Annotated in this window: 44 protein-coding genes; 31 read left to right on the top strand and 13 right to left on the bottom strand. The window is 72.9% G+C overall.

What is annotated here, in order from left to right:
- Both ACGFIG_RS28240 and ACGFIG_RS28235 read right to left on the bottom strand, forming a co-directional pair.
- The coding region (locus tag ACGFIG_RS28240; RefSeq protein WP_393007954.1) for an N-acetylmuramoyl-L-alanine amidase at positions 1–1,247 on the bottom strand (1,247 nt) is incomplete at its 3' end.
- A 20-nt stretch (positions 1,248–1,267) separates the two neighbouring features.
- Positions 1,268–2,719: an FG-GAP repeat domain-containing protein gene (locus ACGFIG_RS28235; protein ID WP_393007952.1), complete on the bottom strand. Its 1,452-nt coding sequence runs from the start codon at positions 2,717–2,719 to the stop codon at positions 1,268–1,270.
- Positions 2,720–3,012: 293 nt separating this feature from the next.
- On the opposite strand from ACGFIG_RS28235, the gene ACGFIG_RS28230 reads away from it, so the two are divergent.
- From ACGFIG_RS28230 to ACGFIG_RS28200, 7 genes are all read left to right on the top strand, one after another.
- A complete protein-coding gene (locus tag ACGFIG_RS28230; protein WP_393007950.1) occupies positions 3,013–6,288 on the top strand; it encodes a DUF2961 domain-containing protein in 3,276 nt (1,091 codons plus the stop codon).
- Positions 6,288–8,411 (top strand): family 43 glycosylhydrolase, encoded by a 2,124-nt coding sequence (locus tag ACGFIG_RS28225; RefSeq protein WP_393007948.1) that lies wholly within the window; start codon positions 6,288–6,290, stop codon positions 8,409–8,411. The genes ACGFIG_RS28230 and ACGFIG_RS28225 overlap by 1 nt, the downstream gene beginning before the upstream one ends.
- Positions 8,412–8,537: 126 nt before the next feature.
- Positions 8,538–10,094 carry a sugar ABC transporter ATP-binding protein gene (locus ACGFIG_RS28220; protein WP_393007946.1) on the top strand — a complete coding sequence of 519 codons (1,557 nt, stop codon included), beginning with the start codon at positions 8,538–8,540 and terminating at the stop codon, positions 10,092–10,094.
- On the top strand, positions 10,091–11,179 hold the full coding sequence (locus tag ACGFIG_RS28215; protein ID WP_393007944.1) for an ABC transporter permease: 1,089 nt from the start codon (positions 10,091–10,093) through the stop codon (positions 11,177–11,179). Before ACGFIG_RS28220 ends, ACGFIG_RS28215 begins: the two co-directional genes overlap by 4 nt.
- A gap of 26 nt (positions 11,180–11,205) precedes the next feature.
- Positions 11,206–12,207 (top strand): substrate-binding domain-containing protein, encoded by a 1,002-nt coding sequence (locus tag ACGFIG_RS28210; RefSeq protein WP_393007942.1) that lies wholly within the window; start codon positions 11,206–11,208, stop codon positions 12,205–12,207.
- Positions 12,208–12,259: 52 nt separating this feature from the next.
- On the top strand, positions 12,260–13,801 hold the full coding sequence (locus tag ACGFIG_RS28205; protein WP_393007940.1) for an FGGY-family carbohydrate kinase: 1,542 nt from the start codon (positions 12,260–12,262) through the stop codon (positions 13,799–13,801).
- Entirely contained in the window at positions 13,798–15,432 is a 1,635-nt protein-coding gene (locus tag ACGFIG_RS28200; protein WP_393007938.1) for a fucose isomerase, read from the top strand. The genes ACGFIG_RS28205 and ACGFIG_RS28200 overlap by 4 nt, the downstream gene beginning before the upstream one ends.
- 19 nt (positions 15,433–15,451) lie before the next feature.
- Here the strand turns inward: ACGFIG_RS28200 and ACGFIG_RS28195 are convergent, their stop codons facing one another.
- Positions 15,452–16,504, bottom strand: a complete 1,053-nt coding sequence (locus ACGFIG_RS28195; protein WP_393007936.1) for a LacI family DNA-binding transcriptional regulator — start codon at positions 16,502–16,504, stop codon at positions 15,452–15,454.
- Between the two features lie 370 nt (positions 16,505–16,874).
- On the opposite strand from ACGFIG_RS28195, the gene ACGFIG_RS28190 reads away from it, so the two are divergent.
- Positions 16,875–17,153, top strand: coding sequence for a hypothetical protein (locus tag ACGFIG_RS28190; protein ID WP_393007934.1), 279 nt, complete (start codon positions 16,875–16,877; stop codon positions 17,151–17,153).
- Positions 17,154–17,156: 3 nt separating this feature from the next.
- Here the strand turns inward: ACGFIG_RS28190 and ACGFIG_RS28185 are convergent, their stop codons facing one another.
- The 3 genes from ACGFIG_RS28185 to ACGFIG_RS28175 form a co-directional block, all read right to left on the bottom strand.
- A complete protein-coding gene (locus ACGFIG_RS28185; RefSeq protein ID WP_393007932.1) occupies positions 17,157–18,422 on the bottom strand; it encodes a glycoside hydrolase domain-containing protein in 1,266 nt (421 codons plus the stop codon).
- 103 nt (positions 18,423–18,525) lie between these two features.
- Entirely contained in the window at positions 18,526–19,983 is a 1,458-nt protein-coding gene (locus ACGFIG_RS28180) for an SDR family NAD(P)-dependent oxidoreductase (protein ID WP_393007930.1), read from the bottom strand.
- Positions 19,984–20,313: 330 nt separating this feature from the next.
- Complete coding sequence (locus tag ACGFIG_RS28175) at positions 20,314–20,562, bottom strand: hypothetical protein (protein WP_393007928.1); 249 nt, start codon at positions 20,560–20,562, stop codon at positions 20,314–20,316.
- A gap of 172 nt (positions 20,563–20,734) precedes the next feature.
- Here ACGFIG_RS28175 and ACGFIG_RS28170 point away from each other — a divergent pair, with 172 nt between their 5' ends.
- The 4 genes from ACGFIG_RS28170 to ACGFIG_RS28155 all read left to right on the top strand — a co-directional run bounded on the left by ACGFIG_RS28170 (position 20,735) and on the right by ACGFIG_RS28155 (position 23,610).
- Complete coding sequence (locus ACGFIG_RS28170) at positions 20,735–21,112, top strand: DMT family transporter (RefSeq protein WP_393007926.1); 378 nt, start codon at positions 20,735–20,737, stop codon at positions 21,110–21,112.
- Positions 21,109–21,438: a DMT family transporter gene (locus ACGFIG_RS28165; RefSeq protein ID WP_393007924.1), complete on the top strand. Its 330-nt coding sequence runs from the start codon at positions 21,109–21,111 to the stop codon at positions 21,436–21,438. The genes ACGFIG_RS28170 and ACGFIG_RS28165 overlap by 4 nt, the downstream gene beginning before the upstream one ends.
- A 176-nt stretch (positions 21,439–21,614) precedes the next feature.
- A complete protein-coding gene (locus ACGFIG_RS28160; protein WP_393007922.1) occupies positions 21,615–22,715 on the top strand; it encodes a calcium:proton antiporter in 1,101 nt (366 codons plus the stop codon).
- 112 nt (positions 22,716–22,827) lie between these two features.
- Entirely contained in the window at positions 22,828–23,610 is a 783-nt protein-coding gene (locus ACGFIG_RS28155) for a neutral zinc metallopeptidase (RefSeq protein WP_393007974.1), read from the top strand.
- 34 nt (positions 23,611–23,644) lie between these two features.
- Here ACGFIG_RS28155 and ACGFIG_RS28150 read toward each other — a convergent pair whose 3' ends face one another.
- Positions 23,645–24,193 carry a hypothetical protein gene (locus ACGFIG_RS28150; RefSeq protein ID WP_393007920.1) on the bottom strand — a complete coding sequence of 183 codons (549 nt, stop codon included), beginning with the start codon at positions 24,191–24,193 and terminating at the stop codon, positions 23,645–23,647.
- Between the two features lie 185 nt (positions 24,194–24,378).
- On the opposite strand from ACGFIG_RS28150, the gene ACGFIG_RS28145 reads away from it, so the two are divergent.
- Complete coding sequence (locus tag ACGFIG_RS28145) at positions 24,379–25,032, top strand: HAD family hydrolase (protein WP_393007918.1); 654 nt, start codon at positions 24,379–24,381, stop codon at positions 25,030–25,032.
- A gap of 48 nt (positions 25,033–25,080) precedes the next feature.
- Here ACGFIG_RS28145 and ACGFIG_RS28140 read toward each other — a convergent pair whose 3' ends face one another.
- The 3 genes from ACGFIG_RS28140 to ACGFIG_RS28130 all read right to left on the bottom strand — a co-directional run bounded on the left by ACGFIG_RS28140 (position 25,081) and on the right by ACGFIG_RS28130 (position 29,861).
- Positions 25,081–27,630 (bottom strand): ABC transporter permease, encoded by a 2,550-nt coding sequence (locus tag ACGFIG_RS28140; protein ID WP_393007916.1) that lies wholly within the window; start codon positions 27,628–27,630, stop codon positions 25,081–25,083.
- Positions 27,630–28,397 (bottom strand): ABC transporter ATP-binding protein, encoded by a 768-nt coding sequence (locus ACGFIG_RS28135; RefSeq protein WP_393007914.1) that lies wholly within the window; start codon positions 28,395–28,397, stop codon positions 27,630–27,632. Before ACGFIG_RS28135 ends, ACGFIG_RS28140 begins: the two co-directional genes overlap by 1 nt.
- A 552-nt stretch (positions 28,398–28,949) precedes the next feature.
- Positions 28,950–29,861 (bottom strand): RecB family exonuclease, encoded by a 912-nt coding sequence (locus ACGFIG_RS28130; RefSeq protein ID WP_393007912.1) that lies wholly within the window; start codon positions 29,859–29,861, stop codon positions 28,950–28,952.
- Between the two features lie 192 nt (positions 29,862–30,053).
- Between ACGFIG_RS28130 and ACGFIG_RS28125 the strand changes: the two genes are divergently transcribed.
- The 3 genes from ACGFIG_RS28125 (at position 30,054) to ACGFIG_RS28115 (ending at position 32,806) form a co-directional block, all read left to right on the top strand.
- Positions 30,054–31,145: a M50 family metallopeptidase gene (locus ACGFIG_RS28125; RefSeq protein ID WP_393007972.1), complete on the top strand. Its 1,092-nt coding sequence runs from the start codon at positions 30,054–30,056 to the stop codon at positions 31,143–31,145.
- Complete coding sequence (locus ACGFIG_RS28120) at positions 31,142–32,152, top strand: tRNA (adenine-N1)-methyltransferase (RefSeq protein ID WP_393007910.1); 1,011 nt, start codon at positions 31,142–31,144, stop codon at positions 32,150–32,152. The genes ACGFIG_RS28125 and ACGFIG_RS28120 overlap by 4 nt, the downstream gene beginning before the upstream one ends.
- Positions 32,153–32,233: 81 nt before the next feature.
- Entirely contained in the window at positions 32,234–32,806 is a 573-nt protein-coding gene (locus tag ACGFIG_RS28115; RefSeq protein ID WP_393007908.1) for a hypothetical protein, read from the top strand.
- Positions 32,807–32,897: 91 nt separating this feature from the next.
- Here the strand turns inward: ACGFIG_RS28115 and ACGFIG_RS28110 are convergent, their stop codons facing one another.
- Positions 32,898–33,194 carry a ferredoxin gene (locus ACGFIG_RS28110; protein WP_393007906.1) on the bottom strand — a complete coding sequence of 99 codons (297 nt, stop codon included), beginning with the start codon at positions 33,192–33,194 and terminating at the stop codon, positions 32,898–32,900.
- Between the two features lie 177 nt (positions 33,195–33,371).
- Between ACGFIG_RS28110 and arc the strand changes: the two genes are divergently transcribed.
- From arc to ACGFIG_RS28065, 9 genes are all read left to right on the top strand, one after another.
- Positions 33,372–35,153 carry a proteasome ATPase gene (gene arc / locus ACGFIG_RS28105; RefSeq protein ID WP_121398236.1) on the top strand — a complete coding sequence of 594 codons (1,782 nt, stop codon included), beginning with the start codon at positions 33,372–33,374 and terminating at the stop codon, positions 35,151–35,153.
- A gap of 168 nt (positions 35,154–35,321) precedes the next feature.
- A complete protein-coding gene (gene dop / locus ACGFIG_RS28100) occupies positions 35,322–36,839 on the top strand; it encodes a depupylase/deamidase Dop (protein WP_393007904.1) in 1,518 nt (505 codons plus the stop codon).
- A 109-nt stretch (positions 36,840–36,948) separates the two neighbouring features.
- Complete coding sequence (locus tag ACGFIG_RS28095; RefSeq protein ID WP_088993750.1) at positions 36,949–37,164, top strand: ubiquitin-like protein Pup; 216 nt, start codon at positions 36,949–36,951, stop codon at positions 37,162–37,164.
- A gap of 316 nt (positions 37,165–37,480) precedes the next feature.
- A complete protein-coding gene (locus ACGFIG_RS28090; RefSeq protein ID WP_393007902.1) occupies positions 37,481–37,726 on the top strand; it encodes an endonuclease VII domain-containing protein in 246 nt (81 codons plus the stop codon).
- Positions 37,645–38,484: a proteasome subunit beta gene (gene prcB, locus ACGFIG_RS28085; RefSeq protein ID WP_393007900.1), complete on the top strand. Its 840-nt coding sequence runs from the start codon at positions 37,645–37,647 to the stop codon at positions 38,482–38,484. The genes ACGFIG_RS28090 and prcB overlap by 82 nt, the downstream gene beginning before the upstream one ends.
- A gap of 61 nt (positions 38,485–38,545) precedes the next feature.
- Positions 38,546–39,367, top strand: a complete 822-nt coding sequence (gene prcA, locus ACGFIG_RS28080; protein ID WP_393007898.1) for a proteasome subunit alpha — start codon at positions 38,546–38,548, stop codon at positions 39,365–39,367.
- Positions 39,368–39,596: 229 nt separating this feature from the next.
- Complete coding sequence (gene pafA, locus ACGFIG_RS28075) at positions 39,597–40,955, top strand: Pup--protein ligase (protein WP_393007896.1); 1,359 nt, start codon at positions 39,597–39,599, stop codon at positions 40,953–40,955.
- A 69-nt stretch (positions 40,956–41,024) separates the two neighbouring features.
- A complete protein-coding gene (locus tag ACGFIG_RS28070) occupies positions 41,025–41,210 on the top strand; it encodes a hypothetical protein (protein WP_393007894.1) in 186 nt (61 codons plus the stop codon).
- Between the two features lie 206 nt (positions 41,211–41,416).
- A complete protein-coding gene (locus ACGFIG_RS28065) occupies positions 41,417–41,965 on the top strand; it encodes a carboxymuconolactone decarboxylase family protein (RefSeq protein WP_393007892.1) in 549 nt (182 codons plus the stop codon).
- Between the two features lie 128 nt (positions 41,966–42,093).
- Here the strand turns inward: ACGFIG_RS28065 and ACGFIG_RS28060 are convergent, their stop codons facing one another.
- Together ACGFIG_RS28060 and ACGFIG_RS28055 are read right to left on the bottom strand one after the other, a co-directional pair.
- Complete coding sequence (locus ACGFIG_RS28060) at positions 42,094–43,179, bottom strand: DUF3866 family protein (RefSeq protein ID WP_393007891.1); 1,086 nt, start codon at positions 43,177–43,179, stop codon at positions 42,094–42,096.
- Positions 43,180–43,226: 47 nt separating this feature from the next.
- A complete protein-coding gene (locus ACGFIG_RS28055) occupies positions 43,227–44,189 on the bottom strand; it encodes a cation diffusion facilitator family transporter (RefSeq protein ID WP_393007889.1) in 963 nt (320 codons plus the stop codon).
- 118 nt (positions 44,190–44,307) lie between these two features.
- Here ACGFIG_RS28055 and ACGFIG_RS28050 point away from each other — a divergent pair, with 118 nt between their 5' ends.
- The 6 genes from ACGFIG_RS28050 to ACGFIG_RS28025 all read left to right on the top strand — a co-directional run bounded on the left by ACGFIG_RS28050 (position 44,308) and on the right by ACGFIG_RS28025 (position 49,356).
- Positions 44,308–45,306: a helix-turn-helix transcriptional regulator gene (locus ACGFIG_RS28050; RefSeq protein WP_393007887.1), complete on the top strand. Its 999-nt coding sequence runs from the start codon at positions 44,308–44,310 to the stop codon at positions 45,304–45,306.
- The gene (locus tag ACGFIG_RS28045; protein ID WP_393007886.1) at positions 45,303–46,343 is read left to right on the top strand and encodes a helix-turn-helix transcriptional regulator; all 1,041 of its coding nucleotides are present in this window, start codon (positions 45,303–45,305) and stop codon (positions 46,341–46,343) included. Before ACGFIG_RS28050 ends, ACGFIG_RS28045 begins: the two co-directional genes overlap by 4 nt.
- A 10-nt stretch (positions 46,344–46,353) precedes the next feature.
- Positions 46,354–46,602, top strand: coding sequence for a hypothetical protein (locus ACGFIG_RS28040; protein ID WP_393007885.1), 249 nt, complete (start codon positions 46,354–46,356; stop codon positions 46,600–46,602).
- Positions 46,603–46,799: 197 nt separating this feature from the next.
- On the top strand, positions 46,800–47,126 hold the full coding sequence (gene tatA, locus ACGFIG_RS28035; protein ID WP_393007884.1) for a Sec-independent protein translocase subunit TatA: 327 nt from the start codon (positions 46,800–46,802) through the stop codon (positions 47,124–47,126).
- An 18-nt stretch (positions 47,127–47,144) separates the two neighbouring features.
- Positions 47,145–48,095, top strand: a complete 951-nt coding sequence (gene tatC / locus ACGFIG_RS28030; RefSeq protein WP_393007883.1) for a twin-arginine translocase subunit TatC — start codon at positions 47,145–47,147, stop codon at positions 48,093–48,095.
- 655 nt (positions 48,096–48,750) lie between these two features.
- Entirely contained in the window at positions 48,751–49,356 is a 606-nt protein-coding gene (locus ACGFIG_RS28025; RefSeq protein ID WP_393007882.1) for a response regulator transcription factor, read from the top strand.
- Positions 49,357–49,510 lie beyond the last annotated feature (154 nt).

Below are 49,510 nucleotides of genomic sequence, written 5' to 3'. Positions count from 1 at the left end.
TTGACGGAGGTGCCGGCGAAGGTGCTGCCGGTGGAGGTGGAGACGTAGACGTCGTTGAGGGTGCCCTGGGTGAAGGCGACGATGTCGTCCTTGCCATCGCCGGTGAAGTCCGTCGGCGAACCCGCCAGATACCGACCACCGGATCCGCCACCGGCGTTGACCAGGGAGACGTAGTAGTTCCAGTTCCAGTGGGGACCGGGGTCCGTGTGGTCGTTGCCCGGCATCTCGTGGTGACCCTTGATGGCGGTACGGTTCTTCGGCAGGCCGTACTTGTCGCACAGGTAGCGGGTGAGCGCCGCCGACGAGCGGTACATGCTCTCGGTGAACCAGCTCGGGTTGTCGACGTAGCCCTCGTGCTCGATGCCCACCGAGTACGGGTTGGCCGACCGCGCGTGGTAGGCCGTGTCGCCCTCGCGCACCATCTGGGTGATCTCGCCGTTGCTCGACTTCACGACGTAGTGCGCGCTCACCCCCGCCGACGGGTTCTGGAACCAGCTGATCGTGCCGGCGTACGAGCCCTGGGTCACGTGCACCACCACGGTCGTGATCCGCGAGGAGCGGCCCGCCGCGTAGTTGCCGCCGTGCGCCGAGATCCACCGGGCCGGCCCGTACTCGGGAACGGCCGCGGCGAGGGCCGCCGGTGCCGTCGCCCCGGCGGGGGCGACGCCGGCGTACCGGCCGAGTTCCGGTTGCACCCGCTGGGGCGCGACCCGTACGGAGGCGGTGGTGATGCCGGCGCGCAGCAGGTCGTAGACGTGGTCGGCGTACAGGCGTGCCGTGGCGTCGTCGGCGGCGTGCGCGTACCGGGCGACCACCGGGTACCAGGCCGAGACGCGGTCGCGGTCCGCGGCCGTGAGCCGCTCGGCGTCGGCGATGTCGCGCAGGAGGGCCGCGCCACCCCTGATGTTGGCCGAGGTCACCGACTTCAGGGCGGCCACCGGCTGCCCGGTCAGCTCGGCCGCCCGCTCCAGGGTGCGCTGGCGGGGGTTGCTGACCAGGTGCATGACGCCGTAGCCGTTGGCCTGGCTGGGCTGGCCGGCGTGCCCGTCCAGCCGGGTCTCGCCGTAGCCGACGGCGACCAGCAGGTCCCTGGGTACGTCGAACTCGCCGGCGGCCCGGGTGAAGGCCGTGTCGAGCGGGTCGGCGGAGCGGGTCGGTGCGGCGGCGGCCGGCGCGACGGGGCCCAGGAGCGCGGCCGCGAGGACGGCGGCGGCGCCCGCGCGCCAGGAGAGTCTGCTGGGTCTCATGATGGTCTCCCGTTCGCGGGTCACAGGGTCGTCTCGCCGTTGAGGCCGAAGTAGTCGTGCCACTTGGCGCTGGCGCTGAAGGTGGTGCCGGTGGAGAGTCCGACGTAGACGTCGTTGGTGGCGCCCTTGGTGAAGACGACGATGTCGTCCTTGCCGTCGCCGTTGACGTCGGCGAGGTAGGGGAACTCGCCGCCGAGGCAGAAGAAGTCGTTCCACTTGACGGTGGTGCCGGCGAACGACGTGCCGGTGGAGGTGGCGGCGTAGACGTCGGCGTTGGCGTCGCAGGTGAAGGTGACGATGTCGTCCCTGCCGTCGCCGTTGATGTCGCCGATGCGGGGCAGTTCGGCGCCCACGGCGAACAGGTCGTGCCACTTCTGCGGTGGGCCGAAGGTGGTGCCGGTGGAGAGGGCGACGATGACGTCGGCGGCGGTGTTGGGGCCCTGGGTGAAGGTGATGACGTCGTCCTTGCCGTCGCCGTTGACGTCGCCCAGGGCGGGATACTCGCCGGTGATCGAGAAGTACTCGTGCCACTTCACGGCCGTCCCGGCGAACGACGACCCGGTGGAGAGCGCCACGTAGACGTCGCCGGCCGCGTTGTGGGTGAAGGCGACGATGTCGTCGCGGCCGTCCCCGTTGACGTCGCCGACCGCGCCGATCTCCGCGCCGGGGGCGAACCACTCGTGCCACTTCTGGCCGGCGCCGAAGCTGGTGCCGTTCGACAGGGCCACGTAGACGTCCCCGGTGTTGCTGTGCGCGAAGGTGACGATGTCGTCCTTGCCGTCGCCGTTGACGTCGCCGGTCGAGGCCGTCTCGCCGCCGATGGAGAAGAAGTCGTTCCACTTCACCGACGTCCCGGCGAACCCGGCGCCCGTGGAGGTGCTCACGTAGACGTCGGCGAGGGCGTTCTGGGTGAAGGTGATGATGTCGTCGCGGCCGTCGCCGCTGACGTCGGTGGCGGAACCGCCGGCGATGGCGTGGGTACGCGCCGCCTCGTTGAGCAGGCTCCGCGCCTTGGCCGCCACCTGGTCGTAGCGGTCGGGGAAGCCGGAGCGCTGCACGCACTGGGCCACCTGACCGGCGGTGTAGCGGGGGTTGTTCTGGTCGCAGACGACCGCGCGGGTGATGTACTGCGTGCTGGCGTAGACCGGGTCCATGATCTGCTCCGGCGTTCCCCAGCCGTAGTCCCACCGCTGTTGGAAGACCCCGAGCGAGGACTTGTCGCCGCACGGCAGGTTGTTCATGTGTGACTCGACCCAGCCGGCCTCGAACGCGGAGAGCATGACCTTGTCGTTGACGTTGTGGGCACGGGCGACCCGGTAGACGATCACGCTGATCGCGGGGTCGTGGTTGGCGGGGATGGAGGAACAGGCCAGCGTGCCGATCGGGGTGTCGGCCTGCGCCGGCGCGGTCGCCACGACCGACGCCAGCGCGGTGCAGAGCCCGACCAGCAGGGCGAGGGGAGTACGTCTCACGATGCTCCTCTGGGGGTGTCAGCGGGGTGCGGCGAGCGGTGCCGCCGCGCGGGCGCGTTGCTGCCGGTGGGCTGCCGGGAGGCTGCCCGGGTTCGCTGCCGCGCCGCCGTGCCGGCGTCGGAAATCGATTGCCGAGGAGTATCGCCAGGACGTCAACGACTGTCAATGAGCCCTGGAATCTTCCTCCGGCTGGCAGTGCCCTGGCGGTAAAGTATTGACATCTCGCGATGCCGCCAGTTAACTCCCGAGCAATCGATTTCCTGCGGCTCCGCCGGTCCCCTGGAGGGATATCCATGAAGCCCCACGTACGCCGCTGGCTGGCTCTCGCCACGGCGGCGGCGACCATGATCCTCCCGACGGCGGCGCAGGCCGCCGAGCCCGCCCCCGCGCCGCACGGCACCGGGGCCCTCGCCGTCGCCGACGACAAGGGTCCGGTCGGCTGGGACGTGTACCGCCGCCTCGACCGGCTCCCCGAGCTGGCGGCCGGCAGCCGTACCCGGCAGTTCTCCAGCTTCGCCCGCGACGGCTCCAACGACGACGGCTTCGTCGGCACCTACTCGTGCCTGCGCCAGTCCGGCGGCTGCGTCATCGCCGAGGACCGCGGACCGGGTGAGGTGCAGTCGATCTGGTTCACCCGCGACGACGGCAACGTCAGCGCCACCGGCTGGATCCGCGTCGAACTCGACGGCGTGACGGTCGTCGACACCAACCTCCAGCGCCTCGTCGACGGCGGCCTCGGCCACCCGTTCGTGTGGCCGCTGGTGACCAACGCCGACCAGACCTCCGGCGGGGTCACAATCAAGGTGCCCATGCCCTACCGCGAGTCGATGCGGATCACCACCCAGTTCAACCCGCTGTTCCACCACGTCACCTACCGCACGTTCGCCGATGCGGTCGGAGTGACCAGGTTCGACCCCACCGACCCGGCCGTCGACGTGGTCGACAGGCTGCGCGCCGCCGGCCAGCGCGACCCGAAACCGAGCCAGCCCGGCGCGAGCACCAGGACCGCCCGGGTCGACGTCCCCGCGGGCGGGCAGTCGACGCTCGCCACGCTCACCGGTCCCGCCGCCGTCACGGCGCTGCGGCTGCGGCTGCCCGACGCCGCGGCCACCACGTCGACACTGACGGGCCTGCGGCTGCGGATCACCTTCGACGGGCGCACCACCGTCGACAGCCCGGTGGGCGAGTTCTTCGGCGCCGGCCTCGGCGAGCGCTCCGTCCGCTCGCTGATGTTCGCCATGGACTCCGCGCCGGGCGGCTGGTACAGCGCCTGGTGGCCGATGCCGTTCCGCTCCACCGCGATGGTCTCGGTCGCCAACACCACCGGCGCCGCCGTCCCCGGCGTCCAGGCGGAGGTGACCAGCGCGCCGGGCACCGCCTGGACCGGCGCGCTCGCCGCCGCCGGCACCGCCGGCTACTTCACCACCCAGTCGCGCCGCGCCGAGACCGTGGGGGGCAGCGACTGGATCATCGCCGACCAGCCGGGCCGGGGACGCTTCGTCGGGGTGTCGCAGACCGCCCGCGGGCACATCATCGGCGGCAACACCCGCAACTACCTGGAGGGCGACGAGCGCGTCCACGTCGACGGCTCGCCCACACCGCAGATCTACGGCACCGGCACCGAGGACTTCTACGAGTCCGGGTGGTACTTCAACCGGGGCGAGTACAGCGGCGCCTTCACCGGCAACACCGCTCACCTGTTCCGCTCCGGCGGTTGCGTCGACGAGTGCGACGCCATGTACCGCCTGATGATCGGCGACGCGGTCCCGTACGCCACGGGGCTGCGGTTCGGCATCGAGCACGGCCCGACCAACGACATGCCGGCCGACTACGCCTCGACCGCCTTCCTCTACACCCAGCCGACCGTCGCCCTGCGCCGCACCGACACGCTGGTCACCGGCGACGCCACCAGCCGCGCCGGGCACGCGTACACCGACTCCGGGAGCCAGTACCCGTTGACCGGGCCGTACGAGGGCGACGACGACAACGCCCCCGTCACCGGCCAGGTACGCGCCAGCGGTGGCGCCGTCAGCTTCCGGCTCGCCGTCGACCCCGGCAACCAGGGCGTACGGCTGCGCCGGCACGGCGACCAGGCCGCCGCGTACCAGCAGGTCGCCGTGTCGGTCGACGGCAGGCCGGCCGGGGTGTGGCTGCAACCGCTGGGCAACGACCGGCAGCGCTGGCTGGCCGACGAGTTCGTCCTGCCGGCCGCGCTGACCGCCGGCCGGTCGACGGTCACCGTCACCCTGACCCCGGCCGCCGGTGCCCCAGCGTGGACGGCGGCCCGCTACGAGGCCGACAGCATGGTCACCCCGTTCCTCGACACCACCGCGCCGGGCGCGGTCGCCGGTGTCGGCCTGGCGGGCGGGCGGGTGCACGCCACCGGCCTGTCCTGGACGGCGTCGCCCGACGACGTGGGAGTCGCCGCCTACCGGGTCTACGCCTCGCGCAACCCCGGCGTCGCGATCACCCCGGCCAACCTGGTCGGCACGACCCGTACGACCGCCTTCCGGCACGGCCCGTTGCCGGCCGGGCAGACCCGCCACTACCGGGTCGTCGCGGTCGACGGTGCCGGCAACATCTCCGCGCCCTCGGCCGAGGTGTCGGCCACCACCCGCACCCGCAACACCAGCGACGCCAACGGCGACCGCCGCGACGACGCCGTCGCGTTCACCCGGGGCGACACCGCCGACGTGACCACGTCCCTGTCGGACGGCGCCAGGTTCGTGCCGGACAGCCGCGTCTGGAACGACTTCTTCGCCGTCGGCGAGGAGATCCCGCTCACCGGCGACGTCGACGGCGACGGGCGGGCCGACATCATCACCTTCACCCGTGGCGACAACGCCGACGTCTACGTGGGGCTGTCCACCGGCACGACGTACGCCGCCGGAGTCAAGTGGCACGACTTCTTCGCCACCGGTACGGAGATCCCCGCGCTCGGCGACGTCAACGGCGACGGGCGCGCGGACATCATCACGTTCACCCGGGGCGCCACCGCCGACGTGTACGTGGCGCTGTCGACCGGCAGCGGCTTCGGTCCCGGCGTCAAGTGGCACGACCACTTCGCCCTCGGCGACGAGCTGCCGGCGGTGGGCGACGTCAACGGCGACGGGCGCGACGACATCGTCACGTTCACGCGGGGCACCAGCGCCGACGCGTTCGTCTCCCTCTCCGACGGGACCCGGTTCGTCGAGGACGGCTGGAAGTGGCACGACTCGGTCGCGCTCGGCGATCAACTGCCGGCGCTGGGCGACGTCAACGGCGACGGGCGCGACGACGTGGTGACGTTCACCCGGGGCGCCACCGGCGACGTGTTCGTGGCGCTGTCCGACGGCACGCGGTTCGCCCCGCAGGTGGCCAAGTGGCACGACTGGTTCTCGGTGGCCGACGAACTGCCCGGCATCGGCGACTTCAACGGCGACGGAAAGGCGGACCTGGTGACGTACACCCGAGGGACCGGAGCGGACGCGTACGTGGCGCTGTCGACCGGCGGTGGCTTCGGCGCCGGCGTCAGGTGGCACGACCAGTTCGCGCCCGGCACCGACCTGCCCCGGCCGAGCGTGTCGTGATGCGCGCGCCCCGGATGCTCGCGGTGCTCCTGCTCGGCGCCGCTCTGCTGACCGTCCCGGCCGCGCCGGCCGCCGCCGAGGACGTCGTACGGGCGGAGGCGGAGTCGCTGGCGGTGGTCTCGTCCACCGCCCCGGTCGAGGCGCAGTCGAACTGCTGCGGGGTCGCCTGGTCGGCGGGCCGCCAGCTGTGGCTGCGGGGCGCCCGGGCGGGGGACTCGGTCACCGTGTCGCTGCCGTCGGTGCCGGCCGGGCAGTACGACATCGGCGCCGTGCTCACCCGCGCCGCCGACTACGGCACCCTGCGCTTCGCCGTCGACGGGGTGGCCGTCGGTCAGCTCTTCGACGGCTACGCCCCCACCGTGCGGCGCGTCGAGGCGGTGCCGCTGGGATCGGCCTCGCTCACCGCCGGCAGCCACCGGCTGACGGTGACGGTCACCGGCCGGTCCGCGTCCTCGACCGGGTTCTTCGCCGGCCTGGACACGCTCACCCTGCGCCGCGTCGGCCCGCTGGCGGCGGTCACCACGACGGCGTACGAGACGGTGGGCGAGACGCCCACGCGCGGGCCGCTGACCCGGGTCTACGACCCGGGCGTGGGGGAGCCGACGGCGTGGTACTACAACGACCACACGATCGTGCGTGACCAGCGGACCGGAGTGTGGCACGCCTTCGCCATCGCCCACGCCGAGCCCGGCGCGCCCCAGGACGAGAAGAGCTTCGGCCACGCCACGGCGCCCACGCCCACCGGGCCGTGGACGAAGCAACCACCGGCGCTGACCGCCGACCCGGCGCGGGGCGAACAGTGGATCTGGGCCCCGCACGTCGTCTACGACCAGGGCGTCTACCACATGTTCTACGCGGCCGGCAGCCCCGACTACGCGAACTACCGGATGCACCTGGCCACCTCGACCGACCTGTTCACCTGGACCCGCAGCCCCGCCAACCCGCTGTTCACCGACGGTTGGGAGGCTCGCGACCCGATGGTGACCCGGGTCGGTGACCGCTGGGTCATGTACTACACGGCGACCTCGAACCCGCAGGGCGGCAACCACGTGGTCGCGTACCGCACCAGCACCGACCTGCGGACGTGGAGCGGGCGCGGCGTGGCGTACGCGTCGCCGCACACCGGCCGGGCCGCCGGGCAGACGGAGTCGCCGTTCGTGGTGCGCCGGGGGGACTGGTGGTACCTCTTCGTCTGCTGCGACGGCACGGACTACGGCGCGGCGTACCGGCGCACCGCGGTCTACCGCAGCCGGGACCCCCTGCGCTTCGAGGGGGCGGAGAAGGTGACCGTGCTCGACGCGCACGCCGCCGAGGTCGTGGTGGACGGCGACAACTGGTACCTGAGTCACGCCGGCTGGGGCCAGGGCGGGCTGTGGCTCGCCCCGCTGACCTGGTCCTCGGGGGTCGTCGCGCGGGGCTACCAGGTGAGCACCGGATTCCTGCGCGCCGACGTGCGCACCTGGCCGTACACGCGCATCGCGTCCCTGGCGGTCGATCCCGCCGGCGCGGGGGCGTACCGGCCGGCGTTGGACTCGTCGCACCGGGGGACTGGTCCCTACCTGGCGGTCGGCCGCTTCGACGTGACCGACCGGGCGGGCCCGCCGGCCCGGGTGGACGTCTCCGCCGACGGTTCCCGGATCAACCTGGTCGGCATGCGGATGGGCGACGAGCCGGTCGTCGCCGACTGGCTGCTCACGGTGGCGCCCCGCTGGACCGGTCCGGGTCTGCAGAGCGACGTCACCTGGTGGGTGACCGGTCCGACGACGGCGCCGGTGTGGGAGGTGGCGTTCAACGTCGACGGCGCCCTGCCGTCGGTCGGCGATCCCGCCGTCGCGGCCCGGCCGACCGGTGACGTCACGGGGATGCCGACCTGGACGATGACCTCCGGCGCGAACCTGTCCCTGGTGGCGGCGCACCGCTGGGCCTCGGCGTGGCGAGGCGACAACACCTGGTACGACGCCGGCCACGCGATGGCGGCCTGGCAGCCGTTGTGGCGCAACGGGGGGATGGCGTGGCCGCCGGGGTCGTACGCGGGGGGCACCTGGCGGTTCGCCGCCAGTGGTGTGGGGCGGGACACCGCGTTCGCCGAGACCGTGCACGCGGCGGTCAACGCGGTGCCCTGAGGGGGGCCGCCGGTGCGGGTCGGGCGGCGGGGCGGCAGCCCGGCCCGTACCGGGGGCCGTTGACACCACTTCGACGGTCCTCTATGTTGCCAGAAATCGATTTCCGATCTCTCTCCGGAGGCCCGCATGAGCGACCAGGTGACCGTCGCCATGTCCGGCATCGCGAAGCGCTTCGGCGGCGTGCACGCCCTGCGTGGCGTGGACCTCACCCTGCGCGCCAGCGAGGTCCACGCCCTGCTGGGGGAGAACGGGGCCGGGAAGTCCACCCTGATCAACATCCTGTCCGGCGTCGTCACCGACTACGAGGGACAGATCTCGGTCGGCGGCGAGCCCGTACGCTTCACCGGCCCGGCCGCCGCCCAGGCCGCCGGCATCGCCACCATCCACCAGGAACTCGACCTGGTGCCGGCGCTGTCCGTGGCCGAGAACCTCGTGCTCGGCCGCGAACCGCGCACCCGGCTGCGGACGCTCGACCGGCGGGCGATGACCCGCACCGCCCACGACTGGCTGGGCCCGCTCGGCGCGCGGATCGACCCGCGCCGGCCCGTCGGGTCGCTGCGCGTCGGCGAGCAGCAGCTCGTCGAGATCGCCAAGGCGCTCTCCCTCGACGCCCGCGTGCTCATCATGGACGAACCGACCGCCGCGCTCGCCGACGCCGAGGTGCGGCGGCTGATGTCCACCATCCGGGCGTTGCGCGAGCGCGGCGTGGCCGTCGTCTACATCTCCCACCGGCTCGAGGAGATCGAGCACATCGCCGACCGGGCCACCGTCCTGCGCAACGGCGAGGTGGCCGGCACGCTGCGCCCGGACCCGGCCGACCGGCAGCGGATCATCACGCTGATGGTCGGCCGCCCGGCGGAGGCTCTGTTCAGCGCGGGATCCGCCGGACCCGCGCGCCCGACCGGGCCCCCGGTGCTGGAGGTCGACGACCTCGCCGTACGGCCCCGGGGCAGCCGCCCCGGGCGCTGCGAGCCGGCCGGCGTCAGCCTGAGCGTCCGCGCCGGGGAGATCGTCGGCCTGGCCGGCCTGATGGGGGCGGGCCGCACCGAACTGCTCGAGACCCTGTACGGCGCCGGCCCGCCCGGTCGCCGCAGCGGCCTGGTCCGGCTGGCCGGCCGCCCGTACGCCCCGCGCGGTCCCCGCTCCGCGCTGCGCGCCGGCGTCGGCTTCGTGCCGGAGGACCGCCGCCGCTCCGCCCTGGTCCTCGAACACCCCGTGGGCCGCAGCATCGTGCTGGCCGCGCTGCGCCGGCTCACCACTGCCGGATTCGTCCGTGGCGCGCGCGAGCGGGACGCGGTACGCCAGCAGGTCGCCGCCCTGGCGATCAAGACCTCGTCGGCCACCGCGCCGGTCGGCTCCCTCTCCGGCGGCAACCAGCAGAAGGTCGTCTTCGCCCGGCACCTGCTCACCCGCCCCCGCCTGCTGCTGCTCGACGAGCCGACCCGGGGCGTCGACGTCGGCGCCAAGGCGGAGATCTACCGGCTGCTGCGCCGGCTCGCCGACGACGGCATGGGCATCCTGCTCGCCTCGTCGGAGCTGCCCGAGCTGACCGGCGTCTGCGACCGGATCGTGGTCCTGCGCCGCGGACGGGCCGTCGCGGAACTACCGGCCGACGGGTGCACCGGCGAGGACATCCTGACCGCGGCGATGGGCGGCGCGTCCGCCGGAGGAGACGACCGATGACTCACCTGCGCACACCGGAGAAGGGGCCGGGCACGCCGGCCCCGGCCGGCGGAGGCACGGCGAACGCCCCCGGCGGCGACCGGCGGTGGCGCGTACCGGGCGGCCGGGGCGAGCTCGTCGAGCGGCTCTTCGCCGTGCAGAGCCTCTTCGCGCTGCTGGTGGTCTTCGTGCTGGCCATCGCCGTCTCGCCCCGCCGCGACGGCGAGATCCTGTTCCTGTCCACGGAGAACCTCGGCAACATCGTCCGCGCGGTGTCGGAGATCGGGATCATCGCGGTCGGCATGACGTTCGTCGTCCTGCTCGGCGGCATCGACCTCTCCGTCGGCGCCATCCTCGGGCTCTCCGCCGTCGGCACCGCGACGCTGATGGTCGACTCCGGGCTGGGCATCCTGCCCGCCGTCACCGTCGTCCTGCTGATCGGCGCCCTCTTCGGCGCGTTGCAGGGCTACGCGACGGCCCGGCTCGGCATCCAGTCGTTCATCGTCACCCTCGCCGGACTCCAGGTCGCGCGCGGCCTCGCCCGGATCTGGTCGGGCGGGCTCGGCATCCCCATCGCCTACGGCGACGGCCCGCAGGAGGCGCCCCCGGCGTTCGAGATCCTCAACGGCACCATCAACGGGGTGGTGCCCGTCCCCGCGGTGCTGTTCATCGGCATCGGGGTGGCCGCGATCGTCGTGCTGCGCAAGACCGCCTTCGCCCGCCACGTCTACGCCATCGGCGGCAACGAGAAGGCCGCCCGGCTCTCGGGCGTGCCGGTGCTGCGGGTCAAGGTCGCGGTCTTCGCCATCGCGGGCCTGCTCGCCGCGGTGGCCGGCATCATCCACGCGGGACAGCTCAACCAGGGCAGCCCCAACGACGGCGCCGGCTACGAACTCGACGCCATCGCCGCCGTGGTCATCGGCGGCACCAGCCTCGCCGGGGGCACCGGGTCGATGGGCGGCACCCTCGCCGGAGCACTGCTGCTCGGCATCCTCAACAACATCCTCGCGCTCAACAACATCGACGCCAACGTGCAGCTACTGATCAAGGGCCTGGTGATCGTGGCCGCCGCCGGGCTGCAGAAGCTCCGCCGCAGCATCGTCTGAACCGCCACCGAACAAGGAGCCTCATCATGCGCACCCGTACCGTCCTGCTCGCCCTGCTGTGCACCGGCGCGCTCGTCACCTCCACCGCGTGCAGCGTGGAGAAACCGTCCGACGGCCGCGACGCCACGGCCGCGAACTGCGGCGCCGGCAAGGACTTCCTGATCGGCATGTCGCAGGCCAACAACGCCGAGCCCTACCGGCAGGTCATGAACAACGACGTGCAGACGGCGGCGAAGTCCGTCGCCGGGTTCAGCGTGGTCGTCTCCGACGCGGCGCAGGACAACAGCAAGCAGGTCGCCGACGTGGAGAACTTCCTCACCCAGAAGATCGACCTGCTGATCATCTCGCCGAACGAGGCCAAGCCGCTTACCGCGGTGGTGCGCAAGGCGTACGAGCGGGGGGTCCCGGTCATCGTGCTCGACCGCAAGGTGGAGGGCGAGGCGTACACCGCCTTCATCGGCGGGGACAACGTCGCGATCGGCAGGGCCGCCGGCGAGTTCTACGCCAAGACGCTGCTGCCCGACGGCGGCAAGGTCATCGAGATCGCCGGGCTCCCCGGCTCCACACCGGCGGCCGAACGCGCCCAGGGCTTCCGGGAGGGCATCGCGGCCAACCCGAAGATCGAGGTCGTCGCCTCCCAGCCGGGGGACTGGCTGCGGGAGAAGGGCCAGTCGGTGGCCGACGCGCTGCTCAAGGCCCACCCCGACGCCGCCGCCGTCTACGCCCACAACGACCCGATGGCCGAGGGTGCGTACCTGGCCGCGAAGGCCGCGGGGCTGCACACGAAGGTGAAGTTCACCGGCATCGACGCGCTGCCGGTGCCGTCGGGCGGCATCAAGGCCGTCGAACAGGGCCGGCTCGCGGCGACCTTCCAGTACGCCACCGGCGGCCGGGAGGCCGTCGACCTGGCCCGCCGGATCCTCGTCGACTGCAGCACGGACGTCCCGCGTACCACCACGCTCGACACGATGCGGATCACCAAGGACAACGCCGCCGAGACGTACGCGAAGCTCGGCGGCGTCGCCTGAGCGTCGACGGATCCCGGCCCGACGGGCCGGGACCGGACCTGGAGATCGGGGGATGGCTGGCATGACGGTGGCCGTGGTGCTCGGGGTCGACATCGGCACCTCCAGCAGCAAGGGCGTCCTCGTCGACCTGTCCGGGCGCGTGCTGCGCTCCCGGGTGCGCGAGCACCGGGTCGACCGGCCGCGACCCGGCTGGGTGCAGATGGACGGCCGCGTCTGGTGGGACGAGTTCGTCGCCCTGGCCCGGGAACTGCTGGCCCCGCGCGACGCCCACGTGGTGTCGGTCGGGGTCAGCGGGATGGGGCCGTGCGTGCTGCTCACCGACGCCGACGGCACGCCCCTGCGCCCGGCCATCCTCTACGGCGTGGACACCCGCTGCACGCCGCAGATCGCCCGGCTCACCGCGCGCTTCGGCGCCGACGAGATCCTGCGCCGGTGCGGCTCGACGCTGTCGACCCAGGCGGCGGGGGCGAAGGTCGCCTGGGTCGCCGACGCCGAGCCGGAGCTGTTCTCCCGCGCCCGGCGGCTGTTCATGCCGAGCTCCTGGCTGGTCCACCAGCTGACCGGCCGGTACCTGCTCGACCAGCATTCGGCCAGCCAGTGCACCCCGCTGTACGACAGCCTGGCCCAGAGCTGGTACCGGCCGTGGGCCGACGAGATCGCCCCCGGGTTGGAGCTGCCCGAGCTGCGCTGGCCCGGCGAGGCGGCCGGGGTCGTCACCGCCGGGGCCGCCGAGGTGACCGGGCTGACGCCGGGCACCCCGGTCGTGACCGGCACGATCGACGCCTGGTCGGAGGCGGTCAGCGTGGGCGCCCAGGGCGTCGGCGACCTGATGCTCATGTACGGCACGACGATGTTCCTGGTGCACACGGTGCCGCGCCCGCTGACCAGCCCGTCGCTGTGGGGCACGGTGGGCGCGTTCCCCGGCACCCGCAACCTGGCCGGCGGCATGGCGACCTCGGGGGCGATCACCGGATGGCTGCGGGAGCTGTTCGACGCGGCCGACTACCCCGAACTCCTCCGCCTGGCCGAGCGGTCCGGGCCGGGCGCGCGGGGACTGCTCATGCTGCCGTTCTTCGCCGGGGAGCGCACCCCGATCCTCGATCCCGACGCCCGCGGCGTGCTCGCCGGCCTGACGCTGTCCCACGGGCGCGGCGACATCTACCGCGCCGCGCTGGAGGCGACCGGGCTGGCGGTGCGCCACAACATCGAGACGATCGAGGAGGCCGGCGGCGACATCCGCCGCGTCGTGGCGGTGGGCGGCGGCACCCGCGGCGACCTCTGGACGCAGATCGTCTCGGACGTCACTGGCCGCGCACAGCACATCCCGTCGGTCACCATCGGCGCCAGCTACGGCGCCGCGTTCCTCGCCGCCGGGACGGTGCAGCCGGTCGACATCCACCGGTGGAACCCGATCCGGGAGGTCCGCGAGCCGCGCCCGGCGCTCGCCGCCGACTACGCCGAGCTGTACCGGCTCTACCGGGAGCTGTACGCCGGCTCGAGATCCGTCGCCCACGCGCTGGCCGCCCGCCAGGCGCGCCTCGCGACCCCACCCCAGCCAGGCACCGACGAGCCAGTGGAGGAAGTCAACCCGTGAGCAACTACACCATGCCGGTGCTGGTCGATCCGCCGGCTGCCGCCCCGTACACGGTCTACACGGTCGCCAGCGGCGACCTGCGGCCGGCCGCGAACGTCACCGGTTGGCCCACCCAGCAGCGCCTGGAGGCCGACTTCGCCAGCGCGGTGGCCGCCCTCGGCTGGCAGACCCGGCGGGCCCATCCGGTGGACGAGCACGCGGGTCACGGCTTCATCGACAGCCAGCACGCCGGCATCGAGGTCTTCCAGGGCGTTCCCGTGGACGCCCCGCTCGTCGTCGTGGAGGCGGTGTGGCAGTACAGCCACCACGTGCTGGCCGGGCTGCGCGCCCACCGTGGCCCGATCCTGCTCGTGGCGAACTGGAGCGGCGAGTTCCCCGGCCTGGTGGGCCTGCTGAACCTCGCCGGCAGCCTCACCAAGGCGGGCGTGCGCTACTCGGCGCTGTGGAGCGAGGACTTCACCGACGAGTGGGCGCGTGACGGGCTGAAGGCCTGGCTGGAGACCGGCGAGGTGGTGCACGACGAGAGCCACGTGCGGGACCTGCCGCCGTTGCCGTCCGATCCCGAGGTCGCGCTCGGCGTGGCGCTGGCCCGCCAGCTCCGGCGCCGGCCGGCCGTCATCGGCGTCTTCGACGAGGGCTGCATGGGCATGTACAACGCGATCATCGACGACGAGCTGCTCAACCCGCTCGGCGTCTACAAGGAGCGGCTGTCGCAGAGCGCGCTGGTCGCGGAGATGGCGCGGGTGCCCGACGAGGAGGCGCACGCCGTGCGGGCGTGGCTCGACGCGGCCGGGATGACCTTCCACACCGGCACGGACGAGGCCACCGAACTGACCGAGGCCCAACTGCTCAGCCAGTTCAAGATGTACATCGCCGCGTTGCGCATCGCCGACGACTTCGGCCTGGACGCGGTCGGCATCCAGTACCAGCAGGGCCTCAAGGACACCGTGCCGGCGAGCGACCTGGCCGAGGGCCTGCTGAACGACGTGACGCGGCCGCCGGTGACCAGCCGGGACGGCTCGCGCGAGCTGTACGCGGGACGGGCCCTGCCGCACTTCAACGAGGTCGACGAGGGCGTCGCGGTGGACTCGCTGGTCACCAACCGGATCTGGACGGCGATGGGGATGGACCCGGCCACGACCCTGCACGACATCCGTTGGGGGGAGCAGTACGGCCCGGACTTCGTCTGGGTGTTCGAGATCTCCGGCTCGGTCCCCGCGTCCCACAACGGCGGCTACGACCGGTCGTACAGCATGCGGCAGCCGCCGATGTACTTCCCCCTGGGCGGGGGCACCCTGAGCGGCGTCTCCCGGCCGGGCGAGATCGTCTGGTCGCGGATCTTCGTCATGGACGGGGTGCTGCACGCCGACCTGGGCCGGGGCACGGTGGTGGAGCTGCCCGACGCCGAGACGCAGCGCCGGCTGCGGGCCACCACCCCGCAGTGGCCGATCATGCACGCTGTCCTGCACGGCGTGGGCCGCGACCAGTTGATGGCCCGGCACAAGGCCAACCACGTCAACGTGGTCTACGCCGACGACGCCGACGCCGCCGACCGGGCCCTGCGGGTCAAGGCCGCGATGCTCGACGCCCTGGGGCTGCGGGTGCACCTGTGCGGTGACGTGAACCTCTGACCTGAGCGCGGGCTCCGGTTCACCGGGCCCGCGCCGGCCGGCCCCGGCCGTCGGTCGGTTGGCCGGCGGGGCGGGGCAGGGGCCGCACCGAACTCTCGCGTACCCGCAGGGCCGTGCGCAGGGTGACGGTCGAGGAGGCCCGCGCCGGGTTGGCGATCCGCTCGGTGAGCAGCGACGCCGCGGCCCGCCCCAGGTCGTACGTGGGCTGCGCGACGGTGCTCAGCGAGGGCCGTACCAGGTGAGCCCAGGGGATGTCGTCGAAGCCCACCACGCCGCACTGGTCGGGCACGGCGACACCCCTGTCGACGAGGCACTCCACCGCGCCCACCGTCATCAGGTTGTTGGTGACGAAGACGGCGTCCGGCGGCTCGGCCGCGCTCAGCAGGGACGCCATGGCCCGGTAACCGCCGTCCTCCCGGAAGTCGGCGTACCGGACCATCTCCTCCGGCACGCTCCGGCCGGCCGCGCGCAGCGCCTGCTGGTAGCCGCGTAGCCGCTGCACGGCCGTGGAGATCCGACGCGGTCCCGTGATGCAGGCGATCCGGCGGTAGCCGCCCTCGACGAGGTGGGCGGTGGCCGTCTCGGCGCCGTGGACGTTGTCCACGAGCACCGTGTCCACGGTCACCCCGTGGGGCTGCCGGTCGATGGCCACGACCGGCATGCCCGCCTCCGTGAGCCGGTTGATCAGAGCGGGTCGCCCCGACGTCGAGATGATCACGCCCGCCATCCGTTCGGCCAGGGCCGCCGTCACGTAGCGGGTCTCCTTGTCCGGATCCTCGTCGCCGTTGCAGAGGACCACCGAGAAGCCGGCCTCCTGCGCCACGTCCTCGATGCCACGCACCAGTGCGGTGAAGAACGGGTTGCCGATATCGGAGATGATCACCGCCCAGAGGCTGGTGCGCTGCCGACGCAGGCTGCGGGCCACCGCGTTGGGCCGGTAGTCCAGGTCGAGCATCGCCTGGCGCACCCGCGCCGCCAGGTCCGGATCCACCGACGCGTGCCCGTTGAGCACCCGGGACACCGTCGACGCCGACACCTCGGCCATCCGCGCCACGTCGTAGATGGTCGTCATGTGGCGTCCCCTGTCGGTGTCGTGCGCCCGGTTCCGCGGCGGACCCCCGGAGCCGGCCGCCCGAGCACACCGTCCGTCGCGGCCCGCCATCCGAGAGTGGTTGGCCCTGAGATCCTATCTGCCGGGGAATCGATTTCTTCTCCGCCGTCCGGTTCAGCTCGCCCCGGCGGTCGACCGGGCGGTCCGTCCCGTCCCGACAGCCGTGCCTCCGCCGCGCGGTGCGGCGGCCCCCACCCGCCCGAACGGGTGGGGGCCGCCGGGCGGGTGGCGCGGCCCGTGCAGAGTGGAGGACGCCGCACGGGCGTGGCCGTCTCGCAGCGGCTGGCCGTGTCCCGCCGGGAGAGCGGGATCCTGCGGGAAGGAACGGTACGTGACGCCAGGCGACACGGGCGACCTGTCGGCGGACACCGCCCGGACCATCGGGCTGGCGAGCCGGATCCTGCTGGCCTACTTCGACGACGACATGGTCCAGGTGGCGGCCCTGGTCAACCCCCGTCCGCAGGAGGCGGTCGAGGCGCTGATCATCCTGGCCCAGTCGGCGATGGTGCAGGCCACCGGCGGGCCCGGCGAGGCGATCGCCACGCTGCGCGAGTTCGCCGTACGGGCCGAGATCGAGCTGGGCGGGAACTACCCGGACCGGCCGCGTTGACCGTCAGGCGCGGGTGATCCGTACCGCGTCGGCGACCACGTAGCCGCTGCCGCTGGTCCAGCGGCTCACCCCGACCTTGTTGCCGTCGCCGGCCGCGAGGGTGAACACACCGATCGACACCCACCGCCCGCCGTTGGCGCGCTGGTCGACCGTCACCGACTGGTTGCCCGAGGTGGTGGCGACGATGAAGGGCGTCCGGTCGTTGTATCCGGCGTCGGCGGGGTACCAGACCGAGACCTCGTAGGTTCCGGTCTCCGGGACGGCCGCCTTGTACCAGGCGACGTCGCTGGCCGAGGTCGGGTTCGCGTACCGGTAGTCCGTGCCGTAGCGCTGGCTGGAGTACGCCGACGTGCTCCAGTTGGTGCTCGCCGTGAACCGGCCCGACGTGGTGTTGTCGACGATGGTGCTCCACTGCGCCGGCGGCGGCTGCTGGGAGGTGCTCACGTCCAGGTAGTTGCGGTCGATCTTCATCGTCACGCCGCCCCAGGTCTCCGTCACGTCCCCGGCGTACTGGTGCAGCCGCTGGTGGTTCGCGTAGTAGGCGTCGGAGCAGTAGTCACCGGCGTCGGTGTCGGCCACGCCGTTCCACCAGGCGATCCAGATCTGGTCCAGCCTGGTGTAGCTCGCGTTGTTGTACTCCAGGCAGACGTCCCTGATGCCCGAGGACCCGCTGGAGTACATGCCGGCCAGGTAGCCCTTGGTGTGCAACCGCTCGACCCACCCGGACAGGAACGACAGCACCGCGGCGCGGCACGCCGCCGTCGTCGGGTAGTGCTCGATGTCGTTGTAGATGGTGCTGCCGGCACCGATGCCCAGCGCCTGCGCGGCGCTGGCGGCGCTGTCGGCGGCGGTGCGTCCCTGCGACCGCGCGGTGGCGGGGTCGGCGGACATCTTCGGCGCGCGGCTGCCGCAGGGCGCCTGGTAGCCGAGTTCGATGGGGATGAGCCGCCAGCCGTTGGCGACCTGGTTGGTGACCCAGGTCGCCGTCAGGTTGGGCTGCGCGCAGGTCCGGCTCGCGCCGCTGATGTAGATGCCCACCGCGCGGTACGGCGAGCTGGCGCGCCACGCGTTCATCGCCGACTGCGACGGGGCCGTGCAGGTGTCGAAGCCCTTGCCGACAAAGGTGCCGGGCTGCGGACCGACGGCCGACACCGCCACGGACTGTGGCTGGGTGTCCGTCGTCGGCTCGGCGACGGCCGCCGATCCGAACGTGATGGTGAGCCCCACTGTGGTCGCGAGGCCCATCAGCCATGCGGTGGTCGTTCTCATCCTGGCTCCCTCGAAGGATTTCTTGCACGAGGCTGAAGTCAGTGAAGAACTTTTACATACGCATCGAAGGTTGGCAATAGTGAAGGATTGGTGAACGCGCCGGTCACCAGGCGCAGGGCGCGTAGTCCTTCAGGAAACAGCCGTACAGGTCCTCGCCCTGCTCACCACGGACGATCGGGTCGTACACCCGGGCCGCGCCGTCGACCAGGTCCAGCGGGGCGTGGAAGCCCGCGTCCGCCAGCCGCATCTTCGTCGGGTGGGGGCGCTCGTCGGTGATCCAACCGGTGTCGACGCTGGTCATCAGGATGCCGTCGGTCAGCATCTCCTGGGCGCTGGTACGCGTCAGCATGTTCAGCGCGGCCTTGGCCATGTTGGTGTGCGGGTGCCCCGGCCCCTTGTAGCCGCGACCGAACTGGCCCTCCATCGCCGACACGTTCACCACGTACTTGCGGCGGGCCGGCGCCGCGGCCATCGCCGGTCGCAGCCGGCTGACCAGGACGAACGGCGCCGTCACATTGCACAGCTGCACTTCCAGCAGCTCCACCGGGTCGACCTCGTGCACCCGCTGCACCCAGCTGTTGACCGGGTCGAGGTCCGGCACCAGACCGCCGGCGTCGATGGCGGTGGCCGCCGCGATCCGCTCCGGCGAGGCGGATCCGCTGGTCAGCGCGAGCGCGGTGAGTGCGTGCGGGGTGAGCGGGGTCGACTGCGGCGAGGCGGTCAGGCTGGCCGCCGGGTCGCCGCCGGCCGGCTTGGCGAACGTGACGATCTCCGGCAGGGGGCCGTCCGGCAGCGCCGCCGCCTCGGCGGCGACGAGCTGCGCGTACGCCCCGGGGCTGCGCCGCACGGTCTGCGCCGCGTTGTTGATCAGGATGTCGAGGGGCCCCTGGGCGCTGACCGAGTCGGCGAGCGCGATCACCTGGGCGGGGTCGCGCAGGTCGATCCCGACGACCCGCAGGCGGTGCAGCCAGTCCGCGCTGTCGGGCATCGCCGCGAACCGGCGTACCGCGTCGTGCGGGAAACGCGTGGTCACCGTGGTGTGCGCGCCGTCGCGCAGCAGCCGCAGCGCGATGTACATGCCGATCTTCGCCCGGCCGCCGGTGAGCAGCGCCCGCCGCCCGGTCAGGTCGGTACGGGCGTCGCGGCGCTCCCGGTTGAGCGCGGCGCAGGGCGGGCAGAGCTGGTGGTAGAAGGCGTCCACCTCCCGGTAGCGCTGCTTGCAGACGTAGCAGCCGCGCGGGTTGTGCAGGAAGCCGGCCGTGAAGCCCTCGGTGGGGGAGGCGAGCGGGATCCCCTGGGTCTCGTCGTCGATGCGGCCCGGGGCGCCGGTGGCGGTGGCCGCCGTCACCGCACGGTCGGCCGCCGCGATGGCGTCGCGCCGCTCCTCGCGCCGCCGCTGTTTGATCACCTTGTAGAGCCTCGCCGTGGCCCGCTGCACGCGCACCACGTCGGGGTGATCGGAAGGCAGGTCCTCCAGCGCCTCGAAGACGCGGAGACAGATCTCCAGCTGGCCCTGGTCGATGCCGTCGTGCCTGGTTTCCGTGATGTTGTCCGCCGCCATGCCGTCGCTGTCTCGTCCCGTTTCCGTGCCGGATCCTCCCGGCCCACGCCAGGTCCGACCCGAAACTGTACGCACCGCGCGGGCGCCGGCGCATCCCGCGCCCGTCGACGAGGGCGGGGCGCGTCCCGAAACGGCACGCCCGGCCCGGGAAGAGCGCGTGCGCGCCGTGCCTGTCCGGCCGGGTACGGATCAGCGGTGGTCGTTCCCGTTCAGCGACGGCAGCCGGCGCGGGTGTCGTGGCCGGTGGCGGTGCGCGGGCCGGGCGGGCGCCGCCTGGTCACGTCGGGCCGGCGCCGTGCCTGCCCGCGCGCCCGGCGGCGCAGCCCGTCCTCACCGCGCCGCGGCCGCCGGTGACGCCGTCTGCTCGGCCCGGCCGGGCGCACCGCCGGGGGCCGGCATCCCGCCCGTGCCCGGGGCGGCGAAGGCGCCGTTGCGCAGGGCGGGAAGGTCACCGCTCGCCGCGTCCCGCCCGGCGCCGCGCCGCCGCGCCCGTACGACGGCCGCCGCCGCCAGTGCCGCTGCCAGGGAGATCGCTGCCGCCTGCAACAGCGGCACCCTCCTGCTCCGTCGACGCCTCATGCCGCACCACCCTCTCAGTTCCGAGCCGACCTTTGTCCCCATCGTGGAGACAGGAACCGCGCGCCGGGCGACGTTTCGGCGCATTCGACACGGTCGGGGCAACCACCGCCCCCCGAGACCGTGACACGCTCGGCGCACCCACCGGAGACCTGATCGCGGAAGGCGATGACCCGTGAAGCAGTGGCTGTACCTTGCCGGCGCCATCGGCCTGGAGGTGAGCGGAACCCTGGCGTTGCGCGCGGCCAACGACCATGCCGCGTGGATCGCGCTGGTCGTCGTCGGCTACACCCTCTCGTTCGTCTTCATCTCGCTGGTCCTGCGTGCGGGCATGCCGATCGGCGTGGCCTACGGCATCTGGGCCGCCAGCGGCGTCGTCCTCACCGCGTTGCTGGCCGCGCTGCTGTTCGGCGACGCGCTCACGTGGGTGATGGGCCTCGGCTTCGCCGTCATCGTCGCCGGCGTCCTGCTCGTCGAACTCGGCTCCCACCGGGCCGAACCGGCCCCCGCCGTCCCGCACGACGTGCGCCACGAGCCGGAGGGGGCCCGATGAGCTGGGTCTTCCTCGCCGCCGCGATCGCGTTCGAGGTCACGGCCACCATGGCGCTGCGCGCCTCCGAGGGTCTGCGCCGGAAGGCGTGGGCACCCGTCGTCGTCGGCGGCTACGTGACCTGCTTCGTCTTCCTCAGCCTGGCCCTGCGCAACGGGATGGCCGTCGGCGTCGCCTACGGCGTGTGGGCCGCGGCCGGCATCGCGCTGACCGCGATCGTCGCGCGGCTCGCCTTCGACGACCCCCTCACCAAGGTCATGATGCTCGGCATCGGCCTCATCGCCGGCGGCGTCCTCCTCGTCGAACTCGGCGCCCAGTCGGCGCGCTGAACCCGCGCCGGTCTGACTTCGCCGGGGCCGGCGTCGCCCCCGGCGCGGCTGTCGGCGCCGGCCGCGGCCCGGAAGTCCGGCCGGCGCGCAGGCGCACGCCCGTGGCGGCGCCCCGGCCCGTACCCGGTCCCGCCCGTCTACACTCGGTAGATCGTCCGTTCTGGGATGGTTGGGGCATGACCGCGCTGTTCCGCTCACGTCTGACCGACTGGACCGTTCTCGTCCCGCTGCTGGCGGTCCTGGTGCTGGTCATGACGTGGGACCGCGACCTGTCCGGCGCCGTCGTCGTGGTGGTGGCACTGCTGCTGGCGGGCGCGGTGCTGGCCGCCGTGCACCACGCCGAGGTGGTGGCCCACAAGGTGGGGGAGCCGTACGGCTCGCTCGTGCTCGCCGTGGCGGTCACCGTCATCGAGGTCGCCCTGATCGTCACGCTCATGATCAGCGGCGGGGAGAAGACGCAGTCCCTCGCTCGCGACACCGTCTTCGCCGCCGCCATGATCACCTGCAACGGCATTCTCGGGCTGTCGTTGCTGCTCGGGGCGCTGCGCCGCCGCGTGGCGGTGTTCAACTCCGAGGGCACCGGCGGGGCGCTGGCCACCGTGACCACCCTCGCCGCACTGAGCCTCGTGGTGCCGACCTTCACCACCAGCCGGCCGGGCCCGCAGTTCACCCCGGCACAGCTCGCCTTCGCCGCCGTGGTCTCGCTGGCGCTCTACGGCCTGTTCGTCATGGTGCAGACCGGCCGCCACCGCGACTACTTCCTGCCCGTCAACAGCCACGGGCGGGCGCTCGACACGCAGGAGCACGCCGAACCGCCGTCGAACCGGGCCGCCCTGCTCAGCCTCGGCCTGCTGCTGGTGGCGCTGGTCGCCGTGGTCGGCGACGCCAAGTCGGTGTCCCCGGCGATCGAGTCCGCTGTCGCCGTGGCCAACCTGCCCCCGTCGTTCGTCGGGGTGGTCATCGCGCTGCTGGTGCTGCTGCCCGAGACGATCGCCGCCGCCCGGGCCGCCCTCCGGGACCGGGTGCAGATCAGCCTGAACCTGGCCCTGGGCTCGGCGATGGCCAGCATCGGGCTGACCATCCCGGCGATCACGGTCGCCTCGATCTGGCTGGAGGGCCCGCTGCTGCTCGGCCTCGGCGGCACCCAGGTGACCCTGCTCGCGCTCACCGTCGTCACCGGCGTGCTGACCGTGGTGCCGGGGCGGGCCACCGTGCTCCAGGGTGGCGTGCACCTGGTGCTGCTCGCCGCCTTCGTCTTCCTCGCCGCCAGCCCCTGACCGGTCACCGCGTCGACGCCGTACCCACCGGACGCTGACCGCCGGCGGGCCGCGCCGCCGGGGCCCGGGCGCCGACGGTCGTGCCGGGCATGACCGATCCGGCGTCGGGGTACTGGACGGCAACGCCGACGCCGGGGAGGGCACTGTGACGACGCGCGTGGGACACCGGTCGAGAAGCCCGCTGGCCGGCCTGCTGGTGGCCCTCGTCGTGGCGGCCGGGTGCGTGGTCGGCGGGACGTCCGGACCCGAGGGACGCGAGCCCGCCCCGCAGCGCTCCGACGCCCCGTCCTCGCCCGACGCCGCGCAGACCCGGGCCGACGGCACCACCAGCGTCGAGGAGTTCCAGCAGGACGTCACCGACGCGCAGGCCATCGCCGAGCGGTACTGGGCCGCCCAGTTCCAGGCCTCGGGACAGCGGTTCCAGCCGATCCGGCGGATCATCCCGTACCAGCGCGCCGGCGAGGTGTCCTGCGGCGGGCAGGCGCTGCCGCGCAACAACGCCGTCTACTGCTCGGCCGGCGACTTCATCGCCTACGACGTGAACTGGTCGGTGCGCGCGTTCCGCCAGGTCGGCGACGCTTTCGTGTTCTACCTGCTCGGCCACGAGTACGCGCACGGCATCCAGGCCCGCCTCGGCATCCGCTACTCCTACACCATCGAGCAGGAACTGCAGGCCGACTGCATGGCCGGTGCGTACCTCGGCGACTCGGTGCGGTCGAAGGCACTCCGGCTCGACGACGGCGACCTGGAGGAGTTCCGCGAGGGGCTGCTCGCCGTGGGTGACGACCCCGGCCAGCCGTGGTTCGCCGAAGGCTCGCACGGCACCGCCGAGCAGCGTACGGAGTCGTTCTTCCGTGGCTACGAACGGTCCCTGGGCGCCTGCGGCCTGCGCTGACCGTAGGCCCAGGCGCCGACCGTCGGGCCCGGAGCTAGTCCCACCACTGCCTGACCAGCACCGACGCGCCGCCGCCGTTGTCGCCGAGGTTCGGGTCGTTGAACGAGAAGATCAGCTGTGGGGCCAGGCCGGCGTGGAAGTAGAGCATGCAGCCGCTGTCCGTGCCGACCGGGAACCAGCGGCCCGGCCCGTACGACAGGCCGCTGTCCAGCACCAGCATGGTCCCCGCGGTGACCTTGGCGATCAGCGCGTAGCGGGGGGCGCCCGGCGCCGGCCAGTCGCTGCCGGCGGGCGGCAGCTCCCCGGCGACCGACTTCTGCGTGCCCCAGTGGTCGATCCGGATCCGGCCGTGGGCGCTCACCTGGAACACGTCCCGGTCGAGGATGCCCTCCGGGTCCGGCCACACGGTGTGCCTGTTGCCCGGCGCGGACCACGACTGGGCGTCGGCGTACTGGGGAGTCTCCTGGTCGTAGCACCGCTCCAGCGGCAGGCTCGCCGCGGCGGCCGGGGCCGCCGGCCAGAGCGCGACGGTCGCGGCGAGCAGGACCACGGTGGACCGGGCGAGCAGGGATCGGGCGCGCATGGCGACCTCCGGGTGGCGGGCCGCCGGGTCGGCGGCCGGGCGGTTCCCCAGTCTCGCCGCCGCCCGCAACCCGTCGGCCAGGTCACCCCGGCGGCACCTGCACCCCCGCGGCGGTGTCGCGGCTGAGAGGATCTCGGGGTACGCCACCTGAGGAGGATCTCCTGAGCAGCCACCATCCCGCCGCCGTGCTCTTCGACATGGACGGCACCCTGGTCGACAGTGAGAAGCTGTGGGACGTCGCGCTGCACGAGCTGGCGGCGGAGTACGGCGGCATCCTCTCCGCTACCGCCCGCCGGGCGATGGTCGGCATCAGCATGGCCGCGTCGATGCGCATCCTGCACGACGACCTGGGCCAGCCGGGGCGCGACCCCCGGGCCAGCGCGGCGTGGATCGACGCCCGGATCCTGGAGCTGTTCCGCACCGGGCTGCGCTGGCGCCCCGGCGCGCTGAACCTGCTACGCGCGGTCCGCACGGCGGGCATCCCGACCGCGCTGGTGACCTCCAGCGGCCGGCCACTGGTGGAGGTGGCGCTGGACACCCTCGGACGCGACAGCTTCGACGCGATCGTCTGCGGCGACGAGGTCGAGGCGGCCAAGCCGCACCCGGAGCCCTACCTGACCGCCGCCCGGCTGCTCGGCGTGCCGATCGCCCGCTGTGTGGCGATCGAGGACTCGCCGACGGGGGTGGCCAGCGCGCTCGCCGCCGGCGCGGCGGTGCTGGCCGTACCGGCGGAGGTGCCCATCGGGCCACTCGACGGCGTACACCAGCTGGAGAGCCTGACCGGCGCGGACCTGGAACTGCTGGCGGCCCTGCTCGGCGCCCCGCCACCGGACGCCTGAGGCGACGAGGGGCCCGCCGACCGGCGGGCCCCTCGTCGTGCGGCGGGATCAGTCGTGGGCGATGGCGCCGAGCACGTTGATCCGGGCGGCCCGCACCGCCGGCAGCGCCGCCGCGACCACCCCGATGATCGCGGCGAGGCCGAGGAAGATCCCCATCTGGGTCCAGGGCAGCACCAGGTCGGTGATGCCCTCGTCCCGCAGCGCCTCGACCACGGCCGCACCGAGACCGGCGCCGACGACGACACCGAGCAGCGCGCCGAACACCGAGATCACCACCGCCTCCACGGTGATCATCCGCATGGTCTGCGCCCGGCGCAGACCGATGGCCCGCAGCAGCCCCAGCTCCCGGGTGCGCTCCAGCACCGACAGCGCGAGGGTGTTGACGATGCCGAGTACGGCGATCACGATGGCCAGCGCCAGCAGGATCTGGATCATCCTGAGCAGCCCGTCCAGCTGACCGGTCTGCTGCTCGATGAACGTCCCCAGGTCGGCCACCGACACCTCGGGGGAGTCGGCCAGCAGCGCCTCGATCTGCGGCTGCACGTCGGCCACCGGCGTGCCCGGCGCCAGCTGGATGAAGCCCTGGATCGGCTGCGGGATGGTGAAGCCGCGCGCCGCCTCCGCCGGCAGCACCACCGGGTTGGTCAGCTGGGAGCTGGCGTAGATGCCGGTCACGGTGTAGGTCCGCGCCTCGCCCCGGGACGTCTGCACCGGCACCTTGGAACCCACGGAGAGGCCACGGGCCGTCGCGGTGTCCGAGCTGACCAGCATCCCGTCCGGCGCCAGCCGGTCGATGTCGCCTGCGGTGCGCTCGGCCCCGAAGATCTGCCGCAGCGCGGCGACGTCACTGCTCGCCGCCACCCACGTGCGCTGGCCACCGACCATCGCCAGGTCGCCGTACTCGCCGTCGACCATGCGTACCCCGGGGATCGCGGCGGCCTTCTCCAGCACCGCCGGGTCGAAGCTCGGCGGCCGGGGGCCGCTCTGCGCCCCGGCGATCACCAGCTCCGCCTTCACGCTGTCCTGGGCGAGGCCGCTGATGCTGCTCTTCGCCGAGTCCAGGATCACCGTCACCCCGGTGACCAGGGCGATGCCGACCATCAGCGCGGCGGCCGTGATGGCGGTGCGGCGCGGGTTGCGCCCGGAGTTGAGCCGGCCCAGCTTGCCCGGCACCGACCAGGCGAAGACCGCACCGAGCAGACCCACCACCGGCCGGCTGATCAGCGGCGTCAGCAGGGCCACGCCGATGAAGGCGAACAGCACCCCGCCGAGGATGGTGGCCAGGGTGTTGCCCCCGGCGTTGCCGGTGAGCCCCAGCGCCAGCAGCCCGCCGCCCACGGCGGTGACGATCGAACCGGCCACGGTGACCCTGGTCAGCGGGCGGTCGGGCGTCGCCACGTCCTGCATCGCCGCGATCGGCGGGATCCGCGAGGCCCGCAGCGCCGGCAGCAGCGCCGCCACCACCGTGATCACGAGGCCGACGGAGAACGCGCCGACCACGGCGGACAGCGGCACGCCGATCCCGGCCAGGGTCAGCCCGCCGGCGAACGTGCTGAACAGGTACGCCAGCAGCGCGCCGATGCCGACGCCCGCACCGAGACCCAGCACCGAGGCGACCAACCCCACCGCGACGGCCTCCAGCACCACCGAGCCGATGATCTGCCGGCCGCTGGCCCCCACGGCGCGCATCAGCGCCAGTTCCCGGGTGCGCTGCGCCACGATGATCGAGAAGGTGTTGAGGATCAGGAAGGTGCCCACCAGCAGCGCCACCGCCGCGAAGCCGAGCAGGATCCGGTTGAAGAAGGACAGGCCCTCCTTCAGGCTGGCCGCCGCCTCCTCCGACAGCTGCGTACCGGTCTTGACCTCGAAGCCGCTGCCCACGGCGGCGGCCACCGCATCGCGCAGCGCCTCGTCCGACACCCCGTCGGCGGCGGTGACCGAGATGTTGCTGAAGGTGTCCGGCGCGCCGAGCATCAGCCGCTGCGCGACCGGCGTCGTGAACATGATCTCGTTGGCGCCACCGATGGAGTCCCGCCCACCGCTGTAGCCGAACACGCCGACGATGGTGAACTCCTCCTTCGGCTGAAGGGTCAGCACGCCGACCCGGTCGCCGACCTTCACCTTGCCGGCCGCCGCGAGCGCCCTGTTGATGACGATCTCGTCGTCGGCCTGCGGGGCCCGCCCCTCGCGCAACTGGACCAGGTCGCTCTCGCCGGTCCAGTTCTCGCCCAGCTGGGGCGGCCCGAACGAGGCGACCGCCTTGCCGTTGGCGCCGATCAGCCGCGCCCCGTCGACGCCGACCACACCGGTGGCCTCGGCCACGCCGGGCACCGTCCGGACCTTGTCGAGGACGGTCGCCGGCACCGGCGTGGCCACCTGCATGCCCTCCGCCTCGCCGACGTCGATCTTCGGCGTGCCGGCGACGTTGACGTCCACCCCCTCGTACGCGTCGGCGAAGATCGCGTCGAACGAGCGGCCGAGGGTGTCGGTGAGCACGAACGCGCCGGAGACGAACATGACACCCAGCACCACGGCCAGGCCGGAGAGGATCAGCCGGACCTTGCGCGCGAGCAGGCTCTTGAGGGTCGCGCGGAACATCAGCGCCCCGCCTCGGCCGGAGTGTCCAGCTTCTTCATGGTGTCCAGCACCGTGTCGGCGGTCGGCTCGATCAGCTCGGAGACGATCTCCCCGTCGGCGAGGAAGACCACCCGGTCGGCGTACGCGGCGGCGGTCGGGTCGTGGGTGACCATCACGATGGTCTGCCCGTGCTCGCGTACCGAGTCGCGCAGGAAGTTCAGCACCTCCGCACCGGCGCGCGAGTCCAGGTTGCCGGTCGGCTCGTCGGCGAAGATCACCTCGGGCCGGGCGACCAGCGCGCGGGCGCAGGCAACCCGCTGCTGCTGGCCCCCGGAGAGCTGCGCCGGGCGGTGGTCCAGCCGGTCGCGCAGCCCGACCGTGGCGATCACCGTGTCGTACCAGTCCGGATCCGGCTTGCGCCCGGCGATCGACAGCGGCAGCAGGATGTTCTCCTTGGCCGTCAGCGTCGGCAGCAGGTTGAACTGCTGGAAGATGAAGCCGACCTTGTCGCGGCGCAGCTTCGTCAGGCCCGAGTCGCCGAGGCCGGTGACGTCCGTGTCGCCGATCGAGACCGTGCCGCGGGTCACCGAGTCCAGGCCCGCGAGGCAGTGCATCAACGTCGACTTGCCCGAGCCCGACGGCCCCATGATCGCCGTGAACCGGCCCCGCTCGAACTCGGCGCTGACCCCCCGCAGCGCGACGACCTGCGCCTCGCCGCTGCCGTACACCTTCCACACGTCGTTTGCCCGGGCCGCGGCCTGCGCCTGCCGGCCTACCGTCGCGGTCACGTCATCTACCTCTTCCGTCTGTCTTCGTCCGCACCGCCCCCGCTGGTCGGCGCGGCAGAACCATCATCTGTGCCTGCCGGCCACGATCCGTCCGACTCCGGTCGGAGCCATGGCGGATTTCGCGCTGCGGGTGCCCCCCAATGCCGGCTCAGGGTTGCCCCTGAGGAGGCGTCGGCCGGGAGCATGCCCGTCGGCCCGGACCGATCCTGCACAGTGACGCCGCGTCAGGGTCAACCACGCGACGACCCCTCTGGTCACGGTAGGTGACGGCGACAACGCGCCGCCGTGCCACGCGCATCCCCGCGTACGCCGGCGGCGACGAGGCGCTATGCCTCTGGGCGGAGCGGTCCCGACTCGTACGCCAGCGCCACGGCCCGCACCCGGTCGCGCAGCCCGGCCTCGTCAGCACGCGCCCGAGGCGGGCCCTGACGATGGCCTCGCTGGCCCACGGCGCCCGGGCGGTCCCGGCGTCGGACGCCCCGGGCCACTCGCGCGAGCACGTCCGGTTCCCGCTCGGTCAGCGCGCTGACCGCCCAGGTGCCGGCCATCCGGTCACTCGTCGGCGCCCGGGGGAGTCGGGCGGGACCGGGCGTCATACAGCGGATCCGGCGCCGCCAGAGTCGGAAACGGCGGCGGCGTGCCCCCGAAGGTCGGGCAGAGCGCCTGGTGGCTGCACCAGTCGCAGAGCCGGCTCGGCCGGGGGCGGAAGTCCTGCCGGGCGGTCGCCTGCTCGATCGCCCGCCACAGGGCCACCACGGTGCGCTCGAAGCGCAGCAACTCGTCGGCGTCCGGCGCGTAGTCGCAGACCTCCGCGTCCTTGAGGTAGAGCAGCCGCAGCACCCGGGGCACCACGCCCCGGGTGCGCCAGAGCACCAGCGCGTAGAACTTCAGCTGGAACAGCGCCCGGGCCTCGAACGCCTCCCGCGGTGCGCCGCCGGTCTTGTAGTCGACCACCCGCAGCGCCCCGTCGGGCGCCACGTCGAGCCGGTCGACGTAGCCCCGGATCAGCAGCTCCTCGTCGACCACCGCCGAGATCAGGCTCTCCCGCTCGGCCGGCTCCAGCCGGCGCGGGTCCTCCACGGCGAAGTAGCCCTCCAACAGCCCGGCGGCGGAACGCAGGAACTCCGCCGCCGCCGCGGCGTCGCCGTCGGCGAACAGCGCCGCCAGCTCCGGCTGCTCGGTGACCAGCCGGTCCCACTGCGGGGCCACCAGATCGCCCGCCGCCGTCGGGGTGCGCCCGGTGGCCGGCAGGTCGAACAGCCGTTCCAGCACCGCGTGCACCAGCGTGCCCCGGGCCTGCTCGACGGTCGGCCGCTCCGGCAGCCGGTCGATGCTGCGGAACCGGTAGAGCAACGGGCAGGTCTTGAAATCCGCCGCCCGCGACGGCGACAGCGAGGCCCGCACCGTCGCCGGGATCCCGGCCGGGGTCGAGGACTGCTGCGTGGTAACCGGTTGCGCCGTCATGCCCGGAAGGTTAGGGCACCGGTGTGACAGCACCCCGCCGCCGCACCGGCGCAAGATCCGCGCGCCGCGCCGGTGTCATGATCCCGTCGCCGCGTCGACGCATGATCTCCGCCGCGTAGCATCGATCCGATGGAGCAGACGAGTCGACCGCGCCGCCGGCCCGACGCGCGGGCCGGCCTCACCGTGGGCCGGGTGTTCGGGGTGCCGCTGCACCTCAACGGCTCGATGGTGCTGCTCACCCTGCTGGTGACCGTGCTGTACGCCGAGTTCGCCCGCCGCCAGCTCGACCTGTCCCAGCTCGCCGGCTACCTGATCGGGTTCGGCTTCGTGGTCTCCCTGCTCGGCTCGGTACTCCTGCACGAGCTCGGCCACGCCCTCACCGCCCGCCGCTACGGCATCGGTGTGCGCGGGATCACCCTGGAACTGCTCGGCGGCTACACCGAGATGGACCGCGACGCCCCGACGCCCCGCATCGACCTGCTGGTGTCGCTCGCCGGCCCGGCCGTCTCCGCCGTGCTCGGTGCGCTCGCGGTGGCCGCCACCCTCGCCCTGCCCGACCGCACCCTGGCCAACCAGCTCGCGTTCCAGCTGGCGGTGAGCAACGTCATCGTCGCGCTGTTCAACATCCTGCCCGGCCTGCCGCTCGACGGCGGCCGGGCGCTGCGGGCGGCGGTCTGGGCGGTGACCCGTGACCGTCACCGCGGCACCGAGGTCGCCGGCTGGGTGGGACGCGCCGTCGCCGTCGGCACCGCCTCGCTGGTCGCCCTGCTCACGTTCACCCGCGACCTGGCGCCGCTGGCGCTGCCGCTGATGCTGCTCGTCGCGTTCACCCTGTGGCGCGGCGCCGGGCAGTCGATCCGGATGGCCCGGATCAGCCGTCGCTTCCCGCTGATCGACCTGTCCCGGCTGGCCCGGCCCGTGTTCGCCGTGCCCACCGGCACCCCGCTGGCCGAGGCGTACCGCCGGCGCGCCGACGGGAACGCCCCCGGCGCCGCCCTCGTCGTCACCGACACCGCCGGACGGCCGGTCGCCCTGGTCGACCCGGCCGCGGCGGAGGCCGTGCCCGCGGAACGCCGCCCGTGGCTGGCCGTCGACACGGTGGCCCGGTCCCTGCCCGACCTGCCCACGATGCCGGTGGGGCTCGACGGGGAACGCGTGATGGAGACCGTGCAGACCCACCCGGGCGCGCAGTACGTAGTTACCTCAGGCGAAGATGTCGTCGGCATTCTGCACATCGCGGATCTGGCTCAGCTCCTCGAACCTCAACGGAAGATGAACACGTGACCGCAACTCCCCCCGCCGCCCCGGCCGAACCGGGCATCGGCGTGCCCGCCGACACCCCGGCGCTGCCCCCCGTCCACCGCGGCCCGTTCCGGCCCGGCGACCGGGTGCAGCTGACCGACCCCAAGGGGCGGATGCACACGGTCACCCTGGAGCCGGGCAAGGCGTTCCACACCCACCGCGGCATCCTGGAGCACGACGCGCTGATCGGCCTGCCGGACGGCAGCGTGGTCACCACCACCGGCGGCGGCACCGCGTTCCTGGCGCTGCGGCCGCTGCTGTCGGACTACGTGCTCTCCATGCCGCGCGGCGCCCAGGTGATCTACCCGAAGGACTCCGCCCAGATCGTCGCCATGGGCGACATCTTCCCCGGCGCCAAGGTCCTGGAGGCCGGCGCCGGCTCCGGCGCGCTGTCCTGCTCGCTGCTGCGCGCGGTCGGCACGGGCGGCGAACTGCACTCGTTCGAGGTCCGCGACGACTTCGCCCAGATCGCCCGGCGCAACGTCGAGGCGTTCTTCAACGGTCCGCACCCCGCGTGGCACCTGCACGTCGGCGACGTCGCCGGCTGCACCGAGACCGGCTTCGACCGGATCATCCTCGACATGCTCACGCCGTGGGAGACCCTCGACATGGTCGAGCGGGCCCTGGTGCCCGGCGGCGTGTTCATCGGTTACGTGGCCACCACCCCGCAGCTGTCCGAGCTGGTCGAGGCGCTGCGCGAGCGCGGCGGCTGGACCGAGCCGCGGGCCTGGGAGTCGCTGGTGCGCGACTGGCACGCCGAGGGCCTGGCCGTGCGACCCGACCACCGCATGATCGCGCACACCGCGTTCCTCGTGTCCGCGCGTAAGCTCGCCCCCGGCGTCACCGCACCGCCACGGCGGCGCAAACCCAGCAAGGGCGCCGAGGCGTACGCCGAACGCCGCCAGGCGCTGCGCGAGGCCGAGGCCGCCAGGCAGGCGGCTGCCGCCGCGGCGGCGCAGTCGGCGGCCGAGGACGCGGAACGGCCGTGACGGCGCAGCGGGGCGGCGAGGAGTGAACGGACGGATCCTGCCCGTCGGCGCGCGCCGGCGGGCCGGGCACGGGGAGGTGCAATGAGCCGGCCCGGCTTCGGTGGGGGCGACCTGCCGGCGGTGTTCCCGGACTGGTCGCCCTACACCGACCTCGAATCGGCGGCCCGGGCGTACCTGCGCGACCCCGACGTCGCGTTGGAGGCGCTCGGCGGGGTGCTGCGCGGCGCGTCGGTGCTCGGCTTCACCCTGGAACGCTTCGTCAACGAGGTCAACGGGGTGTGGCAGGAGGTCGTGGTCTGCGACGGCAGCCGTCTCGTCCTCTGGCACGGCGAGGACGTGCCGCCGGAGGAGGGGCCACCGGGCTCGATGACCTCGTCGCTGCGGGTGGTGCCGGTCTCCACGGTGACCGAGGTCGGCTGCCGGCGCCGGTTGACCCGTACCGACGACGGCGGGATCCGGGTCGACAGCATCGACGTCTACCTGCTGCTCACCTCGCTGGACGAGGCGCCGCCCAGCGACGAGGCCGTGGGCGCGCCCCGGCACGACGCGCTGCGCTTCGGCAAGACCCTCGACGACGGCGGCGCCGGGCAGATCGCCCGGCTGGAGGAGTTCGCCCGCCTGGTCGCCTCGGTGGTCGGCCGCCCGCTGCTCTGAGCCGGACGCCCGGCCGCTGAAGCGCGGGCCGGTCGGTGCGCCGGCCCGCGGTGTCCTCCCGTGCCCGCAGGCGCGGGAGGACGAGCGGCGCTCAGTCCTCCTCGGCCTCCGGGCCGGCCACCTCGACGCCGTCGCTGCCGCGCACCACGTGGATGCACTCGCCCGGGCACTCCTTCGCCGAGTCGATCACCTCGAGGCGCAGGTGCTCCGGCACGTCCACCCGGCTGCCCGGCGCCATCCGCAGGTCGCCGTCGGGGCCCTTGACGTAGGCGAGCCCGTCGACGTCGAACTCGAAGACCTCGGGCGCGTACTGCACGCAGAGCCCGTCGCCCGTGCAGAGATCCTGGTCAACCCAGACCTGTAGCTGATCCGTCACGACCTCTGCCACGGCGCACCCCCCATGTTCTCCCGTCCCACGCACCGACGGTACCCGAACGCCCGGACCGGCCCCCGGGGCCACCCTTCGCGATCAAGGTTCGGTGACGAGGGCGTTGCGTGGGACCGAATCGGCCTCATAGCGGCTAGTGTTAGGGCAGAACGTTCAAGCCCCCCGGGGAGGTGGGACGTGGCACGCAGCGACGACGCGGACTCGCGCGCCGCACGGTGGGAGAAGGAGGCCCACGATCTCTCCACGCAGGTCGCGTTCCTTCAAGAGGAACTCGCTCTGGTGCGGCGCAAGTTGACCGAAAGCCCCCGACACGTCCGGCAGCTCGAAGAGCGGCTGGCGGCCACCCAGGCACAGTTGGCGCGGCTGACCGAGAACAACGACCGGCTCGTGAGCACCCTCAAGGAGGCTCGCGCGCAGATCGTGACGCTCAAGGAGGAGATCGACCGCCTCGCGCAACCGCCGAGTGGTTACGGAGTCTTCCTCGCGCGGCACGACGACGGCACGGTGGACGTCTTCACCGGCGGACGCAAGCTCCGCGTCGCCGTCTCGCCCTCGCTGGACGTCGCCGAGCTACGGCGCGGCCAGGAGGTCCTGCTCAACGACGCGCTCAACATCGTCGACGCGTTCGGCTTCGAGCGGGTCGGCGAGGTGGCGATGCTCAAGGAGATCCTCGCGGGTCCCGACGGCAGCCCGGGCGACCGGGCCCTGGTGGTCTCGCACTCCGACGAGGAGCGCATCGTGCACCTCGCCGACACCCTGATCGGTTCGCCGATCCGGGCCGGCGACTCGCTCATGATCGAGCCCCGCTCGGCGTACGCGTACGAGCGGATCCCGAAGAGCGAGGTCGAGGAACTGGTCCTGGAGGAGGTGCCCGACGTCGACTACACCGACATCGGTGGCCTCCACTCGCAGATCGAGCAGATCCGCGACGCGGTGGAACTGCCCTTCCTGCACGCCGACCTGTTCCGCGAGCACCAGCTCCGCCCGCCGAAGGGCATCCTGCTCTACGGCCCGCCCGGCTGCGGCAAGACGCTGATCGCCAAGGCGGTGGCCAACTCGCTGGCGAAGAAGATCGCCGAGCGGGAGGGCAAGGAGAAGCACACCAGCTTCTTCCTCAACATCAAGGGCCCGGAGCTGCTCAACAAGTACGTCGGCGAGACCGAGCGGCACATCCGGCTGATCTTCCAGCGGGCCCGCGAGAAGGCCGGCGAGGGCACCCCGGTGATCGTGTTCTTCGACGAGATGGACTCGATCTTCCGGACCCGCGGCTCCGGCGTCTCCTCCGACGTGGAGAACACGATCGTCCCGCAGCTGCTCAGCGAGATCGACGGCGTCGAGGGGCTGGAGAACGTCATCGTCATCGGCGCCTCCAACCGGGAAGACATGATCGACCCGGCGATCCTGCGCCCCGGCCGGCTCGACGTGAAGATCAAGATCGAGCGGCCGGACGCCGAGGCGGCCAAGGACATCTTCTCCAAGTACATCCTCTCCGGGCTGCCGCTGCACCCGGACGACCTCGCGGAGCACGGCGGCGACCCCCAGGCCACCGTCGCGGCGATGATCGACGCGGTCGTGCTGCGGATGTACTCGGAGACCGAGGAGAACCGCTTCCTCGAGGTCACCTACGCCAACGGCGACAAGGAAGTCCTCTACTTCAAGGACTTCAACTCCGGCGCGATGATCCAGAACATCGTCGACCGGGGCAAGAAGATGGCCATCAAGGAGTTCCTCACCTCCGGACGCAAGGGCCTGCGCCTGCAGCACCTCCTCGACGCCTGCGTCGACGAGTTCCGGGAGAACGAGGACCTGCCCAACACCACCAACCCCGACGACTGGGCCCGCATCTCCGGCAAGAAGGGCGAGCGGATCGTCTACATCCGCACGCTCGTCTCCGGCGGCAAGGGCGCGGAGGCCGGCCGGTCCATCGAGACCGCCAGCAACACCGGCCAGTACCTCTGACGGACACCCGCACGGGGCCCGCGACGCGACGCGTCGCGGGCCCCGTCCCGTCCCGCCCGAACCCGCCCGCGCTCCGCCGCCCCGGTCCGCCGCGCCCCCTTCCGCCGTACGGCCGACTACGCTCGACGTGACGGGGGACCGGGTCGGGCGAGCGAAGCGGGTAGGTCGATGAGCGTAAGACGGATCATGGGCACCGAGGTCGAGTACGGCATCTCCGTTCCCGGACAGGCCGGAGCCAACCCCATGGTCACCTCCTCCCAGGTGGTCAACGCCTACGGGGCGCGTCCGGAACTCAACCGGGGCGGCCGCGCCCGCTGGGACTACGAGGAGGAGTCGCCGCTGCGGGACGCGCGTGGCTTCACCTACTCCGGCGCGGCGTACGACCCGGCCGAGGCGCTCGCGGACGAGGACCTCGGGCTGGCCAACGTGATACTCACCAACGGGGCGCGGCTCTACGTCGACCACGCCCACCCGGAGTACTCCACGCCGGAGGTGACCAACCCGCTGGACGTGGTGCGCTGGGACAAGGCGGGGGAGCGGGTGATGGCCGAGGCGGCCCGCCGCGCCGCCACCATCCCCGGCACCCAGCCGATCCACCTCTACAAGAACAACACCGACAACAAGGGCGCCAGCTACGGCGCCCACGAGAACTACCTGATGCGCCGCCAGACCCCGTTCGCCGACATCGTCGCGTACCTGACGCCGTTCTTCGTGACCCGGCAGATCGTCTGCGGCGCGGGCCGGGTCGGCATCGGCCAGGACGGCGGGCAGAGCGGCTTCCAGATCTCCCAACGTGCGGACTTCTTCGAGGTCGAGGTCGGCCTGGAGACCACGCTCAAGCGGCCGATCATCAACACCCGCGACGAGCCGCACGCCGACGCCGACAAGTACCGCCGGCTGCACGTCATCATCGGCGACGCCAACCTGTCGGAGATCTCCACGTACCTCAAGGTCGGCACCACGGCGCTGATCCTCACGATGATCGAGGAGAAGGCGCTCGGCCCCGACCTCGGCATCGCCGACCCCGTCAGCGAGCTGCGCGCCGTCAGCCACGACCCGAGCCTGACCCACCGGATGCGGCTGCGCGACGGGCGGCGGCTGACCGCCCTGGACCTGCAGTGGGCCTACTACGAGCGGGTCCGGTCCTTCGTGGACGACCGCTACGGCAGCGACGCCGACGAGCAGACCCTCGACGTGCTCGACCGCTGGGAGCGGGTGCTGGACAGGCTGGGCCGCGACGTCATGCTCTGCGCCGACGAGCTGGACTGGGTGGCCAAGCTGCGGCTGCTGGAGGGCTACCGGGAGCGGGAGCAGCTCGGCTGGGGTTCGCACAAGCTCCAACTGGTCGACCTGCAGTACTCCGACGTCCGCCCGGAGAAGGGCCTCTACCACCGGCTGGTCTCCCGGGGCGCGATGAAGACGCTGCTGGACGACGAGCAGACCCGCACCGCGATGACCGAGCCGCCGGAGGACACCCGGGCCTACTTCCGTGGCCGCTGCCTGGCCCAGTACGCCTCGGAGGTCGTCGCGGCGAGCTGGGACTCGGTGATCTTCGACGTCGGCCGGGAGTCGCTGGTGCGGGTGCCGATGATGGAGCCCGAGCGGGGCACCCGCAAGCACGTGGGGGCGCTCTTCGATCGGTGCCCCAGCGCGAAGGACCTCCTGGAGACCCTCACCGGCGGCTGAGGCGTCGTCGTCGACGGATGCCCGTCGTGTGCCGAAGGCGGCGCGCGACGGGCTTTTCGTCGCCTCCGCGAGGTAAGTTGATCGCAGGGCGATCGTGGAGGAGGCAGCAATGGCCACTCGTGACAGCGGCGGGCAGTCGCAGTCGGGCAAGTCGCGTCAGGGCGAGGAGATCGAGGACGTCACCACCGAGGCGAATCCGGAGGTCGCCGAGCGGCACGCCGAGATCACCGAGGACGTCGACGACCTGCTCGACGAGATCGACTCCGTCCTGGAGGAGAACGCCGAGGAGTTCGTGCGCGGCTATGTACAGAAGGGGGGCGAATAGGGTAAATCAGGCATTCAGGTATGCCTCAGCGGTGGGACGACCGCCACGGCAGCACGGACACGAGGTGCGCCAACTGCCCGTGGTGCCGGACGGGCGCCGCCGGTGTCCGTCGTGCGCCGAGGTGAAGTCGCTGGAGGACTTCCCCGGAACCGCTCGGGGCGCGGGACGGCCGTGGTCGGTACCGCGAGCCGTGCCACGACGCCAAGGGCGGGGAGTCCCGGCAACACCTGTACGGCGGGACGCGTGAGTACCACCTGCGGCGGCGCTACGGCGTCGGGACAGGGAGTTCCAGGAGCTCCCGGCCGAGCGGGGCGGGGTGTGCGCGATCTGCGGCACGCCGGACCCCCAACATCTGGACCACGATCATCGCACCGGGTGGGTGCGCGGGATATTGTGCTTCAACTGCAACGGTGGTCTCGGCCAGTTCCGTGACGATCAGTCGCGGCTGGCGGAGGCGATCACATATCTGAGAGGAACCACGTGGCAGCGGGTTTTGATCCATCCGGGCGTCTACCAGATGTGTTCACCAACGCGGGGACGTCCTCCTTCACCTCGTTCCTGAGCAAGGTGGCCCCCGAGATGCTGCCCGGCCGCCGGCCCCTGCCGCCGGGTATGGCCGCCGACATGGCGCCCCACGCGACGACCATCGTGGCGATCTCGGCCGCCGGCGGCGTCGTGATGGCCGGCGACCGGCGGGCCACCATGGGCAACCTGATCGCCCAGCGCGACATCGAGAAGGTGCATCCGGCCGACGCGTACTCGCTGGTCGGCATCGCCGGCACGGCGGGCATCGGCATCGAGCTGATGCGACTGTTCCAGGTGGAGCTGGAGCACTACGAGAAGATCGAGGGCGCGATGCTCTCGCTCGACGGCAAGGCCAACCGCCTCGCCTCGATGATCCGCGGCAACCTGGGCGCCGCGATGCAGGGTCTCGCGGTGATCCCGCTCTTCGCCGGGTTCGACCTGGCCGCGAAGGACCCGGCGCGGGCCGGGCGCATCTTCAGCTTCGACGTCACCGGCGGCCCCTACGAGGAGACCGGCTACGACGCGATCGGCTCCGGCTCGCTCTTCGCCAAGTCCGCGCTCAAGAAGCGCTTCCAGCCGGGTCTCTCGGTTGACGAGGCGGTCCGGCTCTCGGTCGAGGCGCTCTACGACGCCGCCGACGACGACACCGCGACCGGCGGCCCGGACCTGATCCGGCGGATCTACCCGGTGGTGATGACGGCGACGGCGGAGGGCACCCACCGGCTCACCGACGAGGAGATGTCGGCGATCGCCGAGAGCGTGGTCTCCGGCCGGATGGAGAACCCGGGCGGTTGATCCGCTCCCGCCCGCACCAGTCAGCAGCCGTCAGCACAGCGCCCTAAGGAGAACCGCCGCCGTGGCCATGCAGTTCTACGCCTCGCCCGAGCAGATCATGCGCGACCGCTCCGAGTTGGCCCGCAAGGGCATCGCCCGGGGCCGCAGCGCGGTCGTCCTGAGCTACTCCGGCGGGGTGCTCTTCGTCGCCGAGAACCTCTCCAGCGCCCTGCACAAGGTCAGTGAGATCTACGACCGGATCGGCTTCGCCGCCGTCGGCCGCTACAACGAGTTCGAGAACCTGCGCCGCGCGGGAGTGCGGATGGCCGACCTGAACGGCCTGAGCTACGACCGGCGGGACGTCACCGGCCGGGCCCTGGCGAACGCGTTCGCGCAGACCCTGGGTGCCATCTTCACCGAGCAGTCGAAGCCGTTCGAGGTGGAGATCTGCGTGGCCGAGGTCGGCGCCACCGCCGAGGACGACGAGCTCTACCGGCTCACCTACGACGGCTCCGTCAACGACGAGCCGGGCCGGATGGCGATGGGCGGGCAGGCCGAGGCGATCACCGGCGTGCTGAAGTCGCACCACCGCCCGGACATGTCGCTGGGCGAGGCGGTCAAGGTCGCGGTGCAGGCGCTTGGCAGCGTCGGGGGAGAGGGCGGTTCCGCCCGTACCATCGCCGCCAACCAGTTGGAGGTGGCGGTGCTGGACCGGCGCCGGGTGGGGCGGACGTTCCGTCGCATCACCGGGGCCGCGTTGACCGCGCTGCTCGACGGCGACAAGGCCGAGGAGGCGGTGCCGGCCCGTCCGGAGACGCCGACCTCCCCGAGCGAGGAGGCGAAGAAGCCCACCACGTCGGCCGGATCGGCGGACCTGGAGGGCCAAGAGAGCCCCGAGGCGTAGCGGACACAACACCCGGGCGGGCGGTCTCGGGCGCGAACGCGCCTGACCGACCGCCCGTTTCCGCGTCACCTCGTCTCCGGCCCGGGCGTTCACCTGGGCGCCGAGCGTCCACCCGGGATCCCCGCGAACGGTGCGCGTGGGCGCGCCCGCCCTGTCGACGCGGTGGCCGGCGCGAGACGGGCGCGGCGTGCGCTGCCCATCTGGGGCCTCGGGCGGCTAATGTCTCATCATGGAGCGGCGAATCTTCGGCCTCGAGACCGAGTACGGCGTCACCTGCACCTACCGTGGGCAGCGGCGGCTGTCCCCTGACGAGGTCGCCCGGTACCTCTTCCGCCGTGTCGTGTCGTGGGGCCGGTCGAGCAACGTGTTCCTGCGCAACGGCGCCCGGCTCTACCTGGATGTCGGCTCGCACCCGGAGTACGCCACTCCGGAGTGCGACTCGGTGGTGGACCTGGTCGCGCACGACCGGGCCGGGGAGCGGATCCTGGAGGGTCTGCTCGTCGACGCGGAGAAGCGGCTGCACGACGAGGGCATCGCGGGCGACATCTACCTGTTCAAGAACAACACCGACTCGGCCGGCAACTCGTACGGCTGCCACGAGAACTACCTGGTGTCGCGACACGGGGAGTTCGGCCGGCTGGCTGACGTGCTGATTCCGTTCCTGGTCACCCGGCAGTTGATCTGCGGGGCGGGCAAGGTGTTGCAGACGCCGCGTGGGGCGGTCTACTGCCTCTCGCAGCGGGCCGAGCACATCTGGGAGGGCGTGTCGTCGGCGACGACCCGGAGCCGGCCGATCATCAACACCCGCGACGAGCCGCACGCCGACGCGGAGCGCTACCGCCGACTGCACGTCATCGTCGGCGACTCCAACATGAACGAGGTCACCACGCTGCTCAAGGTCGGCACCGCCGACATCGTGCTGCGGATGATCGAGGCCGGGGTGGTGATGCGGGACCTGACGCTGGAGAACCCGATCCGGGCGATCCGCGAGGTGTCACACGACATCACCGGGCGCCGCAAGGTGCGGCTCTCCTCCGGCAAGGAGGTCAGCGCGCTGGAGATCCAGCAGGAATACCTCGCCAAGGCGACCGAGTTCGTGGAGCGGCGCGGCGGCGACCAGACCGCGAAGCGGGTGGTGGAGCTGTGGGGCCGGGTGCTGCGCGCGGTGGAGACCGGTGACCTGGAGCCGGTGGCACGGGAGATCGACTGGGTGACGAAGCTACGGCTGATCGAGCGCTACCAGCGCAAGCACGACCTGCCGCTGTCGCACCCGAGGGTGGCCCAGATGGACCTGGCCTACCACGACCTGCGCCGGGGGCGCGGCCTCTACGGGCTGCTGGAGCGGCGCGGCGAGGTGGACCGGGTGACGACCGACCCGGAGATCTTCGAGGCCAAGGAGACCCCGCCGCAGACGACCCGGGCCCGGTTGCGTGGGGAGTTCATCCGGCACGCCCAGGAGAAGCGGCGGGACTTCACCGTCGACTGGGTGCACCTGAAGCTCAACGACCAGGCACAGCGCACGGTGCTCTGCAAGGACCCGTTCCGGGCGTACGACGAGCGGGTGGAGCGGCTGATCGCCAGCATGTGACGGGGGAAACCGGCCCGGTGCGGTGCTGGCCGCCGTCCGGGCCGGCGGAGCCGGTAGGCTGGCCGCGCCATGACGACATCCGAACCTCCCGAGAGCGGCCGCCAGCGTCAGAACTGGGCCGAGCGCCGCCGCGAGAAGATCCGTGACGAGATCGCGCGCAACCGGCGCGGCGAGTACACGGTGCCCACCTGGGTGCTGGCGCTCGCGCTGGTGCTGATCGTGGGCGCCTGGCTGGCCCTGATCTTCCTGGTCTGAGCCGCCTGCCCCCGAGGCTGACGGCCGGCGCCCGGTCGAGCGCCTGCCGGCCCGTCGCGGCACCTTCCTCCTCCTGCCCCGCCTGCCGCCCCTGCTGAGCAATCGCGAAGTTGCGCCGGCGGCGGTGTAACTGGAACCGTCATCGCGTTCGGCGTTTCCGGTGACCGGCTGCGCGCGCTGCGTGGTCGTGGCAGGAAGGTGACGGCATGGCACACATCGACCTCGGTCTCGACGAGCGGGCACACCCGGGCATCAACGGCCCGATGATCTTCCGCCCCGAGACGGCCAAGCCGCTCAACGAGCTGGCGGAGACGCTGCTGCGCGCCCCGCACCCGACGCTGACCCCCGGCGAGCGGGAGCTGATCGCGGCGTACGTGTCGGGGCTGAACGAGTGCCGGTTCTGCTGTGCGTCGCACTCGGCCTTCGCCGCCGCGCAGCTGCCCGCGGGGATGCGGCTGGTCGACCAGGTCCGAGCCGATCCGGCGACCGCCGAGGTCAGCGACAAGCTGCGTACGCTGCTGGAGATCGCCGCCGCCGTGCAGCGCACCGGCCGCGACGTGACGACGGAACTGGTCAAGGCCGCGCGGGCAGCCGGCGCGACGGACCTGGAGATCCACGACACGGTCCTGATCGCGGCCGCGTTCTGCATGTTCAACCGCTACGTGGACGGGCTGGGCACGCTCGCCCCGGAGGACCCGGTGGTGTACGAGCGCTCCGCCGAGCACATCGTGCGGCACGGCTACGGCGCGAGCTGAGCAGGCGCTGAGCTGACCGCCGCCCGGGCGGAGCGCCGTGCCGCCGCCCGGGCGGAGCGCCGTGCCGCCGTCCGGGTGCCGCCGCAGCGCCGCGCCGACACCCGGCGGGCGGTCGACTCAGCGGGCGGTCAGCTCAGCAGGCGGGCGGCGTGCCGGCCGGCCGCGGCGGCGGCCAGGAAGTAGGCGTGGTCGGCGTCGAGGCCCCGGCCCATGGTGGACAGCGGCACGGGCGCGGCCCGCAGCGCGGCGTCGAGGCCGTCGGTCGGGACCCGCACGAGGCTGTGCCGCGCCGCGAGGGGCGCCAGCGCCGCGTCCACCTCGCCGGCCAGCGCCGGGGCCAGGCCGTCGGGCACGACCAGCTCGGCGGAGGCGAGGGCCACCCGGCCGTACGCGGTGAGGCTGTGGTGCGACACGCCCCGGTGGCGGGGCCGTGGGTCGGCGTCGGAGATCCGCAGCGACCCGACCGGGCGCCCGCCCAGCGTGGCGACGGCGTTGACGGCCTCGCCGACGGCCACCCCCGAGAAGCCCCACCGGGTGCCGGTGCCCAGGTTGCCCGGCCCCTGGGCGACGATCACCACGTCGGCGCGCAGTACGTGCCGGGCGGCCAGCAGCCCGCTGTGCACGGTGCCCGCCTCCAGGTCCCCGCCGAACGCCTGGCCGACGGTGACCGTGCCGACGAGGTGCTCGCGCAGCCCGGCGAGGGTACGGGAGAACCAGGCCGGCAGCGCCCCGCCGTCGGTCAGCAGGTACGCCACCCGGGCGGCGGGCGCGTCGGCGTGGATGCCGGCCAGGATCGCCGGCAGCGCGGAGTGCAGGTCGGCGGTGACCACGGGCAGGCCGGCCAGGTCGTCGGCGGCTGCCATCACCTCCCGGTGCGGGGACGCCTCCTCGTCGACGCCGAGCAGGATCGGCTGCAGCGGGGTGTAGCGGGCCTTGACCAGGTGACCGGCGTCGCGGCTGTCGAGGGCCTGCGGCGGGTCCGGCGGCAGCCGGTCGGGCAACGCCACGACCAGGGCGTACCCGCCGGTGCCGAGGCCCATCAGCAGTGCGCCGGCGTTGAGCAGCACCCGGTCGCCGGGCTCGGGCCGGCCGACGAGGGCGGGGTAGGCGAGGGCGCGTACGCTGCCGCCGTCGGACAGGTCGACGTCCAGTTCCACCGCCCCGGTCCACTGCCGCCGCAGCGCCGTCACCGTTCCCGACCGCCATCGCACCATGCCCGGCACGCTAGCGTCGCCGCCCCGGACGGGCGCGCCCGGGGCGGTCAACCGCCGGAACCGTCCGGCTCCGGGTCGTCGCGCCCGGCGGCGCGCGTCGGGTCGAGGAAGACGTGCCGGACGTACGGGTGACGGGCGGCGAGGCGCCGCTCGGCCTGCTCGGCGGCGGCCTCGATGGTCGCGCCGCTGACGTCGTCGTCGAAGTCCACCTTCGCGGCGACCAGGACCTCACTCGGCCCGAGCTGCATGGTGAGCAGCGTCTCGATGCCGCGTACGGCGGGCAGGCCGGCGATCTCCTCCGCGATCTCACCGCGCAGCCGCTCGGGCACCGCCCGCCCGACCAGCAGCGAGAGGTTGCTGCCGGCCAGGACGGCGGCCACCACGAGCAGCAGCACGCCGATCAGCACGGAGGCGATGCCGTCCCACAGCTCGTCGTCGGTGAGCTGGGACAGGCCGACCCCGACGGCGGCCAGCACCAGCCCGATCAGGGCGGCGCTGTCCTCCAGGAACACGGCCTTCAACGGGGTGTCCGAGGTCAGTTGCAGGAACCGGCGCGGGGTGGTACGCCAGTGCCGCGACTCGCGGCGCACCTGGCGCACGGCGCGCGCCAGCGAGACCGACTCGATGGCGAACGACACGGCCAGCACGACGTAGGTGACCAGGTAGTCGCCGCTGTGCTCGTGCACCAGGATGGTGGTGATGCCGTGGGTGACGGCGAAGCCGGCGCCGGCGACGAACGTGAACAGGGCCGCCAGGAACGCCCAGACGTAGCTCTCCTTGCCGTACCCGAACGGGTGCCGGTCGTCGGCGGGCCGTGCCCCGCGGCGCAGCGCGAGGTAGAGCAGCACCTCGGTGGTGGTGTCGGCGACGGAGTGCACGGCCTCGGAGAGCATCGCCGCCGACCCGGAGACCAGCCCGGCGATCAGCTTGGCCACCGCGATGGCGAGGTTGGCGGCCCCCGCCACGACGACGGTGCCGACGCTTTCGCTCCTGACCTCCGGCTGGGTCACCACGCCACTGTAGAGTCGGCGGCGCCCGCCGACCGGTGAACCGACCGTTCGCGACGCGCGGCACGTCCTGCCCGCGTGGGTGCACGGGTGCGCCGGGTGGGCTGCTAGCGTCTACCGCGTGTCGCGGACCCGCACCGAACGCCTGGTCAACCTGGTTATCTGCCTGCTGTCCACGCGACGGTTCCTGACCGCCGCGCAGATCGCCGCGACCGTGCCCGGCTACGAGCACGATCCGGACGACGCGCGTGACCACGAGGCCTTCCAACGCAAGTTCGAGCGGGACAAGGCCGAGCTGCGTGAGCTGGGTGTGCCGCTGGAGACGGGGACGGCGAGCGTCTTCGACGCGGAGCCGGGCTACCGGATCGCCCACCGGGAGTACGCGCTGCCCGAGATTCCCCTGGAGCCCGACGAGGCCGCCGCGGTCGGCATCGCCGCCCGGCTCTGGCAGCACGCCGGCCTGGCCGCCGCCGCCTCCTCCGGGCTGGCGAAGCTGCGTGCCGCCGGCGTCGACGTGGACCCGCAGGCCACGCTGGGCCTGGAGCCGATGGTGACGGTGGATCCGGCGTTCGCCCCGCTCACCGCGGCCGCCCGCGACCGGCGGGAGGTCACCTTCGACTACCGGGTGCCCGACCGCGACGACTCCACCCGCCGGCGCCTGCAACCGTGGGGCGTGGTCTGCTGGCGGGGCCGCTGGTACGTGGTCGGGCACGACCTCGACCGCGCGGCGACCCGCTGTTTCCGGCTGTCCCGGGTGGTCGGCGCGGTCCGGGTGACCGGCGCGTCGGGCGGCTACGAGCCCCCGACGGGGGTCGACCTGATCAGCCACGTGGCGCGCTGGTCGGGGCCGACGGAGCGCACCGGGCGGGCCACGGTGGTGGTCGCCGCCGGGCGCGCCGCCGGCCTGCGCCGCTGGGCGGTCGGCGTCACCGCCGGGCCCGACGGTGACCGGCTCGTCCTGCCCTACGCCGACGCGGACGTGCTCGCCGGCCAGCTCGTCGGCTACGGCCCCGACGTGCGGGTGCTCGATCCGCCAGAGGTGCGCGACGCGGTGATCCAGCGGCTCAAGGAGATCGCCGCCCGGCACGACGACCTCGCGGTCACCGGGGGTGTCCGGTGACCCGCCCGGCCGCCCGGGGCGGCTCCCGCGCGTCGGCCGACCGGCTGGCCCGGCTGCTGAACCTGGTGCCCTACCTGCTGGCCCGGCCCGGCATCGAGATCGCCGAGGCGGCCGGAGACCTGGGCGTCACCGAACGGCAGCTGCGCGAGGACCTGGAGCTGCTGTGGGTGTGCGGGCTGCCCGGTTACGGGCCGGGTGACCTGATCGACATGGCCTTCGACGGCGACCGGGTCACGATCACCTACGACGCCGGCATCGACCGGCCCCTGCGGCTCACCCCGGACGAGGCCCTCGCGTTGGTGGTGGCGCTGCGGATGCTCGCCGAGACGCCCGGGGTGACCAACCGGGAGGCCGTCGAGCGGGCCCTCGCGAAGATCGAGCACGCGGCCGGCGACCTCGTCGCGGCGCCCGTCGAGGTCCGGCTGCCCGCCGACACGCGGCGGGTGGAGGAGCTGCGGGCGGCCGTCGACAGCGGCCGGGCGTTGCGCATCACCTACTACACGGCCGCCCGGGACGAGACCACCGACCGCGTCGTCGACCCGCTGCGGATGCTGATGGTCGGCGGGCGGGCGTACGTGGAGGCGTGGTGCCGCCGTGCGGAGGGGGTGCGGCTGTTCCGGGCCGACCGGATCGACGCGGTCGCCGAGCTGGAGGAGCGGGCCGTGGTGCCGCCGCAGGCCCGCCCGCACGACCTCACCGACGGGGTGTTCCGGCCGTCGCCGGACCTGCCGCTGATCACCCTGCGGATCGGCCGGGGCGAGCGGTGGCTCACCGAGTACTACCCGTGCGAGCGGGTCGAGGCCGGCGACGGCGACCACTGGATGGTCTCGCTGCGGGTCACGGACCTGGCCTGGGCCCGCCGGTTCGTGCTGGGCCTGGGCCCGGACGTGACCGTGGTCGCCCCGGCCGAGCTCGCGGACCAGGTGCGGGCCGCGGCGGTCGCCGCCCTCGACGCGTACGCCTCACCGGTGCCGGCCGCACCGGGCGGGCCGGACCCGACTCCGGCCGATCCGGCGCTGGCCGCCGGCACCCAGTAGGCTGGCCGCCGTGGTGAAGTGGATCGTGCTCGCGGTGGTGCTGTTCGCGCTCGTCGTGTTCGCTCTGGCCCTGCGGCTGGTGCTGGCGCGCCTGCCACGGCTGCGGCGCGCGGCCGTGGCCCTGCAACGTCGGGCCACCGAGGCGGAGGCGCTGCGGGAGACCGCCGAGACCCTCCAGGCGCGGGCTGAGGCCCTCCAGGGGCAGCTCGACACCACCCAGCGGCGGCTGGCCGTGATCAGGGCGAAACGCGGCCGTTGATCGGTCGGTGCGCGAACCGCTCCGGTTGCGCGCAGGAATGATCTCTGCGGCAGACGGTTGACGGGACGTCCCGCGTTGGTCAGACTTCACCGACCGGGGCGAAACCACCATCACCCGGCGGGTGGCAGCGGCCGTCAGCGGACGTACGATGGACCGCGGTACACCCTCACGACGACACAGAGCGACTGGAGCTTCCCATGGGTGCCCTCAAGCCGTGGCACATCGCCATACTCGTGGTCGTGCTGATCCTGCTCTTCGGTGCGAAGCGGCTCCCCGACGCGGCCCGTTCGCTGGGCCGGTCGCTGCGGATCATCAAGGCCGAGACCAAGAGCCTGCACGACGACGACCGCGACCTCGCCGAGAAGGCCGACGCGCAGGCCGGCTACCAGCCGCTCCCACCGCAGACCGTCCAGGGTCAGCCGTACGCGCCACCGCCCGCCGGGCAGCAGCCGCACGTCGCCCCGCAGCAGCAGCCGTACGCACCCCCGGTCAACGACCCGGTGCAGCGCGTCCGCGACAACTGACCGAAGGGCCCGAGACCCGTGGCCTTCTCCCTCAAGAAGCGCGGCCCGAGCAACTTCGAGCGGGCCGCCGACGGTTCGATGACGCTCATCGAGCACATCCGCGAGCTGCGTGACCGGCTGTTCCGCGCCTCCGTGGCCATCGTGATCGGGCTGATCATCGGCTTCGTGCTCGCGCAGCCGGCGTTCGATCTGCTCAAGCAGCCCTACTGCCGGCTTCCGGGCATGGTGGTCGACGGTGAGTGCCAGAACTTCCTGCAGCTCGCGCCGACCGACGGCTTCGTCCTCAAGCTGAAACTGGCGCTCTGGATCGGCTTGATCATCGCCGCGCCGGTCTGGCTCTACCAGCTCTGGGCGTTCATCGCGCCCGGCCTGCACCGCAGCGAGCGCAAGTGGGCGTACGTCTTCGTGGCGATCGCGGCGCCCCTGTTCGCCGCCGGCGCGGTACTGGCCTTCTTCGTGGTGGACAAGGGCCTGGCCTTCCTGCTGGAAGCCGGTGTCACCGGCACCGACTCCCAGTTGGAGGTGACCCGCTACATCTCGTTCGTCACCAACATGATCCTGCTCTTCGGGGTGGCGTTCGAGTTCCCCCTCACCCTGCTGATGCTCAACTTCACCGGGGTGGTGAGCGCCCGCAGGCTGCTCAGTTGGTGGCGGGCCGTGGTCTTCGTCTGCTTCGCCTTCGCGGCGGTGGCGACCCCCGACCCCGGGCCGTTCGGCATGACCCTGCTGGCGCTCTGCCTGTCGCTGCTCTACTTCGTCGCTGTCGGGGTGGCCTTCATCAACGACAAGCGCAAGGGCCGCGGCAAGGAGGTCTACGCGGGCATCGACGACGACGAGGTGTCACCGTTGGAGTTCGACCCCGAGCCGGTGGAGGCCGGGCAACGGGTGGACGCCAGCGCGCCGATCACCGCCCCGGAGCCGATCGCCGCGCCGGCACCGATCGAACGCCGCTACGACGACATGACCTGACCGCCGGTCGCCGACGTCCCGCACCTGCCGGGCGTCCGCGCACCGCAGGCAGCGCCGCGAACGAGCCCTCCGTCACCGGGGGGCTCGTTCGCGTTGTGCTCCGGTGCGGCACCGCGACCACCGCGGGCGGGTTCCCTAACGCACGGCGCGTCAGCCGTCGACACCCAGTCGGCAATCCGTCACGAAGCATCCACTGGCTGCGATCGGGTAAGCAGATCTTTACGATGTGTCGACGTGTTCGACGAGGGAGGTCGCTGTCCAATGCGTCGCCCGGCGTTCCGCCGCCCACCCGTCGCCGCACGGAGCGGGGACACCGTGGCGGCGACCACGGGTGTGGGCGCCCCGGCATCCGGCGGGCGGCGCGCCGACGCGAACCCTTCGACGGACGCCGGCGGAGGGCCGCCACCCGTGTCGGCCGCCCCGGGTGACCCGCGTTCCGGGGTGAGTGCCCACCCTGGCCGGGGCCCGCACGGTCGTCCGGCCGCGCCGCCAGGCGCCCGGCCGCCCGGTCGCCCCTGCCCCTGACCGTCGGCTCGCTGCACCTGTCGCGCGCCAGCATCCAGTCGTTTCCGTCCGTCCACTCGGCCGGCCGGCCGAGTCCCGTCAACGGGACCCGACCGCCACCCCACCACCACCCCCAGATCGGAGCCACGCCTTGATCCGCGTCGTCGTTGTCGAGGAGATGGGACTGTTGCGTACCGCCCTGTGCGCGGCACTGTCGAGCGAGGAGGACATCCAGGTCGTCGCCGAGGTGACCGGGGTGGCGGACCTGCCCACCCTGGTGCGCCGGCACCGGCCGGACGTCGTGCTGGTGGATCTGGCGCCGGACGCCCCGCACCCCGTCGAGGCGGTCGCCGAGATCACCGAGGCGATGCCCGACACCGCCGTGCTGGCCATGGGCCGTCGGTGGAGCCAGCGCATCGTGGGGGACCTGCTGGCCGCCGGCGTACGCGGCCTGGTCGGCAAGGACGCCTCGCTGGAGGCGCTGGTCGACGCCGTGCGTGAACTCGCCGCCGGAGGAAAGGTCATCGACGCCGAGGCCGCCGTGACGGCGCTACGCCCCGAGTCGAGCCCGTTGACGCGCCGGGAGGTGGAGGTGCTGCGGGTGGCCGCGGAGGGCCTGCCGATCAAGGAGATCGCCCGCCGGCTCTACCTGGCGCACGGGACGGTACGCAACCACCTCTCGGCGATCATGCGTAAGACCGGCGCCCGCAACCGGATGGAGGCGGTGTGGCGTGCCCGCCGCGACGGCTGGATGTAGCGGGCACGCGTCCGCCGGCTCGTGCCCGCCGCACCGTCCCGCCTGGACGGTGGCGTCGACCTCACCGCCATCGCCGCCCGCGCTCTCGACGCCACGCGCGCTCGCCGAGCGGAACCTGTCGGGGCGTGATTGAATTTTGACGTTCCGTGATCTA

The organism is Micromonospora sp. NPDC049048 (assembly GCF_043197615.1).
GTDB lineage: Bacteria > Actinomycetota > Actinomycetes > Mycobacteriales > Micromonosporaceae > Micromonospora.
The sequence above is the reverse complement of the archived record's forward strand: the minus strand, read 5'-3'. Positions and strand labels throughout refer to the sequence as shown.

Coding starts and splice junctions, on each gene's coding strand:
- ACGFIG_RS28230 (WP_393007950.1), top strand. CDS start 3,013: ATGAAGCCCCACGTACGCCGCTGGCTGGCTCTCGCCACGGCGGCGGCG.
- ACGFIG_RS28225 (WP_393007948.1), top strand. CDS start 6,288: ATGCGCGCGCCCCGGATGCTCGCGGTGCTCCTGCTCGGCGCCGCTCTG.
- ACGFIG_RS28220 (WP_393007946.1), top strand. CDS start 8,538: ATGAGCGACCAGGTGACCGTCGCCATGTCCGGCATCGCGAAGCGCTTC.
- ACGFIG_RS28215 (WP_393007944.1), top strand. CDS start 10,091: ATGACTCACCTGCGCACACCGGAGAAGGGGCCGGGCACGCCGGCCCCG.
- ACGFIG_RS28210 (WP_393007942.1), top strand. CDS start 11,206: ATGCGCACCCGTACCGTCCTGCTCGCCCTGCTGTGCACCGGCGCGCTC.
- ACGFIG_RS28205 (WP_393007940.1), top strand. CDS start 12,260: ATGGCTGGCATGACGGTGGCCGTGGTGCTCGGGGTCGACATCGGCACC.
- ACGFIG_RS28195 (WP_393007936.1), bottom strand. CDS start 16,504: ATGACGACCATCTACGACGTGGCGCGGATGGCCGAGGTGTCGGCGTCG.
- ACGFIG_RS28185 (WP_393007932.1), bottom strand. CDS start 18,422: ATGAGAACGACCACCGCATGGCTGATGGGCCTCGCGACCACAGTGGGG.
- ACGFIG_RS28180 (WP_393007930.1), bottom strand. CDS start 19,983: ATGGCGGCGGACAACATCACGGAAACCAGGCACGACGGCATCGACCAG.
- ACGFIG_RS28175 (WP_393007928.1), bottom strand. CDS start 20,562: ATGAGGCGTCGACGGAGCAGGAGGGTGCCGCTGTTGCAGGCGGCAGCG.
- ACGFIG_RS28165 (WP_393007924.1), top strand. CDS start 21,109: ATGAGCTGGGTCTTCCTCGCCGCCGCGATCGCGTTCGAGGTCACGGCC.
- ACGFIG_RS28160 (WP_393007922.1), top strand. CDS start 21,615: ATGACCGCGCTGTTCCGCTCACGTCTGACCGACTGGACCGTTCTCGTC.
- ACGFIG_RS28150 (WP_393007920.1), bottom strand. CDS start 24,193: ATGCGCGCCCGATCCCTGCTCGCCCGGTCCACCGTGGTCCTGCTCGCC.
- ACGFIG_RS28140 (WP_393007916.1), bottom strand. CDS start 27,630: ATGTTCCGCGCGACCCTCAAGAGCCTGCTCGCGCGCAAGGTCCGGCTG.
- ACGFIG_RS28130 (WP_393007912.1), bottom strand. CDS start 29,861: ATGACGGCGCAACCGGTTACCACGCAGCAGTCCTCGACCCCGGCCGGG.
- ACGFIG_RS28115 (WP_393007908.1), top strand. CDS start 32,234: ATGAGCCGGCCCGGCTTCGGTGGGGGCGACCTGCCGGCGGTGTTCCCG.
- dop (WP_393007904.1), top strand. CDS start 35,322: ATGAGCGTAAGACGGATCATGGGCACCGAGGTCGAGTACGGCATCTCC.
- ACGFIG_RS28095 (WP_088993750.1), top strand. CDS start 36,949: ATGGCCACTCGTGACAGCGGCGGGCAGTCGCAGTCGGGCAAGTCGCGT.
- pafA (WP_393007896.1), top strand. CDS start 39,597: ATGGAGCGGCGAATCTTCGGCCTCGAGACCGAGTACGGCGTCACCTGC.
- ACGFIG_RS28070 (WP_393007894.1), top strand. CDS start 41,025: ATGACGACATCCGAACCTCCCGAGAGCGGCCGCCAGCGTCAGAACTGG.
- ACGFIG_RS28065 (WP_393007892.1), top strand. CDS start 41,417: ATGGCACACATCGACCTCGGTCTCGACGAGCGGGCACACCCGGGCATC.
- ACGFIG_RS28060 (WP_393007891.1), bottom strand. CDS start 43,179: ATGGTGCGATGGCGGTCGGGAACGGTGACGGCGCTGCGGCGGCAGTGG.
- tatA (WP_393007884.1), top strand. CDS start 46,800: ATGGGTGCCCTCAAGCCGTGGCACATCGCCATACTCGTGGTCGTGCTG.